Origin of the sequence: Kordia algicida OT-1 (genome assembly GCF_000154725.1) — a bacterium.
Taxonomy (GTDB): Bacteria; Bacteroidota; Bacteroidia; order Flavobacteriales; family Flavobacteriaceae; genus Kordia; species Kordia algicida.
Genome location: NZ_DS544873.1, coordinates 722255 through 779925, shown reverse-complemented (window position 1 = coordinate 779925; position 57671 = coordinate 722255). Strand labels below are relative to the sequence as shown.

The 57671-nt window shown below is 34.2% G+C and carries 60 protein-coding genes (2 of these 60 running past the window's edge); 32 read left to right on the top strand and 28 right to left on the bottom strand.

Annotated features, from left to right (window positions below; translation table 11 throughout):
• The 4 genes from KAOT1_RS03485 to KAOT1_RS03470 form a co-directional block, all read right to left on the bottom strand.
• Positions 1-323, bottom strand: the beginning of a protein-coding gene (locus KAOT1_RS03485; protein WP_007093314.1) for a S41 family peptidase. 1894 nt of this gene lie to the left of the window's left edge; 323 of the gene's 2217 nt are visible here — the first part of the coding sequence; it begins with the start codon at positions 321-323; its stop codon lies off the left edge, out of view.
• Positions 324-584: 261 nt separating this feature from the next.
• A complete protein-coding gene (locus KAOT1_RS03480) occupies positions 585-1196 on the bottom strand; it encodes a hypothetical protein (protein WP_007093313.1) in 612 nt (203 codons plus the stop codon).
• A gap of 104 nt (positions 1197-1300) precedes the next feature.
• Positions 1301-2458 (bottom strand): trans-sulfuration enzyme family protein, encoded by a 1158-nt coding sequence (locus KAOT1_RS03475; RefSeq protein ID WP_007093312.1) that lies wholly within the window; start codon positions 2456-2458, stop codon positions 1301-1303.
• 63 nt (positions 2459-2521) lie between these two features.
• Positions 2522-3133 carry a glutathione peroxidase gene (locus KAOT1_RS03470; RefSeq protein ID WP_007093311.1) on the bottom strand — a complete coding sequence of 204 codons (612 nt, stop codon included), beginning with the start codon at positions 3131-3133 and terminating at the stop codon, positions 2522-2524.
• A 63-nt stretch (positions 3134-3196) separates the two neighbouring features.
• Between KAOT1_RS03470 and KAOT1_RS03465 the strand changes: the two genes are divergently transcribed.
• Complete coding sequence (locus KAOT1_RS03465; RefSeq protein ID WP_007093310.1) at positions 3197-3682, top strand: hypothetical protein; 486 nt, start codon at positions 3197-3199, stop codon at positions 3680-3682.
• A 10-nt stretch (positions 3683-3692) separates the two neighbouring features.
• Here KAOT1_RS03465 and KAOT1_RS03460 read toward each other — a convergent pair whose 3' ends face one another.
• Both KAOT1_RS03460 and KAOT1_RS03455 read right to left on the bottom strand, forming a co-directional pair.
• On the bottom strand, positions 3693-4367 hold the full coding sequence (locus KAOT1_RS03460; protein WP_007093309.1) for an RluA family pseudouridine synthase: 675 nt from the start codon (positions 4365-4367) through the stop codon (positions 3693-3695).
• A gap of 63 nt (positions 4368-4430) precedes the next feature.
• Positions 4431-6383, bottom strand: a complete 1953-nt coding sequence (locus KAOT1_RS03455; RefSeq protein WP_007093308.1) for a YgiQ family radical SAM protein — start codon at positions 6381-6383, stop codon at positions 4431-4433.
• Positions 6384-6509: 126 nt separating this feature from the next.
• On the opposite strand from KAOT1_RS03455, the gene KAOT1_RS03450 reads away from it, so the two are divergent.
• On the top strand, positions 6510-7097 hold the full coding sequence (locus KAOT1_RS03450) for a CHAP domain-containing protein (protein WP_007093307.1): 588 nt from the start codon (positions 6510-6512) through the stop codon (positions 7095-7097).
• A gap of 1 nt (position 7098) precedes the next feature.
• On the opposite strand, the gene KAOT1_RS22680 is transcribed toward KAOT1_RS03450, so the two are convergent.
• On the bottom strand, positions 7099-7248 hold the full coding sequence (locus KAOT1_RS22680; RefSeq protein ID WP_007093306.1) for a hypothetical protein: 150 nt from the start codon (positions 7246-7248) through the stop codon (positions 7099-7101).
• 80 nt (positions 7249-7328) lie between these two features.
• Between KAOT1_RS22680 and KAOT1_RS03445 the strand changes: the two genes are divergently transcribed.
• Together KAOT1_RS03445 and KAOT1_RS03440 are read left to right on the top strand one after the other, a co-directional pair.
• Positions 7329-7655 (top strand): hypothetical protein, encoded by a 327-nt coding sequence (locus KAOT1_RS03445; RefSeq protein ID WP_007093305.1) that lies wholly within the window; start codon positions 7329-7331, stop codon positions 7653-7655.
• Complete coding sequence (locus tag KAOT1_RS03440; protein WP_007093304.1) at positions 7645-7851, top strand: hypothetical protein; 207 nt, start codon at positions 7645-7647, stop codon at positions 7849-7851. Before KAOT1_RS03445 ends, KAOT1_RS03440 begins: the two co-directional genes overlap by 11 nt.
• A gap of 3 nt (positions 7852-7854) precedes the next feature.
• Here KAOT1_RS03440 and KAOT1_RS03435 read toward each other — a convergent pair whose 3' ends face one another.
• The 12 genes from KAOT1_RS03435 to aroC all read right to left on the bottom strand — a co-directional run bounded on the left by KAOT1_RS03435 (position 7855) and on the right by aroC (position 21098).
• Positions 7855-8673, bottom strand: coding sequence for a hypothetical protein (locus KAOT1_RS03435; RefSeq protein WP_007093303.1), 819 nt, complete (start codon positions 8671-8673; stop codon positions 7855-7857).
• A 633-nt stretch (positions 8674-9306) separates the two neighbouring features.
• Positions 9307-10110: an alpha/beta hydrolase gene (locus KAOT1_RS03430; protein WP_007093300.1), complete on the bottom strand. Its 804-nt coding sequence runs from the start codon at positions 10108-10110 to the stop codon at positions 9307-9309.
• Complete coding sequence (locus KAOT1_RS03425; protein WP_007093299.1) at positions 10111-10971, bottom strand: alpha/beta hydrolase; 861 nt, start codon at positions 10969-10971, stop codon at positions 10111-10113.
• A gap of 140 nt (positions 10972-11111) precedes the next feature.
• A complete protein-coding gene (locus KAOT1_RS03420) occupies positions 11112-11399 on the bottom strand; it encodes a hypothetical protein (RefSeq protein WP_007093298.1) in 288 nt (95 codons plus the stop codon).
• 84 nt (positions 11400-11483) lie between these two features.
• Positions 11484-13256: an AraC family transcriptional regulator gene (locus tag KAOT1_RS03415; RefSeq protein ID WP_007093297.1), complete on the bottom strand. Its 1773-nt coding sequence runs from the start codon at positions 13254-13256 to the stop codon at positions 11484-11486.
• Positions 13257-13323: 67 nt separating this feature from the next.
• Positions 13324-14481, bottom strand: a complete 1158-nt coding sequence (locus KAOT1_RS03410; RefSeq protein ID WP_007093296.1) for a flavohemoglobin expression-modulating QEGLA motif protein — start codon at positions 14479-14481, stop codon at positions 13324-13326.
• 16 nt (positions 14482-14497) lie between these two features.
• Complete coding sequence (locus tag KAOT1_RS03405) at positions 14498-15325, bottom strand: N-formylglutamate amidohydrolase (protein ID WP_040559862.1); 828 nt, start codon at positions 15323-15325, stop codon at positions 14498-14500.
• Positions 15326-15563: 238 nt separating this feature from the next.
• Positions 15564-16004 (bottom strand): hypothetical protein, encoded by a 441-nt coding sequence (locus KAOT1_RS03400; protein WP_007093294.1) that lies wholly within the window; start codon positions 16002-16004, stop codon positions 15564-15566.
• Between the two features lie 71 nt (positions 16005-16075).
• Positions 16076-17464 (bottom strand): sulfurtransferase, encoded by a 1389-nt coding sequence (locus KAOT1_RS22280; RefSeq protein ID WP_007093293.1) that lies wholly within the window; start codon positions 17462-17464, stop codon positions 16076-16078.
• Positions 17457-18488: a glutathione synthase gene (gene gshB / locus KAOT1_RS03390; RefSeq protein ID WP_007093292.1), complete on the bottom strand. Its 1032-nt coding sequence runs from the start codon at positions 18486-18488 to the stop codon at positions 17457-17459. The genes KAOT1_RS22280 and gshB overlap by 8 nt, the downstream gene beginning before the upstream one ends.
• Positions 18489-18553: 65 nt before the next feature.
• Positions 18554-20002: a dicarboxylate/amino acid:cation symporter gene (locus tag KAOT1_RS03385; protein ID WP_007093291.1), complete on the bottom strand. Its 1449-nt coding sequence runs from the start codon at positions 20000-20002 to the stop codon at positions 18554-18556.
• A gap of 31 nt (positions 20003-20033) precedes the next feature.
• Positions 20034-21098: a chorismate synthase gene (gene aroC, locus KAOT1_RS03380; RefSeq protein WP_007093290.1), complete on the bottom strand. Its 1065-nt coding sequence runs from the start codon at positions 21096-21098 to the stop codon at positions 20034-20036.
• Positions 21099-21283: 185 nt separating this feature from the next.
• Here aroC and KAOT1_RS03375 point away from each other — a divergent pair, with 185 nt between their 5' ends.
• The 5 genes from KAOT1_RS03375 to KAOT1_RS03355 all read left to right on the top strand — a co-directional run bounded on the left by KAOT1_RS03375 (position 21284) and on the right by KAOT1_RS03355 (position 27514).
• Complete coding sequence (locus tag KAOT1_RS03375; protein ID WP_007093289.1) at positions 21284-22117, top strand: UDP-2,3-diacylglucosamine diphosphatase; 834 nt, start codon at positions 21284-21286, stop codon at positions 22115-22117.
• A gap of 93 nt (positions 22118-22210) precedes the next feature.
• Positions 22211-22714: a YetF domain-containing protein gene (locus KAOT1_RS03370; protein ID WP_007093288.1), complete on the top strand. Its 504-nt coding sequence runs from the start codon at positions 22211-22213 to the stop codon at positions 22712-22714.
• A 179-nt stretch (positions 22715-22893) separates the two neighbouring features.
• Positions 22894-23736, top strand: coding sequence for a hypothetical protein (locus KAOT1_RS03365; RefSeq protein ID WP_007093287.1), 843 nt, complete (start codon positions 22894-22896; stop codon positions 23734-23736).
• Between the two features lie 467 nt (positions 23737-24203).
• Complete coding sequence (locus tag KAOT1_RS03360; RefSeq protein WP_007093286.1) at positions 24204-25133, top strand: hypothetical protein; 930 nt, start codon at positions 24204-24206, stop codon at positions 25131-25133.
• Entirely contained in the window at positions 25133-27514 is a 2382-nt protein-coding gene (locus KAOT1_RS03355) for a T9SS type A sorting domain-containing protein (RefSeq protein WP_007093285.1), read from the top strand. The genes KAOT1_RS03360 and KAOT1_RS03355 overlap by 1 nt, the downstream gene beginning before the upstream one ends.
• Before the next feature lie 188 nt (positions 27515-27702).
• On the opposite strand, the gene ettA is transcribed toward KAOT1_RS03355, so the two are convergent.
• Positions 27703-29394: an energy-dependent translational throttle protein EttA gene (gene ettA / locus KAOT1_RS03350; protein WP_007093284.1), complete on the bottom strand. Its 1692-nt coding sequence runs from the start codon at positions 29392-29394 to the stop codon at positions 27703-27705.
• Positions 29395-29808: 414 nt separating this feature from the next.
• Here ettA and KAOT1_RS03345 point away from each other — a divergent pair, with 414 nt between their 5' ends.
• The 3 genes from KAOT1_RS03345 to KAOT1_RS03335 all read left to right on the top strand — a co-directional run bounded on the left by KAOT1_RS03345 (position 29809) and on the right by KAOT1_RS03335 (position 32514).
• Positions 29809-30459, top strand: a complete 651-nt coding sequence (locus KAOT1_RS03345; RefSeq protein ID WP_007093283.1) for a DUF4331 family protein — start codon at positions 29809-29811, stop codon at positions 30457-30459.
• 32 nt (positions 30460-30491) lie between these two features.
• Positions 30492-31049 carry a DUF4331 family protein gene (locus tag KAOT1_RS03340; RefSeq protein ID WP_007093282.1) on the top strand — a complete coding sequence of 186 codons (558 nt, stop codon included), beginning with the start codon at positions 30492-30494 and terminating at the stop codon, positions 31047-31049.
• Between the two features lie 169 nt (positions 31050-31218).
• Entirely contained in the window at positions 31219-32514 is a 1296-nt protein-coding gene (locus tag KAOT1_RS03335; protein ID WP_007093281.1) for a tetratricopeptide repeat protein, read from the top strand.
• Positions 32515-32975: 461 nt separating this feature from the next.
• Here KAOT1_RS03335 and dnaK read toward each other — a convergent pair whose 3' ends face one another.
• A complete protein-coding gene (gene dnaK, locus KAOT1_RS03330; protein ID WP_007093280.1) occupies positions 32976-34889 on the bottom strand; it encodes a molecular chaperone DnaK in 1914 nt (637 codons plus the stop codon).
• A 147-nt stretch (positions 34890-35036) separates the two neighbouring features.
• Positions 35037-35216: a hypothetical protein gene (locus tag KAOT1_RS03325; RefSeq protein ID WP_007093279.1), complete on the bottom strand. Its 180-nt coding sequence runs from the start codon at positions 35214-35216 to the stop codon at positions 35037-35039.
• 238 nt (positions 35217-35454) lie between these two features.
• Between KAOT1_RS03325 and KAOT1_RS03320 the strand changes: the two genes are divergently transcribed.
• On the top strand, positions 35455-36873 hold the full coding sequence (locus KAOT1_RS03320) for an L-serine ammonia-lyase (protein WP_007093278.1): 1419 nt from the start codon (positions 35455-35457) through the stop codon (positions 36871-36873).
• A 123-nt stretch (positions 36874-36996) separates the two neighbouring features.
• On the opposite strand, the gene KAOT1_RS03315 is transcribed toward KAOT1_RS03320, so the two are convergent.
• Positions 36997-37455, bottom strand: coding sequence for a nuclear transport factor 2 family protein (locus KAOT1_RS03315; RefSeq protein WP_007093277.1), 459 nt, complete (start codon positions 37453-37455; stop codon positions 36997-36999).
• 72 nt (positions 37456-37527) lie between these two features.
• On the opposite strand from KAOT1_RS03315, the gene KAOT1_RS03310 reads away from it, so the two are divergent.
• The 7 genes from KAOT1_RS03310 to KAOT1_RS03280 all read left to right on the top strand — a co-directional run bounded on the left by KAOT1_RS03310 (position 37528) and on the right by KAOT1_RS03280 (position 42204).
• Positions 37528-37935, top strand: coding sequence for a hypothetical protein (locus KAOT1_RS03310; protein ID WP_157560019.1), 408 nt, complete (start codon positions 37528-37530; stop codon positions 37933-37935).
• The gene (locus KAOT1_RS03305; protein WP_007093275.1) at positions 37936-38424 is read left to right on the top strand and encodes a GyrI-like domain-containing protein; all 489 of its coding nucleotides are present in this window, start codon (positions 37936-37938) and stop codon (positions 38422-38424) included. It abuts the gene before it with no gap.
• 8 nt (positions 38425-38432) lie between these two features.
• Positions 38433-38723: a YciI family protein gene (locus KAOT1_RS03300; protein ID WP_007093274.1), complete on the top strand. Its 291-nt coding sequence runs from the start codon at positions 38433-38435 to the stop codon at positions 38721-38723.
• Positions 38724-38760: 37 nt separating this feature from the next.
• The gene (locus tag KAOT1_RS03295; RefSeq protein ID WP_007093273.1) at positions 38761-39156 is read left to right on the top strand and encodes a hypothetical protein; all 396 of its coding nucleotides are present in this window, start codon (positions 38761-38763) and stop codon (positions 39154-39156) included.
• Between the two features lie 135 nt (positions 39157-39291).
• Positions 39292-40110 (top strand): 3-methyl-2-oxobutanoate hydroxymethyltransferase, encoded by an 819-nt coding sequence (gene panB, locus KAOT1_RS03290; RefSeq protein WP_007093272.1) that lies wholly within the window; start codon positions 39292-39294, stop codon positions 40108-40110.
• A gap of 225 nt (positions 40111-40335) precedes the next feature.
• Positions 40336-41031 carry an RluA family pseudouridine synthase gene (locus tag KAOT1_RS03285; RefSeq protein ID WP_007093271.1) on the top strand — a complete coding sequence of 232 codons (696 nt, stop codon included), beginning with the start codon at positions 40336-40338 and terminating at the stop codon, positions 41029-41031.
• 135 nt (positions 41032-41166) lie between these two features.
• Positions 41167-42204 (top strand): GMP reductase, encoded by a 1038-nt coding sequence (locus KAOT1_RS03280; RefSeq protein ID WP_007093270.1) that lies wholly within the window; start codon positions 41167-41169, stop codon positions 42202-42204.
• Positions 42205-42222: 18 nt separating this feature from the next.
• Here the strand turns inward: KAOT1_RS03280 and KAOT1_RS03275 are convergent, their stop codons facing one another.
• A complete protein-coding gene (locus tag KAOT1_RS03275; protein WP_007093269.1) occupies positions 42223-42804 on the bottom strand; it encodes a hypothetical protein in 582 nt (193 codons plus the stop codon).
• A 303-nt stretch (positions 42805-43107) separates the two neighbouring features.
• On the opposite strand from KAOT1_RS03275, the gene rlmD reads away from it, so the two are divergent.
• The 5 genes from rlmD to KAOT1_RS03250 all read left to right on the top strand — a co-directional run bounded on the left by rlmD (position 43108) and on the right by KAOT1_RS03250 (position 47043).
• Positions 43108-44520, top strand: a complete 1413-nt coding sequence (gene rlmD / locus KAOT1_RS03270) for a 23S rRNA (uracil(1939)-C(5))-methyltransferase RlmD (RefSeq protein WP_007093268.1) — start codon at positions 43108-43110, stop codon at positions 44518-44520.
• 15 nt (positions 44521-44535) lie between these two features.
• Positions 44536-45114 carry a DUF6452 family protein gene (locus KAOT1_RS03265; RefSeq protein ID WP_007093267.1) on the top strand — a complete coding sequence of 193 codons (579 nt, stop codon included), beginning with the start codon at positions 44536-44538 and terminating at the stop codon, positions 45112-45114.
• Positions 45095-45859: a DUF6048 family protein gene (locus KAOT1_RS03260; RefSeq protein WP_007093266.1), complete on the top strand. Its 765-nt coding sequence runs from the start codon at positions 45095-45097 to the stop codon at positions 45857-45859. Before KAOT1_RS03265 ends, KAOT1_RS03260 begins: the two co-directional genes overlap by 20 nt.
• A gap of 111 nt (positions 45860-45970) precedes the next feature.
• The gene (locus KAOT1_RS03255; RefSeq protein WP_007093265.1) at positions 45971-46333 is read left to right on the top strand and encodes a putative quinol monooxygenase; all 363 of its coding nucleotides are present in this window, start codon (positions 45971-45973) and stop codon (positions 46331-46333) included.
• 191 nt (positions 46334-46524) lie between these two features.
• The gene (locus KAOT1_RS03250; protein WP_007093264.1) at positions 46525-47043 is read left to right on the top strand and encodes a hypothetical protein; all 519 of its coding nucleotides are present in this window, start codon (positions 46525-46527) and stop codon (positions 47041-47043) included.
• Positions 47044-47063: 20 nt separating this feature from the next.
• Here the strand turns inward: KAOT1_RS03250 and KAOT1_RS23170 are convergent, their stop codons facing one another.
• The 4 genes from KAOT1_RS23170 to KAOT1_RS03230 form a co-directional block, all read right to left on the bottom strand.
• A complete protein-coding gene (locus tag KAOT1_RS23170; protein WP_007093263.1) occupies positions 47064-47294 on the bottom strand; it encodes a hypothetical protein in 231 nt (76 codons plus the stop codon).
• Between the two features lie 11 nt (positions 47295-47305).
• A complete protein-coding gene (locus KAOT1_RS03240; protein WP_007093262.1) occupies positions 47306-48481 on the bottom strand; it encodes a THUMP domain-containing class I SAM-dependent RNA methyltransferase in 1176 nt (391 codons plus the stop codon).
• Positions 48482-48650: 169 nt separating this feature from the next.
• The gene (locus tag KAOT1_RS03235; RefSeq protein WP_040559294.1) at positions 48651-49544 is read right to left on the bottom strand and encodes a M48 family metalloprotease; all 894 of its coding nucleotides are present in this window, start codon (positions 49542-49544) and stop codon (positions 48651-48653) included.
• A gap of 55 nt (positions 49545-49599) precedes the next feature.
• On the bottom strand, positions 49600-49959 hold the full coding sequence (locus KAOT1_RS03230; protein ID WP_007093260.1) for a hypothetical protein: 360 nt from the start codon (positions 49957-49959) through the stop codon (positions 49600-49602).
• A 721-nt stretch (positions 49960-50680) separates the two neighbouring features.
• Here KAOT1_RS03230 and KAOT1_RS03225 point away from each other — a divergent pair.
• The 7 genes from KAOT1_RS03225 to KAOT1_RS03210 form a co-directional block, all read left to right on the top strand.
• On the top strand, positions 50681-53101 hold the full coding sequence (locus KAOT1_RS03225; RefSeq protein WP_007093259.1) for an outer membrane beta-barrel protein: 2421 nt from the start codon (positions 50681-50683) through the stop codon (positions 53099-53101).
• 92 nt (positions 53102-53193) lie between these two features.
• The gene (locus KAOT1_RS23300) at positions 53194-53346 is read left to right on the top strand and encodes a hypothetical protein (protein WP_007093258.1); all 153 of its coding nucleotides are present in this window, start codon (positions 53194-53196) and stop codon (positions 53344-53346) included.
• 156 nt (positions 53347-53502) lie between these two features.
• Complete coding sequence (locus KAOT1_RS03220; RefSeq protein WP_007093257.1) at positions 53503-54789, top strand: cupin domain-containing protein; 1287 nt, start codon at positions 53503-53505, stop codon at positions 54787-54789.
• Between the two features lie 217 nt (positions 54790-55006).
• Complete coding sequence (locus tag KAOT1_RS22670) at positions 55007-55180, top strand: hypothetical protein (protein WP_007093256.1); 174 nt, start codon at positions 55007-55009, stop codon at positions 55178-55180.
• Positions 55181-55273: 93 nt separating this feature from the next.
• The gene (locus KAOT1_RS23655; protein ID WP_007093255.1) at positions 55274-55399 is read left to right on the top strand and encodes a hypothetical protein; all 126 of its coding nucleotides are present in this window, start codon (positions 55274-55276) and stop codon (positions 55397-55399) included.
• A gap of 112 nt (positions 55400-55511) precedes the next feature.
• Positions 55512-55880 (top strand): hypothetical protein, encoded by a 369-nt coding sequence (locus tag KAOT1_RS03215; protein WP_007093254.1) that lies wholly within the window; start codon positions 55512-55514, stop codon positions 55878-55880.
• A 55-nt stretch (positions 55881-55935) separates the two neighbouring features.
• Positions 55936-57671: the 5' portion of a peptidase domain-containing ABC transporter gene (locus KAOT1_RS03210; protein WP_007093253.1), read on the top strand. It continues 496 nt past the right edge of the window; only the first 1736 of its 2232 coding nucleotides appear in the window; it begins with the start codon at positions 55936-55938; its stop codon lies off the right edge, out of view.

Below are 57671 nucleotides of genomic sequence, written 5' to 3'. Positions count from 1 at the left end.
CCTCTTACGTTTTCAATTTTCATGTATCCCGTAAGCCTGATATAGCTTCCTTCGTAATTCGCTGGAATTTTGTACGCAACACAACCAAAATTACCTTTTCCATCTTTAGAAGTTACTTTCCCTGCAATATCACCGGAATGTGCAAGATCACTTTTTGTGACAGGTAGTGTTCCCCAAGCGAACCAATTGTCTGGCAATTTTTCTTTTTTTTCATTTTGTTCAAAATCCAGATTAAGATTTAGTGTATTGGCCGTTTTTTGTGCAGTTGCAAATTCGTTTCCGCAAAGAAAGAGTAATAGAAATACTAGGAATTTAGTTTTCATAATCAATGGTTAAAGTTTTTTTCGTTTTGTATGATTGGTTTTTTGATGCGCTAATCTCTTTTATTTTCAAATAATAGCTGAATATAAAAAAGAGGCTTCGTTTTTATATTTGATAATTTTTGTGAGGGAAAACGAATATACTTAAAAATGTAAAAACTGTTTTGAAATTAACATAGCTTTAAACATTTTACTAGACCTGTTTAGTTTATTTTTTTAATTGCTTCCATGCTTCGTCTGAAAGTATGTCTGAGAGTTCTAAAATTACATTTTCTTTATCAGGATATTTTTTTCCATACGCACCAAACCAATGCCTTTTGCATAATACGTAATTTGGTCATGAGTGTATTTCTCACTCGTAGAAGCTATTTTATACGTATACGTTTCTTTAAATTTTAAAACGTTGTGTGTTTTAGTATTGATCGTGAGTGTTTCCTCTTTTATAAATTCGCGTGTTTTTATAAGAATAATTTTCCCATAATCTTCATCCATAAAATAGGCTGAATAGGTGTATGGTTTTTTTGTACTCCATAAATACACATCTTTTTTTATAGGCTTGCGATTGTATTTTGCAGATTTTCCTCTCCTATTTTTCGCTACAAACGAAATAAATTTTTCTAGTTGTGTGCCTTTATCGGTTATTTTTTCCCTAAAATATTCATACTTCTCAAAATTTGAATGAAATGCTTCTGTAACCAAAGTACTGTCTTGTACATTGTAAGTGAGTTTCCAATATTCTGTATCTAATGGATTTTCCTTAGCTGAGTACACATAAATTTTACTTTCTTTTAAATTTTCTAGCGGAAAATAATAGCTTTTTGCACTTTCGTCAGAAGTAAAAAGTGTACCAAAAATGACAATTAGAATGTATTTCATTGTTTTCAAATAATTAAGAGAAAATAAACAATTTCTGTTAGCATATTTATGATAAAAACCTCAACCATTATGATTGAGATTTTTTAGATTATACTAAAACATTCCTACTTCTTCTTCGACTTTTTTATCGCTTGTTTAATATCTGCAATGATGTCTTTTCGTTCTTCAATTCCTACAGAGAAACGAATTAAACCATCGGCAATTCCTTGTTTTTTGCGTTCTTCTGGAGTTAAAAGCGCGTGTGAGGTTTGCGTCGGACTCAACATAGTACTTTCTACTCCAGCCAAACTCATGGAAGGTTTTATCAGTTTTAATGATTTGAAAAAAGTGGCAACATCGTATTCAGGGTTTAATTCAAATGACATCATTCCACCAAAACCTGACATTTGCGATTTCGCCAATTCGTAGTCTTCATGTGATCGCAATCCAGGATAATATACTTTCGCTACCGCAGGATGTTTGTCTAAATAACTCGCCAATTTCAGAGCATTTTTGTTTTGCTCTTTCACACGAATTCCCAAGGTTTTCATGCTTCTTTCTAACATCCAAACTGTAAAGTCGCTTAAACTTCCACCAAGGTTTTTTCCTAGTTGAAAAATACGATTCATATGTGCTTCGGAAGCAGCAACAGCTCCAGCCAAAATATCACTGTGTCCGCCAAAATACTTCGTCGCGCTGTGAATAATAATGTCAATTCCCATCGTAGCTGGCAACTGATTTACAGGACTTGCAAAGGTATTATCGATCATGGAAACCAAATTGTGTTTTTTAGCTAATTTGGCAATTTTTCGAATGTCTGTAATCTTCAGCAACGGATTAGAAGGCGTTTCAATATAAATGACTTTTGTGTTTTTCTGAATTGCCTTTTTGAAATCTTTTATATCTAAACTTTTCGTAAATGTATATTCAATTCCGTATTTGTCAAATTCTTCCAATACCAAATTCATCGTGCCGCCATACAATGCATTTTGCAATACAATATGATCTCCTTTGTGTAAAAACGCGAGCAAACTTGTACTTATCGCAGCCATTCCACTACCAAAAATCATGGCAGCTTCCGTATGTTCTAACGCTGCAACTTTTTTTGATAATGCTTGCTGATTTGGTGTATTAAAGTAACGTGGATACCGTTTTTCATCAATATCTTCAAATGCATACGAACTGCTCATATATAGTGGCGATACCGCTCCTTTAAATTGTTTGTCTTGTACTTCTCCCGTATGTGTACAAACGGTATTGAGTCCTAATTTTTTATTTTTCACACGTATAAAATTTAGTAATAATTGTGTTGTTTAAGAAGTGATTTTTATTGGATTATCTTGATGTTATTTCCCTTCAATCCAAGAAATAATACTTTCGTCGTTTGGTAGTGTTTGTGGCGCGATTACTTTTTCTAATTCACCATTTTCGTTGATTAAGTACTTTTGAAAGTTCCATGCAACTTCCGAGTTTTGCAATCCGTTTTGTGATTTTTGTGTTAGGAATTGATATACTTCGTGCATGTCTGAACCTTTTACGGAGATTTTGCTCATCATCGGGAAAGTGACACCATAATTGGCTTTACAAAATTTAGCAATCTGCTGATCGCTTCCTGGTTCTTGGGCACCAAAGTTGTTTGCAGGAAAACCAACAATTGTGAAATTTTTATCTTTAAATGTTTCGTACACATCTTGCAATTGCTCGTATTGTGGCGTTAATCCACATTCGGAAGCTGTGTTGACAATGAGTACTTTTTTTCCTTTTAAATCAGCTAATTTAAAGTCGTTTCCAGCGATATCTTTTACTGTAAATTGATGAATTGATCCTTTTTCCATAGTTTTTTCGGGTGTTGTTTTTGTGGTAGTTACTTGGTTTGAAGCTGTTTCTTTTACTTTTTCCTTTGGTTTTGATGTACAACTTACAATACATAAAACAAGTACAAGCGTAAATATTCTCATTCTATTTTTGTTTTTTGTAAAAATACGAAAGTATTTAGTTAATTTTATAGATAAATCATCTTTATGGACACTGAACACTATATTACTGTTGTAGGTTTTATTGTCACTATATTTATTTTTTACATTGGACAACGAAATCAATTAAAAGCACTTGAAAGACAAATTCAAACGCAGTCAGACGAAAATAAAGTACAACATCTGCATTCATTTCAAAATTCTTTTTGGCAAAAGCAACTTGATCTATATGTAAAAGTGACAACAGCTGCAGCTGAACTTACGCAGTTTGAACTAAATTCAGAATCTTATAAAAACAGTCGCAAAAATTTTTATACTTATTTCTGGGGACCAATGTCTATTGTAGAAGATAGTAACGTAAAAAAAGCAATGGAAAATTTCTCTGAAAGTCTTCTTAATTATGAATCAAATGTTTCTAAAACATCTTTAAGAAATTTAGAAAATCACTCATATCAACTCGCACAAACTTGTAGAAACTCATCAATAAAACGTTGGGATTTGAAAAGTTTTGAATTAGAACCCGATAAAGAATAATTGAAACTTTCTAAATCACTTCGGTATCAAATTTCCAAAAATCATGATTGGGCAGCGATGCTTCAAAGGTTTTTTGCTCTTTAGTTTCAACATCTTCAAAAGTCAATTTCCAAGCATGGAGACAAATAGAAAGTGATTTGTACGATACATCAGAACCGTATTTAGAATCTCCCACAATAGGAAGCCCGATGTTTGCCAATTGCGCGCGTATTTGATGAAATCTGCCTGTTTTTGGCTTTACAGCTAAGAGATAACCAATATTATTTTTACCAATTACTTCATACGAAAGCATACAACTTTGTGCCTCTTTTGATTTGGTTGTAACAATTTCTGCTTTCTTTTCTTTGTTATTTTTTATGAGAAAATTGACTAAATTTCCTTTGCTCTTGGTAGGTTTATTTTTAACAATTGCCAAGTACGTTTTTTGAACTTTTCGACTGCTAAATAATTTATTAAAAGCAACCAGAATGCTTTTTTTCTTAGCAAGAATTAACACGCCACTTGTGACACGATCTAGTCGATGAATGATACCAACATACGGTTTTCGCTTGCTTTTTAGAATATGTTGAAATACCTGATCTTCAACCGTAACAGCTTCATACGGACTTTTTTCACTTATCAATCCTGAAGCTTTATTTACAACAATATAATCCTTGTTTTCGTGTATAATTTCAAGCTTCGACATTTGTGATTCCGTTTTCAAATTTCAAAAGAATTTTTATGTAATAAAGTGAAACTCGCGTGTGATTTAACGTCGTTTTTTTCTAGGCTTGCGTTTCTTCTTTGAACGAGAATGGTGCGCAGGAATCGCATTGTCAAACGTATTATTTACTTTTTTCGGTTTGATGCTTTTCCAAGTATTGTTTTCTTCTTCAGGAACCAATGCTTCTACCAAATCTTTTCGACCTAGTTTGCTCAAGGTTTTTCGAATCCAACCTCTATTTTCCTTTTTATACCAAAAGAAAAAACGATGTTGTTCTTCCTTTTCTTTCCTAGATTTTGGCGTTTTCGTCGGTTTTAATGTATACGGATGATATCCACTGTAATAAATAACTGTGGCAACTGTCATCGGAGTTGGTGTAAAACCTTGTACTTGCTCTAACTGAAAGCCCATATTTTTGGTTTCCGCAGCCAAATTTGCCATATCTTCTACTTCACAAGCTGGATGATTTGAGATAAAATAAGGAATCAACTGAAGCTTTAATTTCTTTTTGATGTTGATTCTATCAAAACGCTCTTTAAATTTATGGAAATATTGAAACGACGGTTTACGCATCAACTTTAACACAGGATCAGAAGTATGTTCTGGTGCAACTTTTAAACGTCCAGAAACATGTTTGGTCATCACTTCTTCTGTGTAATCATCCAATTCCTTCGGATCTGCATTTTTATTAAATTCTGGCACTAACATATCGTGACGAATTCCACTTCCAATAAATGATTTTTTTACTTTTGGATGACTGTCTACCGCTTGATATAATTCGGTTAATGGTTTGTGAGATGTATCTAAATTACTGCAAATTACAGGCGAAATACACGAAGGCGCAACACATTTATCACAGATAGATTGAACCTTACCTTTCATTTGATACATATTTGCCGATGGTCCGCCAATATCTGACAAATAGCCTTTAAAATCAGGCATACTCGCAACTTTATCAACTTCTTTTAGGATAGATTCTTTACTACGACTTGCAATAAATTTTCCTTGATGTGCCGAAATCGTACAGAAACTACAACCACCAAAACAACCACGATGAATATTTATCGAAGTTTTAATCATTTCAAATGCAGGAATCGGTCCACGTTTATTGTATTTTGGATGTGGCAAACGTGTGTACGGTAAATCGAAAGAAGCATCAATCTCCTTTTCGGTCATGGTAGGATATGGCGGATTTATCACCAATGTTTTCCCGTTGACTCCTTGAAAAATTCGTCTTGCTTTGAGTTTGTTAGATTCTTGCTCTATAATTTTAAAGTTAGAAGCAAATTTTTTCTTATTCTTTAAACATACTTCATGCGATTCAATTTCGACATCATCCCAATTTTTATTTTTAGGAATACTTTCATTCTTGTGTACCAAAAAAGCCGTTTGCTTGATTGTTCTCAGACTGGAAAAAGGCACTCCTTTTTGCAATAGTTTTACCACTTCTCGTAACGGTTGTTCTCCCATTCCATACACCAACATATCTGCTTTAGACGTTTCTAAAATAGTTGGCATTAGTTTATCGCTCCAATAATCGTAGTGCGTTACACGACGTAAGGAAGCTTCAATTCCTCCAATTAATACAGGAACATCTGGAAATTTTTCTTTTAAAATATTTGAATATACAGAAGTCGCATAATCTGGTCGAAATCCTTTGTCTCCATTTGGTGTATACGCATCTTTATCTCTACGTTTTTTACTCGCTGTATAATTGCTCACCATCGGATCCATGCAACCGCCCGTGACTCCAAAAAATAATTTTGGTGTTCCTAGTTTTGTAAAATCTTGTAAATCATCGTGTACGCTTGGTTGCGGAACAATGGCAACTTTAAGTCCATAACTTTCCAAAATACGACCAATAACAGCTGGTCCAAATGAAGGATGATCTACATACGCGTCTCCGCTAAATAGAATGACATCTAATTCTTCCCAACCACGAATTTTAACTTCGCGTTTCGTTGTTGGTAACCAATCTGAAAGTTTATTTGCTTGCATAAGACTGCAAATATACGCTTATTAGCGTTATAACTCAATATTAAAGCATTTCTGTAGAGATTTGCAGCAAAAATATTTTCCTTTTAGTGTTGCTTTCTATAAATTAAGAATTCACTATTTTTCAGCATGAAACGAAAATTTCTGTTCCTTTTTATAATTCTTCTTTGTGGTGTAGGTTTGTTGAAACTTTCACAACATGTCAATCTGAATCCTTTTCGAAGCGTTGGCGAATCCATAGATGCTTTCAATAATGTAACAGTTTTTTATAATGGCGCTGTAAATCATGTAGAGAAACGAAATGTAACGAAAGATGGATATAATCTCGGATTGGAATTTCAATGTGTAGAATTTGTAAAACGCTATTATTACGAGCATTTAAATCACAAAATGCCTGATAGTTACGGACATGCCAAAGATTTTTTTAATCCGAAGGTTAAAGACGGAAAACGCAATGTGCAACGAAACCTGATTCAGTATACCAACAAAAGTATTTCGAAACCAAAAACAAACGATATTGTAGTGTTTGAAGCTTCTTGGTACAATCGTTTTGGACATGTCGCGATTGTCACAGAAGTTTCCGAAAACACAGTAAGCATCATACAACAAAACGCAGGACCATTTGGCGATACACGCGTTTCGTATGACTTAATTCAAGAAAATAATCGTTGGAAAATTCTAGATAAAAAAATTGTAGGTTGGTTGCGAAAAGAATAATTTAGTCAATATCTTTTTCATCAGAATCGTCTTTTTTAAAGAACATTTCCGCAGGCATTCCTAGGATTTTAGATCCTTTTGGAAATAAAAAAGCAAAAAACACACAACCAATAATAATAATAATAATAGCGATAATAAAAATAGTTTTCATATCATTATTAGTATGCAAAATATCTAAATTGTGACAAAAATAATATTTTTAAAGTTCCCACATACTGAATAAGAGCATCTATGAAAGACAAATACGTAAAAGAATTTAAAGATAAATCACAAGAAGAATTGTTGGAAATTATCAAAAATCCAAGTCAATATAACAGTTACGAAGTTGATGCCGCACACGAATTGTTACGAAAGAAAACCGCAACGTTTTCAGAATATCAAGAGTTGACAGGCGTAAAATCTGCTGATGATGAAAATGGAAATATCTTTTTGACTGTTTTAAAATGGATTGGCATTATCCTTTTCTTTCCGCTTTCATTAGTCGTTGTTGGTTATTATAAGAATAAAAAGGCAAAGAAGGAATATTACGCTAACAATCGTCCGCAACATGAGAGATAAAAATCGTATTCCGAAAATTTTAGAAAAACTTGAAGAAGTTTGGGAAGCAAATCCTGATTTTAGATTAGGACAATTACTTATGGTTGCTGTACGACCAGAAAATCCTTGTCCTGAAATGTTTTATGTTGAAGATGATAAATTACTAGAAAAGTTGATTGATCTTGAAAGTAAAATCAGTCCAAAAAAATCAAAATAATTACTACAATTGCACATGAATATGATCGTCATGACGAACTGCGTGACAACCATGAAAACGTATTTTAGAACTTCTCAAATGCATCCGCGCTTTTAAATGTGGTTCAATAAAAATCTTCTTTATTTTTGAAGAAGCTGTCAATTTCTGAATGAACGTTTTGGTTCGCGTTTTATCAAATACATAATTTCCTTTTTTGTATTGCGGGACTATTTTTTCCAAAAAACTATATTGAAAGTATCCTTTTTCCGCACAAAATTCAGGCATATTTTCCTCTTTTGCTGTGGGCGATTCGCAAACGCCGTAACCCAACCATGACGGACTTCCGTTTCTGTATTTTTTTGTAGTTGCATCTGTGTAATAAAAAGCCAAATCGATTTTACGTCCGTCGTTATGACTCCAATGTGGCAACAATGGAAATTTTTTACCCAACGGAAAACAGCCATCCAAATAATACGTTATTGTTCCTGGAAATTCGTTTTGCATTGCGGTTGCTTCTGCAAGTAACACATCGTACAAATCTTCAGCTACATAATGCCGATTCATCAAAAAAGTATAGGCTCGTAAAGGTTTTAAAGCTGTATTTGTAATAGGAAGTGGTTTTCTACCATATAAATTTCTTGCCAAACTAGGAATCAATATGAATGACCAAACACTATACAATGCCAAAAACAATCCAATATTTGTTATTTTTTTCTTCCAGCCATTCAATTTTATATAACGCTTCAACAATAAATATAGTACATACACAACTCCGCCAACTTGTGTGAGTATCGTAAGTAGAATTACTATCAAAATGTGAAGTAAAATGCGGGAAAACTTCATGCAATCAGTTTGTTATAATTGTGACAAAAGGTAATAAAAATAATGCTTCTATCATTTTTCAACACTTTTTTAAGACTTATTTTTAATATATTTCTGAAAGGTATTTTGGGTTTTGGGTTTTGGGTTTTGGGTTTTGGGTTTTGGGTTTTGGGTTTTGGGTTTTGGGTTTTGGGTTTTGGGTTTTGGGTTTTGGGTTAAAATATTTACTTCCAGTATATTTCAAAGTGTAAACTGTTAAACTTATAAACACATAAACCTTTAAACCATTAAACTTCAAATACCAAGTGAAATTAAAGTCTGCAAACGTTGTACTTTTTCCGTGTTGGTTTCAGTAAAGTTCTTTACTGTATAAATGGCTTTTGGGATTTCGAATTTGGCAAAATCTTTAGCGCTTTTTATAGTTTCCAACAAACTCGAAGCATCAACTGTTTCTTGAGCATCTTCTATGATAAGAATGAGTTTTCACCCAATAGTTCATCATCAATTGAAGCAATATAATAGCGCGTATTGATAAACGTACTCAATATCTCACTTCTACTTCGCTCAATGAACGTTATTCGAGTATTATTAAAATCTTTTTGAGATTTGCTTAATGAACTGGTTTTGCGTTTTCATATCAATTCATTGCTTTTATTATTTTTTTAGAATGCTGTCTAGAGCTTGAAAGTATTCTGGATAATCAATTAGGTTGTTGTGTAAACCTTCTTTTATTGTGTAGCATTTTTTGAAATTGCTTCCTGATTTTTTGTAGAGCTTTTGTCCATGACTGTACGGCACTACTTCGTCATCTGTTCCGTGTATGATATGCGTAGGCATGGAGATTTCTTTGATGTTTTTATCGTTTTGGAAAGGATATTTGAGCAACCATTTTAATGGTAAGAACCAAAATTGCTTGCGTGCGATGTCTAAAACATTGGTAAAGGTAGATTCTAATATGAGTAGTTTTGCTTTTCGCTGCTTTGCCACATGTGTTGCGAATGCGCCGCCAAGTGAACGACCAAATATGATTGTTTTTTCTGGAGTGAATTTTGTTTGCGCATAGTCATAGAATAGTAATGCATCATCTAGCATTTTTTTGTGACTGCGTTTCCCCATGCTTTTCCCGTAACCGCGATAGTCCATGATAACGACATCATAGTTGTATTGAGTTGAAAGTTGTTCTGCCCATTTTCCCCAATAATCTATGGTTCTAGCGTTTCCGTGAAAATAGAGTATGATTCCTTGTGGGTTTTCTTGTTTGTAGTGTAATCCGTGTAGTATGGCATCATCAGTAGCTTTTAGGTATAGCTCTTCAAAGGGAAGTGACGACGTAAATACGTGATCTTGTGGCAATACTTCGCTTCGAAATATGATTTTTTCCTGAAAACCTACTAACATACTTGTGATGAATAAATATATTGCAATGATAGTAAACCCAAATGTTTTTAAATACTTCATTTATGTTTTTTTTCTTCTGAAATTGAGGCTGGAATTTTTTGGATCTATTTCTTTTGGCAGTTCCGAATGTAATATTTCTTCTAGAAAACGATGGTATTGTGGGTACGTGTGTAAGTTATTGTGTCCGCCATCAATCACTGGATATAGTCGTGTCCATTTTGGATTTATTTTGGATAGTTTTACGCTGGTTTTGAATGGAATGAGTTTGTCGCTCGTGCCATGAATGATTTTTATGGGACATTTTACATATTCAATCCAACGATAGGTTTTTACAGGAAATCGCAAAATGAGCGACATTGGCATGATAGGTAAAAATCGTTTTGTAATGTGTTTTACACTGTAATATGGTGCATCTAAGATGAGCAATCGTGGATTGTTGCTAGAAGCTAGTTTTGTAGCAAAGCCAGAACCTAATGACCTTCCGTAAAGTGTGATAAATTTTTCATCAACTTGTTCTTTGAGTCGATCGTATACGTATTGCAAATCTTTTTTGATTCCTGCTTCAGTTCGTTTTCCCGTACTTTTTCCGTAACCACGATAGTCTACCATGAGCACATCAAAACCGTGACGTGTGAAATCGACCGCAAATTTCCCCCAACCTTTTATACTTCTAGAGTTTCCCTTGAGATATAAGACAACTCCTTTTGGTTTGCGAACTTTGAAATGGATTCCATTGATGTTTACACCTTCATCAACTTCTATGTTATATTCGTCAAAGATTTGGTTTTCATAGTCAAATTTAAAATCACTTGGTAGTTTTTCAGCTTTGAAGATAAAGCGTTCTTGCAAAAAGTATAGCACTACATTTGCTATGATGTAGATAAATATAACGCTCACAATTCCTATTGCCCAATATGACATGTATGCTTTTTGTTTTGAAGCTTTAAGATAGGAAAAGTTTGTGAAACTGCTGAGAAGAAATCTGTATTGACAGAAAAAGCACCTGATTTTGCAAGAATCAAATGCTTTTATTTTTTTTAGTTTGGACTAATTTTTGGTTTTTAACAACCCATTAATGATCCAAGAGCATGACAAGCAACTTGTAAACTTTGCGACTGATTTCCCCTAGTAGTATCGTTTGTATTACAATCTTCGCAACTATAATTGGTTTGACATGTTTCTGTTGCTTGACAGGCATAAGTTTGCGGTATAGAATCAGGATTGGATTCCGATTCTGTGGTTGTAAATGTATCGGTTGTATTGATTCCTCCTATTTGTTTTCTTAATAAGTTGAGATTCGAAATTTTGTTTTTTCTTAATTTTAACGATGCTAAATTCTTTTTCTTCATTAGAATACAATTTAATGTTAGGAATGTAAAGAAACTAAAAAAACGAGTGTTTTCAGGAGTTTACCATTGATAGTTTATAAACTATCAATCAATTTCTAAGTCTTCTCGCAGCTTTTTTAGGTATTGTGACGGATAGATTCCTGTTTGAGATTTGAATGCTTTTGAAAAAGTTTCTTGTCGTTTGAAACCGAATTCTTCCGCGATTGCTTGTATGGTATATGAACGCAATTTTTCATCATTTTTTAAACGAATTAGTGCCGCATTGATTCGTAATTCGGTAATGTATGATTTGAAGGTTTTGTTTTTGTAATTGTTTATTACATTGGAAACATAGGAAGTGTTTGATTTTACTTTTTCCGCAACATAGCTTAAACTACAGTGTATTGATAAGTATTCTTCTTTCGCTTCAAATTGCGCTAGTTTCTCTAAGAGTATCGCTGCTTTTTTGTCGGTAACTTTTTCAGAAATGCTGGTTCCTGTTTTCTGATTTTCTTCTTTTTGTTTTTCTTGTTGAGTTTCTAACTGTATTACTTTTTGCAAGACCGCTTCTGCCCTTTTTTGAATACGTTTTACTTTTGTTCTGTAGAAAATAAAACTTCCTATAAGCAACATGAGTAATAGTGCAGAGATAATATATAATAGCTTTTTACGTTTTTCTTCTGCTTCAAATTCTGCCGAAAGCACTTCCAATTTGTCATTTATTTCTTCAATATCATGTTTGGTATGAATGGTTGAGACAACCTCAACATGTTCTTTTCGTTCTTTTTGTAACAATCTTTCTTGCGCTTTGTAATGAAATTTCGATTTTTTACCATTACCAATTTTAGAATAATTTAACGCAAGTAACGCATGCAATTGTCGTTCGTTAGAGAAGACTTTTTCAGATTTTTTGAGAATTTCATAAAACTTTTCAAGGTACATTATAGCTTTCGAATGATTTTCGAGCGCATCATAATTTTTCCCCATGTAGAAATATGCTGTTGATAGTAAAACGTCGTCGTTTTGTTTTTCGGCGTGAGCTATGATTTCGTTGGTTAATTGTATGCTTTCTGAGTGTTCTTCTTTTTCAAAATAAATAATCGCTTTGTTCATTAAAAGAAGGTAATAATCAATTGTATTTTCTTTTTTTGAACATATTTCTAAGCCAAGATTGTTGTAATATTCTGCAGATGCCAAATCATCTTCATTTTCATTATTGAGCTCTTGTTTTCTTAAATATGCATCACACAACTTGCTATACAACGAAATTTTATCATAATTTTTCTCTGCTGTACTAATGTTCAATTCATCTAAAATGTTTAAACTTTCTTTATAAATTGCAATGGCTTCATCATAAGCTTGATTCAATTGTTTGATAAAAGCAATGTTGATTAACGCCTTGAGTTCGTTACTTTTATTTCCACTTAATACCGCATAATCTTTCGATTTTATTTGTGCTTCGAGCGCTTTGATGTGTTCGCCCATGATGGTGGCTATGTTTCCTTTTTGACTATAAAGTCGGCTCAGCAACGAATAGTTTTTTGTAGATTTTGCCAATACTGTTGCTTCTTCAATGTCTTGTAAAGCTTCTTCGTTTTTGGTTACTAATGATTTGCTATAGGCTTTTTTAGACAATACATCAATAATTTTGATGGTGTCGTTTTCCTTTTTAGCGATTTTATATGCAACATTTAGATAGATGAGCGATTTCTCCGGGTTTTTATTGATCGTTTTGAAGAAATTTTGATGGAGCTCTTCATACGATTTTGTCGCTAAAGAATCCGGTTGAGCATTCGCAAAGATACTTCCGCAAAGGAAAATAAGTAATAGATATATTTTGAAAATTGAGGAACAGCAATACTGCTTAAAATTCAACATAAAGTCATTTTATATATAGAACAATATAAACATTCTTTACCTATTGATACAGCTAAATTTTCTAATATTATTTTAAATTCTCCAGAATGAAATCAACAGTTTTGTTGGTATTTTTGTTTTCTACGTACGAATCTGTCAAGTGTTTTGGCGCTACAACATAGTTATTGTCTGCTAAAGATTCGATATTTTCTAAATAATCTAACGCAATTTTTCCGCGAAGAAGCGGCTTCATATCTTTTCCAGATTTGTAGTAATTGTATATTTTTTTTAATCCTGAAAGGTATAAGTAATCTTTGGTAAATCCGCCGCCACGATGTGCGCGTACCGAAATATTAAATGCCGTATCGCGATCTAAATCGTATGTATTTACAAATTTTCGAAAGGTTGTAGAAAACGAATATCCTTTTGCCAAACTGTCGACAGCAATCACACGATATGCCAATTCTTTTAAACGTTTTACAGTTAAATTGTTACTCATGTATTCTGAGAAAACTGCCAAACCTTCTTGCGTTTCTTCATAATTAGGAAAGCCGTTGGAGAATATTTTAAGCGGTTGCAACAATCCGTTCATCGTTGTGACCATGTGTACGCCAATTTCGTGATTGGTCAATACGGCAAGTTCATTGTCTGAAAATGTATGTTTTTCATTGATGACTAAGGTTTTTATATTATTCAACACCATGGCAATCGCGCTCATATCTTTTGAGAATTTGATATGATATGAAAAATCGTATTGTTTTGAATATTCCCTGAAAATTGCTTCTGTTTCTTTGGGAGAATATTTTGGTTGAAATTGTTCCTCGTTTGCATCTTCTTCTTCGAAGTGTAGAATAAATTTTGCATTTTCTACATCTTGTTCTGTTGGCGTTCCGAAAGAACGTAAACTGTTATAGTAAAATTTACGTTTGGTTCCAATAGTCTGAATGCATTGTACCAAACCTGAGTATGCATAAATGATGTCTTCATACAATTCGCGTATGTTTTCATCTTCAATATGTTCAATAGGTTGTGAAATGAGTTGCCTGTGTAATTGAAAACGATCAAAATCAATTTCAGGATATTTAAATTGTGGATCCGTTAAGTATTTTGACTTGAAAAACTTTTCTTTTTCTTCTTCAACATTTATAGGATTGACATAACTTAAGAGTTCAATCTTCTTAACAATATCATTGATATTATTATCAATTTCAAAAAGCATTTTACTTGCTACCTTCATTTCACTCATTCTCAGTACTCTTTTCTTAGCGATGTTTTTTACAGAAGTCGTCAGCGTGTTGTGGAACAAGCGTTTTTAAGGCTTCTTCTACAGCTGCAACTACTTCCGGAAACATGATTTGATTAATTTCGTCGCAATATATCTTTTTTACTTCGGTTGCCAAAACTAAAGTATTGCTAAAATGCTGTGTAATGTATTTTAAGAAATATCCGTTTCCTTGAAAAGTGTCGTTTATTTTTGAAGTAGAAGCAATTCCGTTGGGCAATTTTATTTCCGATAGCATTTTTCGCCACGATTCTATCATTTCACCAAAACGCTCATTATCAACATTCCCCGTTCCCAGATTGAAGGTTGGCACTTCGCGTTCCCAACGTTTCCAATTATATGAATGCATATCATATACGACACAAACGCCAAATTTTTCCTCGAGTTTTGCAATCAACGCATGTACCACTTTATAAAAATTAGCATGTTTTTTCAAACTCGTTTCCTTCATGGTTTCTGGAAGCGGATTTCGCCAAAGTTGTTTTCCCCAAGCATCTACGTAAATAGCACTTTCGGGCGCTCGATTTAAATCGTATTCAAAACGCGAATCCATTCCTGCAATGACAATAGGATGCGTTTGCACCATTTCTTTCGTCGCTGGATCTTCTTCAAACCAACGATCGTATTCTGTATGCATACAATTTCCCCAGAGTTCTCGTCGAAATTGATGTCCGTCATGCACAGCGCCACAAGCATACGGAACGTAGTTGTCAATTTTTATCGTAAACGAATAATCATCCGCAACAGCCGAAAATATTTCTTCTTGCTGAATTTTATCTACTATTTCTTCAATGGTTAGTTTTTCCATGTATCTCACTTTGGTTAGTGTATTTTTTGTATTGATCTGCGAAACTTTAAAAGTATCTGAAATCATACAAATTAAACGCTTATAAAATTAATAATAAACTCTTTAACAATACAGCAATTGTGATGATTCTGTATTTTTTATTGATTTGTTGTGGTAGGCCTATAAATTTTGAAAGATTTTGTGACATGTTATTTTTCCTTTAATAAGGAATTTTTAAGAAAAATAAATAATATGGTTGTTATAGAATGTTTTTATTTTTTGTCAATTGCGCTTTACTTGTTACTAATTTGATACTTTTTTGTACATCAAATTCTCCTTTAAAGTTTTTGGTAACATGTACATCTATTTCGTAAGTTATGTGTGCTTCTTTAAGAGAAGCTTCTAGTCCCAATTGTTTCGTTTTTGCAGAAGCAACATTCTCCTTATAATTCTGTAAAGGCCGCAAGCCTAAAGCTAGTAATATGGCGCAAAGTGTGATTGCTCCTGGTAAAATAGGAAATTCGGTCCATTGCATCGCGCGAGCAATCCAACCAATAATAATGACCAAAAGTGCGATTCCCACAAATGTAAATGCTTCTTTTACCAAATCTTTTCGGAGTAATTTTAATTTTTCTAAAGTTACATGTGTTTCTAGAAGTTGCTCAGTTGTTTCTTGTATTTGATTTTTGTTCTCCATCATACATAATTAAAGTATTCCAGAAAGGTTGAAAAAATACTGTTGAAGAAAGAATGGTGCTGCAAATTCATAATTTAATCGTCGCAAGCCTTTTTCTTCTTCTTTTTCTTCTTTTCTCGAGCTAACATTTTCTTTTTTTCATCGCTATCTTCTGGGCAATATACGACTTCAGTTGCTGTAAATTTTATATTTCCATGCTGATCGACTTCTTTTGACATTTTTCGTACGGAAAGTTTCCAACCTAAATTTTTAAGTTCTAGCTTCGTACTCCGCAAGCTTTTATGCAAACTACTTAATTCTTGAACATATTTCAACATCGGTTTTAATGCGAATATTGCTGCAATGGTTCCGCCAATAATAATGATTGTCATAACAGAAGCACTTAGCAATTGTACGGATTGCATGTAAATTCCAATACTAAAAATTGCAACTGAAATAATCCCCAAGAAAATTGATTTTAGAAATAGCTGCGTATTTGTCCCTTTGTGAGTTGCTATACGTTCATTAATAGCACTAAATTCTTTTGATGCTTTTATAAATCTTCTAGTATGTTCGTCATCTTCTTCATCAAAATCATCATCTTCTTCTATTTCCTCAGTTTTTGCTTGATGAAAATCTTCAAAAGTAGTCTGGTTGTACAAAGTTCCCCATTCTGTCCACGATCCGTCATACACTGCATAATCGTCAAAACCTGCATGTTCGGCGGCTAATGCCAAAATACACGCGGTAATTCCTGATCCGCAAGAAAATATAAATGGTGCATCTTCTTTATAGAATGATTCAAAAATGGTTTTAAGTGCTGCTTTTGACTTGAAATGATTGTTCTCCAAGACTTCGGTATACGGAAGGTTTTGTGACGTCGGAATTTGTCCGCTACGCAAACCTGCTCTCGGTTCAGGTTGTTCGCCTGTAAATCGTGCTGCTGAGCGTGCATCCAAAATAATACTTTTGGCATCTAGCAACTCTTGAAGCATTCCGCCATAATTTCGAAATAATTTCAAATCAGCTTCCGCTTGAAAGTTTCCGTGTTCGCCTTTATAGTTTTTTTTGGTTTCTGTCGCAAATCCCGCAGTTTTCCAAGCTGGAAATCCTCCATCAAGAACCGCAATTCTGTGAAATCCCATGGCTTTAAACATGTACCAAACTCTTGGCGAAGCATATATGCCTAATTCATCATAAACAACAATTAAACTATCTTTATTAATGCCGAGTTGTTGCGCTTTTTCTGTAAAAGTAGCTTCGTCCAACATGGTATTCGGATATGCACTATCTGGCTGGCTGAATTCTTTTTTAATGTCAAAAAAACGCGCATTCGGAACTTGTTGTGTTTCTTCAGCAATTTCACCATTTACAACTTTGGGAATGGTTGCGTTTAAAATGACAAGATTGGTTGCATTCAAATGTTCCTGCAACCAATTTGTCGATACGATATAACTTACTAATTGTACGTTTTCTTTAAGCATTATCAACTGTTTTGCGTAGTCGAACGCGTCTGTCAAATGCTTGTAATTTATCTACGACTTTGCTTTCTACAAAATCGATTACTTTTTCTTGAAGTCTGGTTTTGTATACTTTATTGATGTATGTAATTCCACCTGGCGACATTACGTTTACCTCAACTAATTTTCCACCAATTACATCGATGCCCACAAAGTATAATCCGTCATTAACTAATTTTGGACCTATTTGTTTACACAGTGCTTTCTCTGCTTTGGTCAGTGAATGTTTTTGTACGCTCCCGCCAGCACTAACGTTCGATCTGTGATCGTCAGAACCTGGCACACGACGCATGGCGCCAATTGGCTCACCGTTGAGAAGTAGAATACGAACATCACCTTGATCGGCACCTTCTATGTAATCTTGTAAAATGACATAGTTGGAAGTTCCATCGCTATTGGTAATGTAAAAGTCTAACAACGATTTGATATTATTCATGGCTGATTTTTCAATTAAAATCACACCAGAACCACCAAAACCATTCAATGGTTTCAGAATCATTTTGTCTGACTTCGAATCTTTGATTTGTTCTACTAAGTAATCTTTATTTTTTGATACATGCGTATTTGGAATGATATTGCTATGTGCATCACCAAAAGCGGCTGTATATAATTTATTGTTGGCTTCTCGCATTCCTTGTAATGAATTCACGATGAACACATCATCTTTTACAGAATCGAGGAAATTTAGCATGATTGGATCTAATGGAGGATTTGCTCGCATGAATATGACATCAAAACCTGCCAAAGGAAGCATTTCTTCGCGCAACGTTGCTTTTAGATAAAATGATTTTAAGGAGCTAGGAACTTTTTCCATTCTACCAATTACGGTACAAAAAGCATTGGTAACACTATCGCGTATGGTTAAATTGGAAGGTGTGCACATTGCAACGCCATGTCCTCTTTTAGCACATTCTTTGATTAAAGCTAAGCTTGTATCATTTTCTGGGTCGATATCTTCCCACGGATACATTAAAAAACAGATATTCATGTGAGTTTTTTTTGGTTCGTTTTTATTTCACACAAAATATAGTGAATTATATACACTTTACCATATTATTTGACAGCTTCATAATTATCGTCCCAATTTTTAGGTTTCGGATCGTGTAATTTTCCTAATGATTTTGCCACCAACATAGAAACGGTTGCGTCTCCAGTAACATTTACGACTGTTCTACACATATCCAAAGGTCTGTCGATTGCAAATATTAATGCCAATCCAATTGGTAGTAACGCGGGATCAAATCCTACAGATTCTAATACAATGACCAACATTACCATTCCTGCACTTGGCACCGCCGCACTTCCGATAGAAGCTAATAATGCTGTGAACACGATGATTAATTGTACTTCAATCGTGATGGCATTTGGCGTAAGTACTTGCATGATAAATACTGCCGCAATGGCTTGATACAGACTGGTTCCATCCATATTTACCGTAGCACCAACAGGCAATACAAAACCAGAAACTTCTTTGTCTACACCAACATGTTCTTCTACTCTTTCCATTGTAACAGGTAATGTAGCTGCACTTGAACTTGTAGAGAATGCTAGCAATTGTGCAGGACTTATTTGTTTTAGGAACCAGAATGGTGATTTTTTTGCGTACACACTCACCAATGTTAGGTAGAATACAATCATTAATATTAATCCTGCTACGACACATAATCCGTAAGAGAGTAGCTTCATAAGGATTTCTGGATCGTCAAAGGCAACAATTACATTCGCGAGTAGTGCAAATACTGCATATGGCGCAAATAGCATGATTAGGTCTACCATTTTCATGACGACTTCGTTTAGGGAATCGAAAATATCAATCATGGGTTTTGCTTGTTTTTCAGGAATTAATAATAGACAGATTCCGACAAATAATGCAAAGAATATGATTTGAAGCATTTTTGCATCACCTAATGATTGAAAGATGTTTTTTGGAAAAATATCGACCAATGCTTGTAATGGTCCTGCATCTTTTTGTGCAGCTGCTTTATTTAGTTTATCGCTTACACCATCAGAAGTTGCATATTTTTCTTTTATTTTTTCAATGGTTTCTTGTGGCATTCCAGCGCCAGGTTTTATTACGTTTACAATTCCCAATCCGATGATAATCGCGACAAGTGTCGTTACTACATAGATTGAAATAGTACGCAATCCCATTTTTTTGATTTTTGCGATGTCTTTTAAGTCAGAAACACCTTTTATTAAGGATGCTAGAATTAACGGAACTGCAATGAGTTTTAACAGATTGATAAAAATAGTTCCGAAAGGTTTTATCCAACGACTGATGAAATATTCTGCGCGTGTAGTTTTTACAATTTTGGCATCTACTTGTTTGACTGAGGAAACGACTTCGCCATTTACAATTTCCTGAACAATTTCTTGTGAGGCAGGAATTTCTTTGAGTACGACGGTTTCACTTCCCCAAGAAGTTGATAGTAGGATGAAAGAGAATAAGATTCCCAACACCATTCCTATCAAAATTTTCCAATGTAATGCCATTTTTTTCATGTAGTTCTTTTTTAGTGATACTATCTATTTTTTATTTTTGAATTGTTCTGTTGAGTAAGTAATAATCTGCTAATACCAACGCTGCCATTGCTTCTACAATAGGAACAGCTCTCGGCACTACACACGGATCGTGGCGTCCTTTTCCTTGCATTTCTACAATGTTTCCGTCTTTGTTGATGGTATCTTGCTTTTGCATAATGGTTGCCACAGGTTTGAACGCTACATTGAAATAAATGTCCATTCCGTTACTGATGCCACCTTGAATTCCACCTGAAAGATTCGTTTTTGTTGTTCCATCAGCATTAAAGATGTCATTATGTTCGCTTCCTTTCATTTTTGCACCTTCAAAACCGCTTCCATATTCAAAACCTTTTACTGCATTGATGGACAACATGGCTTTTCCGAGTTCTGCATGGAGTTTGTCAAATACAGGTTCGCCCAAACCAACAGGTACATTTTGAATGACACACATGATGGTTCCGCCAATGGTATCGCCTTCTTTACGAATTTGCCGTATTTTTTCTTCCATTGCTGCTGCTTTCGCCGGATCTGGACAACGCACAGGATTGCTTTCTGTTAGAGAAAAATCGAGTTCCTGATAGTTTTTATCCAGTGTAATTTCTCCCACAGAAGACACAAAAGCATTAATTTTAATGTCAGCAAGTAACTGCTTGGCAATTGCTCCAGCCACTACTCTACAGGCAGTTTCTCGTGCTGAGCTTCTTCCGCCACCGCGATAATCACGATGTCCGTATTTTTGATCGTATACGTAATCGGCATGTGATGGACGATAGGTTTCTTTTATGTGTGAATAATCGTGTGATTTTTGATTGGTATTGTGAATGGCAAAACCGATTGGAACACCCGTTGTTTTTCCTTCAAAGATTCCCGAATAGAATACGACCGAATCTGGCTCTTTACGTTGCGTTACAATCGCTGACTGACCTGGTTTTCTACGATTCATTTCTTTTTGAATCATATGTAAATCAAGTTCTAGTCCCGCAGGACAACCATCTATAACTCCGCCAATTGCTGCCCCATGTGATTCTCCAAAAGTGGTCAATTTGAATAAAGATCCAAAAGTATTTCCTGCCATAGTATTTTTTTAACAAATGTAAATTTAAACTAACAGATTTAAAAACCCAACAAATGCTTAAAATTAACTTAACATTTAGCGGTTTTGCTTGATAAATTATTAACATTCAAGGATCTAAGCTTAACAGTAGTTTTTCATACTTTTTTGATGTTTGATCTTTATTTGTAGGTGAGTAAAATGTGCTTATGAAAAAACGAAAAATAGATCTTGTGGTTATCTCTGATGTTCATTTAGGAACATACGGTTGTCACGCCAATGAGCTACTTTCCTACTTGAATAGTATTGATCCGAAGAAAATTATCTTAAACGGCGATATTATTGATATTTGGCAATTCCGCAAACGTTATTTTCCAAAAGCACATTTACAGATTATTAAGAAGCTAATTGACTTTTCAGCAAAAGGTGTGGAAGTAATTTATATTACAGGAAATCACGATGAATCGTTGCGCCGTTTTTCAGATACAACACTTGGTAATTTTTCGTTGGTTGATAAGTTAGTGTTGGAATTGAATGGCGGGAAAGCATGGTTTTTTCACGGCGATGTATTTGATGCGTCTATTCAAAATGCAAAATGGATTGCAAAACTTGGAAGTTACGGATATGACTTGTTAATTCGACTAAATCGTTTTATCAATTGGTTTTTGATAAAAATGGGACATGAAAAGTATTCGTTGTCTAAAAAGATTAAAAATAGTGTCAAAAAAGCGGTGAAGTATATTAATGATTTTGAAGATGTTGCTGCCGATTTAGCAATTGACAATGGCTATAAGTATGTAATTTGCGGACATATTCATCAGCCACAAATGGAAAAGAAATCTAATAAAAAAGGTTCTTGTATTTACTTAAATTCTGGTGATTGGATTGAGAATTTAACTGCGCTAGAGTATCATAAAAATCGTTGGAAATTGTATCGCCATACCGAAGATCGCCTGACTGCTTTTTATGCGGATGAAGAATTGAAATCTATGGATTATAAGGATTTGCTAGCCGCAATTACGATTGTGGAAAAAATTAAATAATTTCTATCGCTAATTTTTTTGAGTTACAAAAAAAATTTAATGCACTAAGCTATTTTTTTTGAAGGCATAATTTTGTTTTAAATATTTATGCTCATGGAAACTTTAGAAATTTTAAAATTAACCTTCACAGCTTTCGGTCTTTTTATTAGTTTAATGATTATTACCAAACTTGTTCGTGTACGTTCAATTGGTAAAATATCAACAACTTATTTTGTTGCTGCCATTTCCATACTTGCCGTATTAGTTTCCGTTTTATCAAGTAATAAGTATACTTTTTTTGAAGGGAGCGCTATAGTAGCTATTGTCACTATATTTCAAATTTTATTTGTGTCATTACTTCGTGCAAGTAAACGATTCAACCATTTTTTTATCAATAAAGCTAAAATTGTTTTATGGAATGGAAAAATTCTTGAAGATAGATTGGTCACATCTAATATTAGCAAAGAAGATTTAATCGCCAAAATTGGAAGATCTAATCCACATGATTTTAGAGATATTAAAGCTGTTATTTTAGAAGATTCTGGCGAGTTTTCGGTTATCTACAATCAAGAAACACAAGATTTGAATCAATCGCTTTTGAATGACGCTAACATATAGTTGTCCTCATATCAAATTTCCATACTTACCAAAAGATTATTGCTACCATATTAAATTAGCATATTTACTTTGTATTTACTTCTTCTTCAAATTAAAAAAAGCTTTCTTGAGAAATTGATCTATTCATGCATTTTAGTATTATATTTAATGCTGATTTTAGACTTTAAACCATTTAACTCATGAAAAACATCATTCGTATTCTTGGAATTTCTATGTTCGTATTATTTGTTTCTTGCGGAAATGATGATGATAGTACCAATACAGACGAACAACCACAAACGCCTATACTTCCTGCCAATTATTTTCCAGCTGCTGTAAATGATTATTGGGTATATGATGTACGCATTTTTGGCGGAACTGGCACTGCTCCAACAGAAACAGATTCTTTGTATGTGGCTTCTCGAAATGGTAGTTCATTTATGCTTGATATCAACGACACAGATGCAGGATTTGGTATTATGAGTAATTTATTAGCCAACGGAACACTTACCGAACAAGGAACAGCGCTTACATTAAATAGTAATCTGAGTTTACCAATTGACATTCCTGGAAATGCAATCGATTTTGAAGGACTTGTTTTATATGATGAAAGTATTGCAGATGGTGAAACGCTTTTTTCTATTTCAGATACGTACACACAAGATATTCAAGGAGTTCCACTAACTATTAGTTATACCTTAAGTACCGAAAACATCTCGCAATTAGAAGGATTAACATTAAACGGAGAAACATTTACGGATGTTGAAGTTGTTGATCTTTTATTGGAATTTTCTGTTTCAACAAGTGTAGATGTTTTAGGAAATCCAACAACATTTTCAATTCTTGATCCGCAGAATGTATTGGAAATTCGTTCATATTACGGTGCAAATGTAGGATTGATTAAAGCGGATTCAGAATTTAGTTTCGAACTCAATCCAACAACAGTAGCTTTACTACAAACGCTTAATATTGATTTAGGTTTCCCGAATTCTATTAATAGTGGAACCTCACAAGAAATTAAAGCATATTCGGTAACTAATTAGATTTTTTTAAATCGCTTCGCTTTGTTCATTCAAAGATTTAAAAATTTAAGGATTCAAGGTTTCTTCTGATAGTACTTTGCTGTCTTTGAAGTACAATTGGTATATCGATAAGTACTCCAAAATTATAGCATATTTACATACTAATGTTTCTTCATTAGATCAAAAACATGTGCATTCTCAAAGTAGAATTTTTTAATAATTTCGCTAAAAAAAGTTCAAAAAAACAAATGCTTTTACTTTAAACAAAACCTCAGCATTTGACAAACGTCATATCACAAAACACTCCGCTAACAGGCTAATTTCCTCACTTTTTCATATCTGATATTTTATAAAGCGTCAGTTACTTCTCTTTTTTCTTCATCATTTCTGTGTGTTATTTGCTACAAGATTATTCTAAAATCAACTTGATTCAGAACGAGTAAGCCGAAAAGCGAAATGAGTAGGCAAAATGTAACAACAAAAATATTATGATGAAAAAAACAACGTATCTCACTGCATTATTACTATTGACACTAACAGGTCTCTTAGCTCAAAATAACGTATATCCATCAGCTGGAAATACAGGATTAGGAACTACAAGTCCTACAGCAAAATTAGACGCTCAATTATCTGCTAACTTGCCTGTTGAATCGGGAATTAGACTCACAAGTCCGTTTAGTTTTTCGAGTACGAGCTCCATTCAAACTTTATTTCACCTCAGAAAAACAGGAAGAAGCAAAGGCGAATTTTTTAGTCAATTTGTTGTAAAACCCAATGGAAATGTGGGTGTTGGTGTCAATTGGAACGATCCTATTTTGAATAACAAACGCATGGTAATTACAGATAACAATCCGAATGCTTTAGATTTAAATGTGAGAGGTTTTGCGCTTATAGATGGTCAAAACGCATCACTTTTATTTGGTGCTACAGGTGGAGAAGCTTTTGGACAATGGGGAATTGAATATAACGAATATGCTACTGTAAAAGGACTCAATTTTTGGAAACCTACTGGCAGTAATAACTTTGGAAATTATTACATGTTTTTAACCGATACTGGAAAAGTAAGTATTGGATTGGATCCAAATGTGGCAGGAACCTACAACGGAAACTTTAAGCTATACGTTGCTGATGGTATCATGACCGAAAAGGTAAAAGTAACCTTGCGCAGTTCTAGTGATTGGTCAGATTATGTTTTTGAAGATGATTATAAATTATTACCACTTGAAGAAGTGGAAGCGCATATTGCAAAAAATGGTCATTTACCCAATGTACCAAGTGCAGAAGAAGTTGCAAAAGAAGGAATCGATTTGGCAAAAATGGATGCTAAATTATTAGAGAAAATTGAAGAACTGACACTATATGTTATTGAACAACAAAAGCAGATAAAAGAATTACAAGAACAATTGAAAACGAAGTAATGATGAAACATTTAAGATTTACATATTTGTTTCTCCTTGTTACGCTGAGTTTTCCTTTGAATACAAATGCGCAAAACTTAATTCCAAATGGTGATTTTGAATTAGGAAATTACAATGGAGGATCAGATCCGACAGATTACTACTCTGGAGTTGCCTGTTCTACAGGTAGAGGAAGATTTGATGGAGACCTATTTAATTGGTATGTTGCCAAACCAACAAATGTTTGGACTTCAAGATGTTCTCCCGATTGGATTCCCGCAGGTATGGTTTTGGGTGATGGTTCTTGTGATGCAAACGATTCCAAATATGTGAGAAGCGCATTGAAAAACGAAAGCATTATGACCGAAATGGTTGGCGGATACACATTGGTAAAAGGCAGGACGTACAAATTTAAAGTAAAAGTGAGAGCCGCTAGAGGTTTGGCAAATGGCACTGGAAGTTTTCAAGTAGTATTTTCAACCAAAAGCGAAGGTTTAAGAGTGCAACCTCATAAAAAATGGGTGGCTTTAGATTTTTATGTGGAACAATCGTGCGATTGGAGAAATATTGACGCTTATTTTACAGTTCCTACGGATGATAATAACGACTATGAAGACATGAAATATATTGTTTTGCAGTACAATCATGAGCAAAATGAAAATGGTGATGGCGATTCGGCTTCTTTAATTTTACATTATGATGAAGTGTCTTTAGTTGAAGAAGAACAATGTATTGATTACAAATACATTCAAGATTGGCAATATTTTGATATTCATAAGATTGAACAAGCTAATATTCAAATCAGTGCAGGCGCAAATGTAAGTCCAGATCCTTCCATTGACAATTTGCCTGTAGTCGTAAAAAGTTCAGCAAAAGTAATTTACAGAGCACCAACAGTACTTTTAGAACCTGGCTTTTTTGTGGAAGAACCTGGAAGCTATTTTGAAACACAAGTTGGAACTTGTGTTGAAGATCCTTGCCCAACAATTGAAGCTTTTGCACCATCATCAACAGATGTTTGTAGTAGCGCAACAACCTTGGGCGAAAATATACCCGCGCAACCAGGCGTATTTTACAGTTGGTCTCCAATAGAATATTTTTCAAATCCGTGGTCTAGAATCACAGATTTTACGCCACCAGCTGGTTCTGGTTGTGTAAATGCCGAATTGGTCATTTGGACCATTTGTGGAGAAAGTCAAACATTTCCGTTTACCATGAATTATTTTGACGCTGCACCATCCATAACAGTAAATAGTACTTCTTCTGGAGTAAACAATTTAAATCTCGATTTAGATATTGCAAATGCAAACTCCTATACGGTTACGGCAACAAGTGTTGCAAACGGAACAGTATTGTATACTGATACACAAAATTCAGCTTGTGCTGATTTAAATGTAAACGATGTATTACTAGATTTAAACTCATGTCTGTTAGATATGTGTGATGATGTCGAAGTTACCATTACCGCTTCAAATCCGTGTTTTGATACTGTAGAAGAAATTATTACGTGGACAGCTCCAACGCCAGTTGCTCCAATTAACAGTATTTCAAATATTATAAATACTGATTTTGATTTCCAATTCGATCTTACGCTTGCTTCTAGTTATGAATATGTTGTTATTGAAACGTGGAATGAACAAGAAACATCTTTGATTTGTTCACAAACTATAGAAGCTTGTGCAAATCCGAACATAAGTACGTACCATTTTGATGTCACTAATTGCTTATCAGGTTGTGTTTCGCAATGTCATAATTATAAAATTAAAGTCAGAACAAAGAATTATTGTTATCCAACAGAAGCAGTTTCAACACTATCATGGAATAAATCGAACACAGCATTTTCCATGCCTTCAAGTTATCCAAATGTAATTACAGCTAATGGTGATGGAATTAATGATACCTTGTGTTTCAGTCCGCAAGGAGCCGATTATTATCATTTGGTTGTTGTGAATAGATGGGGAAATGTAATGTTTGAATCATCAGGTTGTGTCACAGAAAATCCTGTATGTATTTGGACACCAACGAACCTTTCTGATGGAACGTATTTTTATACGATAGATTTTAGCAATCAATGCGGACAAAGTGGAAGTCACCAAGATTTTGTACAAATCATTAACGGGCAAAATAGAGTTGCGACAGACGAACCAGATAAATTTGATCCCGTAACTACACCAGAAGTTTCAGTATATCCAAATCCATCTAAAGGATTGTTCAATGTAAACTTAGGATCGATGTCTGAAGCAAACTTAGCAGTGTTAGATATTACAGGTAAAACTATTGTATCTAAAAACGCAACTACAAATGTAGAGACTTTAGACCTCAGCAAGTATGCAAAAGGGATTTACTTTTTAAGGATTAAAAACCATGAAACATTCATCACAAAAAAGTTGATTGTTGAATAACTAAATTTTAATTAGGGGTACAATATAGTTTTCAACAAAAGCAGAAAACCTCAATCGTAATGATTGAGGTTTTTGGTTTTTGTGATAATTTACAAATATTAAGATTGTCTGAAAAGATTCTGAAACCGTCATTCTGAACTTGATTCAGAATCTTATTAAATTAGTTTTCAATCTTCAATACACAACTATTATCGTATCAACTTCTTATACTTAATACGTTTTGGCATCAAGTCGCCACCTAAACGTTTCTTTTTGTTTTCTTCATAATCTGAGAAGCTTCCTTCAAAGAAATATACTTGTGAATCGCCTTCAAAAGCTAGAATATGTGTACAGATACGATCTAAAAACCACCTGTCGTGAGAAATGACCACGGCACAACCAGCAAAGTTTTCCAAACCTTCTTCCAATGCTCGAAGTGTATTTACATCCAAGTCGTTTGTTGGCTCATCCAGTAATAGTACGTTTCCTTCTTCTTTGAGCGTCATTGCCAAATGCAGACGATTTCGTTCTCCACCAGAAAGTGTACTTACTTTTTTGTTTTGCTCGCTTCCCGCGAAATTAAATCGGCTTAAGTATGCTCTAGAGTTGACTTGCTTTCCGCCCATCATCACTAATTCTTGTTCGTCAGAGAAGTTTGCCCAAATAGATTTTTCTGGATCAATGTTAGAGTGTGACTGATCGACATATGCAATTTTTGCTGTTTCTCCTACCGTAAAAGTTCCTTTGTCTGGAGTTTCTTCGCCCATAATCATTTTGAAAATGGTCGTTTTTCCTGCTCCGTTTGGTCCAATGACACCTACAATTCCCGCTTGCGGTAAGTTGAAATTTAAATCTTCATATAATAATTTATCGCCAAAAGCCTTGGAAACGCCTGTTGCTTCAATTACATTAGTTCCTAAACGTGGTCCGTTTGGAATGTAGATTTCCAATTTCGCGTCCATCTGCTTTTGATCTTGACTCATCAATTTGTCATAATTCTTCAAACGTGCTTTTTGCTTTGTTTGACGACCTTTTGCTCCTTGACGAACCCATTCTAATTCTCGCTCTAATGTTTTTTGACGTTTGGAAGCCGTTTTGCTTTCCTGCGCCATACGTTTTGATTTTTGATCTAACCAAGAAGAATAGTTTCCTTTCCACGGAATTCCTTCTCCTCTATCCAATTCTAAAATCCAACCTGCAACGTTATCTAAGAAATATCTATCGTGTGTTACGGCGATTACCGTTCCTTTGTATTGTGCCAAATGATGCTCTAACCAATGTACCGATTCTGCATCCAAGTGGTTGGTAGGCTCATCGAGTAATAAAATTTCTGGTTCTTGTAATAACAAACGACACAATGCTACACGACGACGTTCTCCTCCAGAAAGAACACCAATCAATTTGTCTGGTTCTGGCGTACGCAGTGCGTCCATGGCAATTTCTAGTTTTGTATCTAATTCCCACGCATTCGAAGCATCAATTTTATCTTGTAAATCGGCTTGTTGCGCCATTAACTTCTCCATCTTATCTGCATCAGAATATACTTCTTCTAAGGCAAACATATCGTTAATTTTGTTGTATTCGTCTAAGATGGCAACCGTTTCTGCAACTCCTTCTTTTACAACTTCCATTACTGTTTTTGTTTCGTCAAGTTGTGGTTCCTGTTCTAAGTAACCTACTTTATAACCTGGCGAAAATGTAACTTCGCCTTGGTAATTTTTCTCAACACCTGCGATGATTTTTAGCAAGGTAGATTTACCAGAACCATTGAGACCGAGAATCCCGATTTTAGCTCCGTAGAAAAAACTTAGGTATATATCTTTTAAAACTTGTTTGTTGGTGCTTTGATAGGTTTTGGAAACCCTATTCATGGAAAAGATAACTTTCTTATCGTCTGACATAATTATTCGTTAATTAAATTGCTTTACAGCAAATATACATAATTGTCGTAGCATTCGCACATATTAATTTTTTGATTGAATGATTGAAGTATTGAACGATTTAAGATTCACTTTCTACTAAAAAAAAATGCTTCTAATGCAATATTTTGAAATTAAAAAAAGTGCTTCTAAGGCGATTTCTATTTGAAAAACGCTTCATCTATCAAAAAAAAAATACTTTTTTATTAAGAAAATTAAACTTTTTTCAAACACATTTAAAATATTAACATTCAACATATTACACCTGAAAAACAACTCCATTTTACATATATTCATAAAATTTTTTCAAAAAAACACATTTTCAAAAAACCGTACTCCAATTCCTCTCGTATATAAAACCGTAATACAATAAAAATCTAATTAAACTTAAAAATTATGAAACGAGTAACAACTATTTTAGGAATCAGTATTGTATTGATCGGTAGTTTCTTCTTAATTGCAGCAGATCATATTGATGCGCCTGCGGTACAAGGAACAAGTTCCGACATTACAGATTTCTACGCCTTTCAAGGAGAAGACACTAATTCAATTGCATTTGTAGTAAACACACAAGGATTATTAAGTCCAGCAGCTACAGGAAATGCATCTTTTAATGAAAATACATTAATTGAAATTAATATTGATACCTCTGGAGACAATGTGGAAGATTTAGTAATTCAAGCAATTCCAAGAGGAGATAAAATGTATTTCTTCGGACCAGTTGCACCAAGCGCAACAGGATTGAACAGCGTTATTGAAACTTCAGGAACAGCTTCATCTGTAGATATTACAGCTTACGGAAGCGCTGCCATTACAGAAACAAATAATGGAATGAAATTTTTTGCAGGACCAAGAGATGATCCTTTCTTTATGGATTTTGCTCAGTATGGAGAAATTATTGCAGGAAATGCAACTTCTTTTAACGATCCAGGATCAGATACGTTTGCTGGTACAAATGTACTATCAATTGTAGTTGAAGTACCAAAATCATTAATTGGTGGTTCAGGAACTATCAATGTTTGGGCAGAATCAAAAGGAAAACAATAATCAATCAACATTCACACATAAAAATAAAATAAATGAAAACTATAAAATCAATTTTAGGAATAGCACTCATAAGCTTATTTACGTTATCGAGTTGTTCTTCTGACGATAATACAATTGTAATTGACAACACACCTGATTTTTCAGGAACATTCGCACAACAAGATCAAATGGGTAGACCAGCAGTAAATACTGTATTTGTAGGTTCTGCCAGCAAAGATACTTTTAACACTACAATTCCATCGCAACAAAGCGCAGCTTTTCAAGCGATGTTTGAAACAAACTTAACAGGATTGAGTCCAGCATTCGCAAATCCAGGAGATCAGAATGCTTTAGGACAAGATGCAGCGACTTTTACAGGGTTACTGGCAACAGATGTTTTAAATGTTTCTTTAGACGGAACAACAACATTTTTTGATGGTACTAATGTTTTAACAGGTCGTGCTTTAGCAGATGACGTAATTACCGTAGAATTACTATTAATATTTGGAGGCGAAGACTTCACAGAAAACCCAAATCTTTCTGATGATAATGTTGACGCTAACGACAAGCCTTTTTTGTCCTCTTTTCCATACTTAGCCTCACCATGGTAATCTAAAATGTATTTGCTAGGAGAGTATTTAGCATCTTTTTTTCATGTTTATTTAGTATAACGATCACGCTAAATACTCTCTGCATTTTAAAAATTAATTTACGCTCAATATTAAGTTCTCATCACACTTTGCTTGATACTGAGTTTCAATAAATACTAAAACCAATATTATGAATTTTAAAATCGCCTTTCAAATTCTCGGAGTATGTAGCATTCTTATGAGTTGTACATCTACTCCATCACAAAAAATTACAAATGCCGAATCTTATAATACTTATCTAGAGATAGCTGAAAATAAGTCAGAACAAACAGCAAATGAAATATATACGTTCTGGACGAGTAAGCTTGAAAAATCCCCAAACCAATATCCGTATCATGCAAAAGTTGCAAGCGCACATTCACAGTTATTTAAAGCAACTGGTGAAATTTCTCATTTAGTGGAAGCGGCTTCGCACTTGGAGCTTTTGAATGAACGTACAAAATACCAAAATGCTGGATATATACGTAGTTTGGTAAGAAACTATATTTCTCAACACCGTTTTCAAGAAGCTTTAGTATTGCTTGAAAAAGCAGAAGTTTTAGGAGAAAATCTTCAAGCAACACAAAAGATGTTATTTGATGTACACCTAGAACTCGGAAATGTCGACGAAGCAGAAACGTATTTAAATATTTTTAAAAATGAAAATAGTTTTGACGCCTTAATCCGTTTGTCAAAATGGTATGACCACGAAGGAAACTTAATGGCAGCTATTAAAGCAATGGAAAAAGCAAAATTTAAAGCAGAAGATGCTAACAATAACTACTTAAAGCAATGGTCGTATACGAATTTGGCTGATTTTTACGGTCACGCCGGAAGAATTAAAGATGCATACAACCATTATCTAAAAGCTTTAGAATTAGATCCTAATGATGCCTATGCAAAAAAAGGAATCGCTTGGATTGTATTTTCTTATGAAAAAAATCCAGCTGAAGCGTTACGAATTCTAGATACAATCATGTCGCAACACAAAGCACCAGATTATTATTTATTAAAAGCTGAAATAGCTGAATATATGGGAGATATTGCTGAAAAAGAAAAAAATATCCAAACCTTCCTTTCTATCATTGAAGACAATAACTATGGCGTAATGTATACTTCTTATGAAGCTTCTGTATTATCAGAAGAATTGCAAAATACCTCCAAAGCCATAGAAATAGCGCAACAGGAAGTCAAACTTCGTCCTACACCACAATCATATGATTTGTTGGCATGGACATATCATTTACAAGGTGATTCTACGAAAGCCCTCAAAATCATGAAAGCACATGTAATTGATAAAACGTTTGAACCTGTTGCCATGTATCATGTTGCAGAAGTATTGAAAGCAACAGGAAATACAGCCGAAGCTAATGACTTAAAAGAAGAACTTTTAGAAAGTAGTTTTGAAGTAGGTCCAATTATGGCAGAAAAAATAGAACGATTATAGTTAATAAATTGATTAACTATTAAAATCTAACTTTTGTTAGGCGATTGGTTTTTATTGAAGAAGACACTTTGTGATGAAGTGTCTTTTTTTTATCTCTGACTCATTACAGTTTACAGTGATATTTTGCTCTACTACAAAAGCGTGTCAACCCATTGTACATTAAGAAACAATCTCATATTTATAAAGAAAAGAAATTATTTTTGGAGGTCACGGAGCTAGTGACAGACTTACCGCATGTAGAAATGATTATTTATATCTGCATATCAAAGCTGCCCGCAAACCCACCTGGTAGAATAGTAGTTAAATAGCAAAAGGTAAACTTTACATTTCAAAGAAAGAAATATAAAATTTACCTTTTTATTTAAAGCAGCTCAGTTGAGCTGCTTTTTTGATACTATATATTTATGAAATGATTATTTCACTTCTTCGAAGTCTACCATTTCGACTCCGCTCAAGACAGGCTACTTGACTTCTTCGAAGTCTACGTCTTGTACGTCTTCTCCGTCTTTGTCATCTCCACTTGGTGCAGAGGCATCTGGTCCAGGTTGCTGTGCGCCACCTTGTTGTGCTTCAGCTTGTGCTTTGTACATTTCTTCGCTAGCAACTTTCCAAGCTTCGTTGATTTTCTCTAATGCAGGATCAATCACAGCGATGTCTTTTGTTTCGTATGCTGTTTTTAATTCTGCCAAAGCATCTTCGATTGGCTTTTTCTTATCATCAGATAATTTATCACCAAATTCGCTTAATTGCTTTTCTGTTTGGAAAATCATAGAATCTGCGCTGTTTAACTTATCAGCCGTTTCTTTTGCTTGCTTATCAGCTTCCGCATTTGCTTCCGCTTCTTGCTTCATTTTCTCGATTTCTTCTTCCGTTAATCCTGAAGAAGCTTCAATACGAATATTTTGTTCTTTGTTTGTTCCTTTATCTTTTGCAGAAACATTGATAATTCCGTTTGCGTCAATATCAAATGTCACTTCAATTTGAGGAACTCCTCTTTGTGCTGGTGGAATTCCATCTAAGTGAAAACGACCAATTGTTTTGTTGTGCGCTGCCATTGGTCGTTCACCTTGTAATACGTGAATTTCCACAGATGGCTGATTATCTGCCGCAGTTGAGAATACTTGCGATTTTTTCGTTGGAATTGTCGTGTTCGCTTCAATAAGCTTCGTCATTACATTCCCCATTGTCTCAATTCCTAATGAAAGTGGCGTTACGTCTAACAGTAATACGTCTTTTACATCTCCTGTTAATACTCCACCTTGAATCGCTGCACCAATGGCAACAACCTCATCAGGGTTTACTCCTTTACTTGGTTTCTTACCAAAGAATTTCTCTACAGCTTCCTGTACTGCTGGAATACGTGTTGATCCACCAACTAAGATAATTTCGTCAATATCACCTGTTGATAAACCTGCATTTTTCAAAGCAGTTTGACAAGGCTCAATAGTTCTTTTTACTAAATCGTCAATTAATTGCTCAAATTTAGATCTTGATAAAGAACGTACCAAGTGTTTTGGTCCACTAGCAGTTGCTGTGATATATGGTAAATTGATTTCTGTTGATGTTGAACTAGACAATTCAATCTTTGCTTTTTCAGCAGCTTCTTTTAAACGTTGTAATGCCATTGCATCTTTACGCAAGTCCATTCCTTCGTCTTTGTTGAATTCTTCAGCCAACCAGTTAATGATTTTCTCATCTACATCATCACCTCCTAAGTGTGTATCTCCATCCGTAGATAATACTTCAAAAACTCCGTCACCTAATTCTAGTATAGAAACATCATGTGTTCCACCACCAAAGTCAAATACAACAATTTTTTGATCTTGACCTTTTTTATCTAATCCGTAAGCTAATGCCGCAGCAGTTGGCTCGTTGATAATTCTTCTAACTTTTAAACCAGAAATTTCTCCAGCTTCTTTTGTAGCTTGACGTTGTGCATCATTAAAATATGCAGGTACTGTAATTACAGCTTCTGTAACGTCTTGTCCTAAGAATTCTTCAGCAGTTTTCTTCATTTTTTGAAGAATCATTGCAGATAATTCTTGTGGCGTGTACAAACGTCCATCAATATCTACTCTTGGCGTATCGTTGTCACCTTTTACTACTTTATAAGGAACACGTCCAGCTTCTTTTGAAGATTCTGAAAATTTATTCCCCATAAAACGTTTAATAGAATAAACGGTTTTTGTAGGGTTTGTAACTGCCTGTCTTTTTGCAGGATCACCAACTTTAATTTCTCCACCTTCAACAAAAGCAATCACAGAAGGAGTTGTACGTCTTCCCTCAGCATTTGCAATTACTACTGGCTCGTTTCCTTCCATTACAGAAACACATGAGTTGGTAGTTCCTAAATCGATTCCAATAATTTTACTCATAACTTATTTTAAACTTTTATCTATTGTGTTGTGTTATACTTTATTTTATATTTTGCTTTTCTAATGTGTCTGTAATAAGTCAATGATTATGCCAACAAAAAAATGCTGACATGATGTCAGCATTTTCTAAAAACGTTTTGCTACAGTTTAGCAAAAACACGTATTTCCTCGCAATGTTTCACATTGGTCTGCCGAATTCGGGCAATGATCTGATGTGCAACAGTAACAAGTAAATAATGATCCGCCACCTTTAATAGTTGTGGTTCCTAATTCTGAAACTTTAATTTTTTTAAAGTTTAGCTTTCTGTTCGCTTTTTTGTTTTTCATAATAATGAGTTTTAATGTGAACTCACTTGAGTTCGGTTCATAAAAAAATTGATTGATGAATTCATCTACAGATTTCAATAGACTGAAAAAAGTTCAAAATCTGCTATCTAGATGACTTAAAGCTACTCATAAAATTGAGTATTTCCTACAACTTTACAAAAACTTTAACTACAGAATAAAAAATCTCTAAATTTGAAACAATACATTATATTTACACCGACGAAGTAATCGCATTATTATGGAATATATCAGTGTTTTTGATATGCTTAAAATCGGCGTTGGTCCTTCAAGTTCACACACTTTAGGTCCATGGAGAGCTGCTGAAAGTTGGATTAAAGAATTGAAAGCTGCCCATCTTTTTGATGACGTCACTTCTATTAAAGTAGATTTGTTTGGTTCTTTATCCCTAACGGGAAAAGGGCATGCTACTGATGTAGCCGTAATTCTTGGTTTGCATGGTGCTGATCCAGAAACCGTTCCTACGCAAAACATTCCTGTAATTATGAATGCGATTAAAAACCGAGGAACGATCTATTTTAATCAAGAAAAAGAAATTCCTTTTACACCAAGTAAAGACATTATTTTTAATACTGACTTTTTACCTTTTCATCCAAACGGAATAACGTTTCATGCTATTGTCAATCACAAAATACATTCAGCTACTTTTTATTCTATTGGTGGCGGATTTGTGGTAAAAGAAGATGAAACTCATGATGACACCGATCATCCGATTCGTATTTTTCCATTTCCGATTAATAAAGCTACTGATTTGCTCAATTTTTGCGAAAAGGAACAAAAGAAAATTTCCGAAATTGTGCTACTAAACGAAACATTACTCCGTTTTCCAGAAGAAATTGATGCCGAATTGCGTCGCGTTTGGAATACGATGTTAGAATGTATGTATATTGGTTGTCATACTGAAGGAACACTGCCTGGCGGATTGAATGTGAAACGTAGAGCGTATGACATTCATCAAAAATTAAAAGGACATTTACCTTATAACTCTCCCGAAGAATGGTTGCAAACTATTCGAAAGACAACTGTAAAATTTCGCCAAATTTTTAAATGGGTAAGCTGTTTTGCACTTGCTGTGAATGAAGTAAATGCTTCTTTAGGACGTGTCGTAACGGCACCAACCAACGGAAGTGCTGGTGTGATTCCTGCCGTTTTAATGTATTATATGGTGATTGAAAATCATAAAGCAGATTTTAATCAGATCAAACGATTTTTGCTTGTTGCAGGTGAAATTGGAAGTATTTTCAAAAAAGGAGCCACAATTTCTGCGGCTATGGGCGGTTGCCAAGCTGAAATTGGTGTTTCGTCTGCCATGGCGGCTGGCGCATTGACAGAATTGTATGGTGGTTCGCCTGAACAAGTAATGATTGCTGCCGAAATCGCTATGGAACATCATTTAGGATTAACGTGCGATCCAATTGGCGGTTTGGTACAAGTTCCGTGCATTGAGCGAAATTCTATGGGCGCGATTAAAGCGATTAATGCTGCCGAATTGGCAATGGAAACCGATCCGAAAGATGTAAAAGTTCCACTTGACAAAGTAATTAACACCATGTGGGAAACTGCAAAAGATATGAATTCGAAGTATAAAGAAACCTCTGAAGGCGGATTGGCAGTTGGTGTACATTTGGCGGATTGTTAGGGTTCGCTACGCTCAATTTAAAGATTCCTGCGCTCTCAGGAATGACCGATATATAATCAAACTAAGCGAAGCGATCAAAAAGCGTTCACCTTGAGCTAAGTCGAAAGGAAGCGAGCCAAAAAACTACTCCCGACAACCTTTTTTACGTCTCGTATCAATCAGATAGATAATTTTCCATTTTCCGTTGTCTTTAAACAGTTGAAAAGAATTTACTCCGCAATGTAGAAACTTTCCATCAAGCCAGAATTCATAAGGTGTCCAAACGTTTGCCATGGTTCCATCAACTTGTACGTTGTAGGAAAGAATCTTTTCGTTCCATGTGGGACTTTCTGCCCTACTGACAACTGCTTTTATGAAACCATCCGCTTTCTGATTTCGCAATACAGCTTCTCCTTTTTTATTCATAAAAGTCGTTTGCAAAATGATATCTTTATGAACTACTGCTTGCATCATTACCGAATCTTTTTGGTGAAAACCTTCAAAAAACTGGATAACAGCTTGTTTTGCAGCTATTTCGTCTTCCGTTTGTGCATTCAAGCGAAAGCTTCCTATTACAATGAGGAGAAAAATATAATACTTCATGATAGATTTATTTTGTAGAAATTTAATCAAAAAAATAAAAAACTGACTAGCTTTACGAAAGTTTTAGGAAATATGAAATCGTTTTTACCTGTTTTAGTATGTTTGATGTGTTGTTTCAATGGTTACAGCCAAAACGCAGACAATATATATTTGAGACACGATCATAATTACGGATCAGTATATTCGTATGCAGTTACTGAATTTATCATTCATTCAGATTCCACTTACACCAGAAAAGATTATGATCTTTCAAGTAAGAAAGAATGGATAAATTACAAGCAATATACTCCTGAAATTTCTAAAGGGAAGATTCATACAAAAGGAAAATTTCAAATCTTAACAGCATATCGCAATGGCTATAAAACTGACTTTTTTTGGACTGTAAAAATAAAGAAACGAAAACTTATTTTTTATATTGAAGGCAAAAAAGGTACTATGCTTAGAACGGTTACTTATAAACGAATAAAAACGATTGATTGAATGCCAGTTACACCTATAATACAAACGCTTCCGCAGAAAAAACTCATCGGAAAATCTGCTCGAATGTCCTTAGTTCAAAATACAACACCAATGCTTTGGAAAAGTTTTATGCAAGCGCGAAAAAGTATTGAAAATGTCGTGGGAACAAATTTGTATTCAATTCAAGAATATGACAATCTTTCGTATTTTAAAAACTTCAATCCGCAAACGGAATTTACAAAGCATGCGATGGCAGAAGTTTCTAGTTTTGATACCATTCCGGACAATATGGAAACTTTGACGATTGAAACTGGTTTGTACGCAATGTTCATCTACAAAGGATTGCCGCAAAATTTTCCACAAATGGCGAATTATATTTTTACCGAATGGTTGCCAAATTCTGAGTATATTTTGGATAACAGACCACATTTTGAAGTGTTGGGAGCAAAGTACAATCCGACAAGCGAAGATTCGGAAGAAGAAGTTTGGATTCCGATTAAAACAAAATAAATTATAATATGTACATCATCTCACTTACCTACAAAGTTCCGCTAGAAACCATAGATCAGCATTTGGATGCGCACATTCAGTATTTAAATACACAGTACGAATTGGGCAATTTTCACGCTTCTGGAAGAAAAGTTCCAAGAACTGGCGGCGTTATTTTATCAAAAATGACTGATAAGCTAAAATTGGCAACAATTTTAGAACAAGATCCGTTTAAGATTCATGATTTAGCCGATTATGAGATTACAGAATTTGTTCCGAGTAAAACTTGTGTCGAATGGTCTTTTTTGAAGGAAGTTTAGACTAAAAATAATATATTGCAATAAATTTATAAACATAATGAAAAAAACTTTAATTATTGTATTACTGGCATTAGTATCAACTGTATCTTATGCCCAAAAAGTAAAATTTAAAAAAGGAAAAATCGTGATTGACGGGAAGAATATTTTTTCTTACGAAAGAAAAGAATTTGGAACAAAATTTACCATCTTTTCATTAGATGGAGAAGATGAACTCGTCTACATGGAACACGATATCAACGGAACTAACACTTATTTTGATGATGATATTAAAAAGCTCGTATTTTTAGATAGTGAAATAAAGTTTCATTCATACAGTTTAGCTGGATATAGCTGGAAAAAATTGATAAAATTACTTTATAAGAACAAGGTTTTTAATGACAATGGTGAAATTGATATAAAAAAATTAAGGAAATTTATGCTGAAATATCAATAAAACTCTAAAAAAGAACTTAAAGCTAATAATTGTACTAATTGTTAGCTTTTTTTATGGAATGAAAGTAAAATTAAGTCAGAGAAGTTATCGCACGAATTTTTATTCTTACTTTTACACCTTTAGAAAACCGAATATATGTCAGTAGCAAAAAAACAATATAAAAGAGTGACCGTAAAATCATTGGTGGAAATGAAAAGTAATGGAGAAAAAATTTCCATGCTGACCGCTTATGATTATACCATGGCAAAAATTGTAGATGGTGCCGGAATTGATGTCATTCTCGTGGGAGATTCTGCAAGTAATGTGATGGCAGGACACGAAACAACACTTCCCATTACGTTAGATCAAATGATTTACCACGCTTCTTCAGTTATTAGAGCCGTAAAAAGAGCGTTGGTCGTGGTTGATATTCCGTTTGGAAGTTATCAATCAGATCCGAAAGAAGCATTGCGTTCTGCGATTCGAATTATGAAAGAATCTGGCGGACATGCCGTAAAAGTTGAAGGTGGAAAAGAAATTAAAGAATCCATTAAACGCATTCTAAACGCTGGAATTCCTGTAATGGGACATTTAGGATTAACACCACAATCTATTTATAAATTCGGAACGTACACGGTTCGTGCCAAAGAAGAAGCTGAAGCTATACAATTGAAAGAAGATGCTAAAATGCTTGAAAAAGCAGGTTGTTTTGCGATTGTTTTAGAAAAAGTTCCTGCAAAATTAGCCAAAGAAGTTGCGGCAAGTATCTCGATTCCTGTTATCGGAATTGGCGCAGGAAATGGTGTTGACGGACAAGTATTAGTAACACATGATATGTTGGGAATGACACACGAATTCAATCCGCGATTTCTACGTCGTTATTTGAATATGTATGAAGAAATGACCAATGCTTTTAAACAATATGCCGCAGATGTAAAATCGGTTGATTTTCCTAATGAGAAGGAGCAATACTAATTTTTGTTGTTTGTTGTTTGTTGTTTGAAGAAATCATTTTCATTTAAAATTTAGTATTCAACATCTACAATTTTGGTTATAAATTGTCACGTCACTTCGATTTAGAAATTCTGCACATTGAGCGGAGTCGAAATGAAAGAATTTGGTATCGAGAAGTACTTTGAAACATAAATAATTCTCAACACGAACTGAATTCATAAAATTAGCTATCAAACTCAGTCTAAAATGTCCAAAATAATCTCCACAAAAAACAATCTCCAAGTACTCTACGAAGACAATCACATTATCATTGTCAACAAGCGTGCAGGCGATATTGTACAAGGTGATAAAACGGGCGACAAACCACTGAGCGATGTCGTAAAAGAATATATTGCGGAGAAATACAACAAACCTGGAAACGTGTTTTTGGGCGTTGTGCACCGATTGGACAGACCAACCACAGGAATTATCGTTTTTGCGCGAACTTCCAAAGCGTTACCGCGCTTGAATAAACTTTTTGCGGAAAAGAAAGCCAAAAAAACCTATTGGGCAATTGTAAATAATATGCCGCCAAAACAACAAGATACATTGATACATTGGCTTCGGAAGAATCCGAAAAACAACAAATCAACTGCTTTTAACAAAGAAATTCCAGGAAGTAAAAAAGCTATTTTAGACTATACTGTGCAAAAAAAATTAGATCGTTATGTATTGCTTGAAATTGCCTTACACACAGGAAGACATCATCAAATACGAACACAACTTTCTGCCATTGGCTGTAAAATAAAAGGCGATTTAAAATACGGTTTTGATCGCAGTAACAAAGATGCTAGCATACATTTACACGCTCGGAAATTAGTCTTTACACATCCTGTAAAAAAAGAACTTTTAGAAATTATTGCGCCGTTACCCAATGATCCTGTTTGGAATGCGTGTTTATAATGTAAAATGATCTTAAAATCTTCAAATAATATACTGTTGATAACATCTTAAAAACTCCTTTCCCAAAAAAGATGATTCTAAAAAGAAAAATTTAATTTTAAGAATAGCTAATACAAACCATACAAATTTGAATATATGCGCATAGAAAGTGGATTGAAACTTGGGTTTAAAGATGTAATGATTCGCCCAAAACGTTCAACATTAAAAAGTCGTTCGCAAGTTACGCTACAACGGACTTTTAGCTTTTTACATCACTCTTATCAATGGACAGGAATTCCGATTATGGCAGCTAATATGGATACGGTAGGAACGTTTGAAATGGCAAAAGCATTGGCTTCCAAACAACTATTTACTGCAATTCACAAACATTATACATTTGAGCAATGGAGTAAATTTATCGCTTCGGCTGATCCAAATTATATTTCGCAAATTGCCGTAAGTACAGGAACTGGCGAACAAGATAATGAAAAGTTACGTTTGCTTTTTTCTACATTTCCACAACTAAAATTCATCTGTATTGATGTTGCAAACGGATATTCGCAACATTTTGTTGATTTTGTCAAACAAGCCCGAGCACAATTTCCAGACAAAGTCATTATTGCAGGAAATGTGGTAACAGGCGAAATGGTTGAAGAATTATTGCTTTCTGGTGCCGATATTGTCAAAGTAGGAATTGGTCCAGGTTCGGTGTGTACCACACGTGTAAAAACGGGCGTGGGTTATCCGCAACTCTCGGCAATCATTGAATGTGCCGATGCTGCACACGGTTTGGGCGGACATATTATTTCTGATGGCGGTTGCACAACTCCTGGCGATGTAGCAAAAGCTTTTGGCGCTGGTGCAGATTTTGTGATGCTTGGCGGAATGCTCTCTGGACATTATGAAAGTGGTGGCGAATTGATAGAACGAAACGGGGAAAAATTCAAACAATTTTACGGAATGAGTTCTGCTACTGCGATGGAAAAATACGTTGGTGGCGTCGCAGAATACAGAGCTTCTGAAGGAAAAACGGTTGAAATTCCATTGAAGGGACACGTTTCTGATACTGTTCAAGATATCTTAGGTGGCATTCGTAGTACGTGTACGTATGTTGGCGCTTCTCGCTTAAAAGAATTGACCAAACGAACAACTTTTATTCAAGTTTCTGAGCAGGAAAACAGAGTGTATTCTTAGGTTTCTGGGTTTTGGGTATTAGGTTTTGGGTTGTTTGGTGATCGGTTTTGAATCGTAGAGTAATTGATAAAAGTTTGTTTTACGAATGATTTCGGCAATCGTAACTTCTTTTTTATAATCAAAAGCATCTTCTTGATCTCTAAAACAAAAATTATAATTAATTGTATCTAAATTGATACAAATATCTTTATATTCATAATCAGAAGTTCGTGTTATTACACGTGCTGCATCTTTTTCTATGAGTTTCTTAATCGTTTCCTTTCCGTGAATTTTTATCAACGTCAAAACTTTTAAAGAATCGGATGATTTTTGCGCAATCCAAACATCATCTGAATCTAAAAAAGACAAACATGCTGCGTATTCAGATTTTAAATACAACATTTTAGCTTCTACAAAATCTATTTTACTAAGTGCTGAAAATCTAGCGTTTCCACAAAAGCCATAGTCTTTCTTTTTGGCACGTTTCAATAACCTCTCAACTTTTTTATAATTTGGCTTTTCGGCTTCTAGTAATGCATCTGCTCTATCAATTAAGCTGTAATTCTGTGCATACACACTAAAAGTCATCAGTAACAATAATACGCTTCCTAATAATTTCATTTCTTTTTATTTTGAATCAAAACTAGCTAGAATAGTCGCTTTTAAAAAAGAAGAATGCGTAAACAGTGTGGTTGAATGAGTGAATTGGCTTTCAGTACAAAATTATGCTACATATGTATTTTTTAAATATACAGTAAAGAATAGATTTAAAAAGTACGGTTTTCATTAATTTCATGTCCATAGCTATTAAAAATACGGTACATCTCTCCTACTTCTACACACACAAGCCAAACTTTTAGCATTTTTTTAAAGATTCGCCGAATAAATAATATATATATTTACCGCTATTGTTATTTTTGCCGCATGGGAAGAAAGAATCGTAAGAAATTGTTTGAACACGTTGAAGTGGTAGATACTGCTACGAAAGGAAAAACAGTAGCCAAAACGGAAGAAGGAACAGTGATATTTTTACCAAATGCCGTTCCTGGCGATGTAGTAGACATTCAAACCTATAAAAAGCGAAAAGCATACTACGAAGGGAAAGCTGTAAAGTTTCATTCGCTTTCAGATAAACGTACCGAACCTGTTTGCGAGCATTTTGGAACGTGTGGCGGTTGCAAATGGCAACACATGGTGTATGAACATCAATTGTTTTACAAGCAGAAAGAAGTCTTGAACAATTTAACTCGCATTGGAAAAGTAGCATTGCCAGAACTGACACCAATCTTAGGAAGCTCGGAACAATATTTTTACAGAAACAAAATGGAGTTCTCGTTTTCAGACAGTCGTTGGTTAACGCAGGAAGAAGTAGATTCTGATGAAGATTTAGGCGACAGAAATGCGCTAGGTTTTCACATTCCAGGGATGTGGGACAAGATTTTGGACATCAACAAATGTCATTTGCAAGCCGATCCTTCAAACGCAATTCGAAATACTATCAAAGAATTCGCAACCGAAAACAATATTGCGTTTTTCAACACACGTCATCAAACTGGATTGTTGCGTACGCTTATGATTCGTACTTCGTCTATTGGTGAAGTGATGGTGTTGATTCAATTCTACAAAGAAGACAAAGAAAAACGTGAATTGCTATTAAATTTTGTACAAGAAAAATTTCCTGAAATAACGTCTTTACTCTATGTAATCAACGGAAAAGGAAATGATACCATTTACGATCAGGAAGTAATTTGCTATGCTGGACGAGACCATATTTTTGAGGAAATGGAAGGTTTACAGTTTAAAATAAATGCAAAATCATTTTATCAAACAAATTCCGATCAAGCATACGAACTGTATAAAATAACACGCGATTTTGCTGGTTTACAAGGTGATGAATTGGTATATGATTTATATACAGGAACGGGAACTATCGCACAATTTGTTTCAAAAAAAGCAAAAAAAGTAATTGGTGTAGAATCTGTACCGGAAGCCATTGAAGCGGCAAAAGAAAATGCTGCTTTTAATAATATTACCAACACAGAATTTTTTGTAGGTGATATGAAAAAAGTGTTTAATGCTGAATTTATTGAAACACATGGAACGCCAGATGTCATCATTACCGATCCGCCACGTGACGGAATGCATGCAGATGTTGTGCAACAAATTCTTAATATTGCACCAAAAAAAGTAGTGTATGTAAGTTGTAATAGTGCAACACAAGCGCGCGATTTAGCATTGATGGATGCAACGTATAAAGTAACAAAAGTACAAGCAGTAGACATGTTTCCGCAGACGCATCACATAGAAAATGTTGTGCTTTTAGAAAGAAGAAATTAGAAAATAAAAAAGCAGATGAAAAAATTATCCTATATAGGAATCTTAGGAATGCTTCTCATAGCAGCATTTATATCGTTTTCCTGCGAAAAAGATGATATTTGTGTGGAAGGAACTATTACGACGCCATTATTGGTCATTGAGTTTTTTGACATTAACAACAATTCTGGTGAAGAACTTGCTAAAAATGTTACCAATTTATGGGTAGAAGCTGTCGATCCAAACACAGAAGTTATTAATGGTGTTACATTTATCGTAGATCCGATTCAGACAACTCCACAAACGACAAATACCGTTTCTATTCCACTGCGAACACAAGAAGGAACTACGGCGTACCGATTTATTTCTGGATATGAAGAAGATGAAGATGGCATGCAAATAGCAGGAAATGAAGACATTTTGACGTTCAACTATGAAACACAAGAAATTTTTCTTTCCAGAGCTTGCGGCTATATTACCAACTACACCTTAAATATAAATGATGGCGCCGTTGTGACTGATGATTCAGAAAATTGGATCAACACCGACACAGGAATATTGATTTCAAACATAAATGTTCAAAATGAAACCGTTACACATGTTAAGATATATCATTAGTATACTCACCATATTTGTCTGTAGCGTAAGTTTTGCGCAAGATGAAGACTTAGCAACACCAACTGTATTAAATGATACAGTACCAAAACAAGATACCTATGCATTGCGTGTTGGTGTTGATGCCAGCAAACCACTGCGCATGTTGTTGGATGACAATTATCAAGGTTTTGAAATTGCTGCAGATTTCCGATTGACAAAAAAGTTTTATCTCGCAACTGAATTTGGAAATGAAAAGAAAACAGTAGATGAAGATCAGCTAAATTTTACCACAGAAGGAAGTTTTGTAAAAATAGGATTTGATTACAATGCTTATGAAAACTGGTTTGGTATGCAAAATGCCATTATTGTCGGAATGCGTTACGGTTACAGCACACACAAACAAACATTAAACAGTTATAGAACCTATCAGACCAATCAGCATGTAGATGATGTTAGCGTACTGACACAAACGCCAGGAACCGAATTTTCTAATCTCAACGGACATTGGGTTGAGGTTGTCGCTGGTATAAAAGTTGAAGTGTTGAATAACGTTTACATGGGATTTAGCTTGCGTTTAAATCGACTGTTAAGCACAAAAGAACCAGAGAATTTTCAGAACTTATTCATTCCTGGATTTAATAAAGTTACGACCGATAATAATGTCGGCGCAGGATTTAATTACACCATTAGTTATTCGATTCCAATCTACAAAAAGGCAAAAAAGAAGAAAACGGAAGAAGACGCTGAGGAATTGAGTCCAGAGTAAAACGCTTTAACTGTTAAAAATATTGGTTGTTTAGTTTTTAAATTACACATAACTCACAGAATCCATCTTAACTACGGTATTTCTGCTTTTTTTGGTAAATCACTTCAATATATGAAAGATAGAATCACAATTATAGCAACATCTAAACTATTAGACGATAAATTGTCTGAGTTGCAAGAAGTTGTTCAAAAATTGCAAGCACATTGTTCTGAAACGGAAAAAGGCATGCTTCAATACGATTGGTATATTTCAGAAACTGACAATACCGTTAAAGTTTTGGAAACGTATACGGATTCTGAAGCTGTATTATTTCACTTTGACAATTACAAATCCTTTTCATCAAGATTGAATGAAGTAAGGTCTTTTGTAAGTTTAGAAATATATGGCAATGCAAGTGATGCTTTAAAGAAAAGAGTACAAAAGATCAATGCTCAGCATTTTACGGCAATCTCACATTTGAATACGTTAAAGTAATTTGTGCTGTTATTATTTTTGACAAATTCTTTTTGATGGAAACTAAAATGGATTTAACTTCTTTGTAAATTCAAACAGTATAAATATCCTAAAAAGATATTTTTTTGATTTGCTAGCTTTCTAAAAATCTACCTTAAAATTAGCTATTTTTCAATTTATTATTCACTACTTTAGATTGAAATTTAATGCTTATGGTAAGTATGACTATTGACAAAAAAGCACGTTTGTATGCTATAGAAAAGCATCGAGACACGAATCACATGTATGACCAATATCCGTATGAATTTCATTTACAGATGGTTGTCAATGCTGCAAAACAGTTTTTACATTTAATTCCAGAAGAAGCACAACACAATGTTTTGGCAGGTTGTTGGGTTCATGATGTGATTGAAGATGCACGGGAAACCTATAATGATGTCAAAAAAGCACTGAATGAAGATGTTGCCGAATTCGCGTATGCTTTAACCAATAACAAAGGTAGAAATCGTAGCGAACGAGCTGGTAAAAAATATTATGAAGGCATTCGAAACACGCCATATGCAACATTCATAAAACTCTGCGATCGTATTGCCAATGTGACACATTCTAAAAATACAGGAAGTCGCATGCTTGAAGTATACCGAAAAGAAAATCCTGCATTTGTTGAAAAATTACATGATGAAAAGTATGTTGAGGTGATTGCGTATTTGGAAGATTTGTTGAAGGAATAATTTTCTAACTTAAAGAATACCTACACTTCCTTATGATCTTTGGTAAAAATTGAACTCATCATCACTTTTTTCTTGCCACCTTCTTCAACAACTGCAAATTTTGGAGCTAAAATACTCGCGATTACCGCAGAAATTAATGCCAACCATAAGGTGTTTAATTTCAAAACATAACCAATGGTTAAACGAAATGCCAAAAAGATTAACATAAAGGCTACAAAGTTGTAAAGTACTGCTTTTGTTTTTGGTTGCATCTATCTAAATTTTAATTGTCGTTTTCTTTATTTTGAAACTTTGCTTTTTTGCTTCCTGCGTACATTTCGTACTTTACCAAACGAGATTCTAACTTTCCATTGAAAACTTTTATTTTTCGTGACGGACGCAATCCGACAAATTTTAAAGCTTCTAAGTTTGAAGTGATAAACCAAGCGTTTGTGTTGGCATATCCTTGCTTGAGCGTATCTCCTATTTCGGCATAAAATTCTTCCATTTCAATATGCAAACGCTCGCCGTATGGCGGATTGAACAATATATGTAATTTTTCATCATTTTCTTTTTGTGTCTCGAAAAAGTTTGCACGACGAATCTTGATGTAATCATCTAAGTTAGCATTTTTCACATTGTCTTTTGCTTTCTGTACTGCCGATGGTGCTTTATCGTATCCGTAAATGTTGTGGTGAAATTCACGTACTTTTCGCAAGCACGATTCTTCAATCTTTTCAAACAAATCCACATCCCAATCTTGCCATTTTTCAAAACCGAATTCTCTACGGTTGATGTTTGCTGGAATATTACATGCAATCATGGCTGCTTCAATAGCAATCGTTCCACTTCCACACATCGGATCGAGCAAATCGCACTGTCCGTCCCAACCAGACATCATCACCAAACCTGCCGCCAATACTTCATTAATTGGAGCAATATTGGTTGCCGTTTTGTAACCGCGTTTGTGTAGAGAACCTCCTGAGCTATCTAAAGAAATCGTACAGTCATTATTCTGAATGTGTACATGAATACGCAATGTCGGAAACTTTAAATCTACATTTGGACGTCTGCCTTCTGTATTTCGGAATTTATCTGCAATTGCATCTTTCGTTTTTAAGGCAATAAATTGTGAATGTGTAAATTGGTCAGAAGCCACAGTAGCATCAATCATAAACGTATCATTGTGTGACAAATATTTATCCCAATGCATATTATACACCTGATCGTACAAATCTTGCTCATTTCTAATTTTAAAATAACGAATCGGTTTTAAAATTTTAATTGCAGTACGTAAGCATAAATTTGCTTTATACATAAAACCTTTGTCGCCTCTAAAACTAACATTACGCGTTCCTTTGCGAATATCTTGTGCGCCCAATCGTTTTAGTTCGTCTTCGAGTAAGTCTTCAAAACCATGTAACGTTTTGGCAACCATTTTAAAATTATCTTGTCTCATTTGCTATTGTAATCTGTTTGCAAAAGTACGTTAATTTGAGAATGTAGCAATCAATCAATGTATTAATATCATGATGTGTTTTGTTTGAAGATTTCATCAGAATGAATTTAAAACTTGAGAATCATTTTACACTATCTGTAAGTTTATATACATTCATTACAATATAGTATTAATACTTTCTCACTTTTTTAGTATGTCCATTAGGATGTAGTCTATGGCGACAACTACTTATATCTCCGTTTGGATGCGCTCTGTGTGTACAAGCTACTACATGTCCATTAGGATGGCAAGGCACGATACGATTGTAGTAATCTCGGCATCTGTGTTGACATCGATACAAATCACCATTTGGGTGCGCCAAATGTATGCAATTTGTCAAGTCTCCATTTGGGTGCGCAGCATGATTACATGCTACAGTTACATATTTGTACTGCACTTCACTACTATTGGTATTGCTACTTCCTTTTACCGAACGATATCCTTTTAGTACTAATTTGGCTCTTTTTCTACCTGATGAATGCGTATGATCGTTGTCATTTTTAGGCAAATTGTATAAGTAATTATACACTATATTGATATCATAATTATAAGTCGCTAAAAACTTTCCTGCATATACATCGGCTTCATCTTCGGTTTGAGTAGCAGAAGTTCGTATTTTCCACGTAGAACCATACGGATTGTATACATTCGATTGATGTCCCAAGGCTTGATGTCCCCATTCGTGTGCAAAAACAAAAGCTAGTACGTGTTTATTTTTATTAATGGTAGAATAATCTAAAATAATTAGTCCTCCGTTATGTGCTTGTCCCCAATTAAATGTTTGACTAAAAATAATTGGGTAATCCATTCCGGAGTAACGCTTTAATTGTTTGTAAACATTATATGTTTTTGGATAATTATAGGCGTAGTATACTTTTCCACCATAAGCATCTCTCCATTCGTTAATCATATAACGTTGCTTGTCTGTTAAGTTGTATTGAGCAACTATATTTTGACTGATAGATAACAATAATATTAATAAGAAAAGCTGTTTTACCTTCATAAAGTTTATTTTTTTACTCATTAATCGAGATTTGAATGCTCCAACGTATTAATTTAAATTTAGTTGCTCTACTATTTTATTCTAGTTTCTTTAAAGCATATATCAAATCAAGTACGTGATACACACTTTTTTTATTGTCAAAAAAGAAACTTGTAGATGAATTAGGCTTTGCATCTCTTACAAATTGAAGCATATGAATAGGTTCGCTTGCTGTACCTGCAAATTCATAGGTAAGTCTAGTGGTATCTAAGTCGTAACGTAGCCCAAAGTCTAATATTTTTTCTCCCGTATTATAGTATATTTCGGCATTTTTTAATTGCGTACTTATGCAATGTTCTTTTAATACCTTTTGCAATTCATCTATGATTTCATCTTTAGATTGTGCATGAATATTTAATGTAATCATTGAAATAATGGCAACGATGAGTACTTTCATAAGTAATGGTTTATGTGAATTTTATAATTATCATGTCTGCAATATAGCTAAGTTTACATGTTTTTTAGAGCTTGCTTATGCTTTGAATAAAAACTATTTAAATCTACTAAAGGTAGTAAAAAACATGCTCCTGTAAGTATTGATATATTATACATAAGTCTCAGTTTTTTATATTACTATTCAATAAGTATCCCAAGACATACAAATATACAGAAATTTGTTTGCAGCATTTTTTATTTTCATTAGTGGTATGTAATTAAACAAATAATTGTATTACGTTACACAATTATTTGTTTATATGACGCTTTTCCAAAAATTATAAAATGGGAAGTTTACACGTAAAACAAATATGAATTGAATACTTTTCTGGCATAAAATTTTAAAGATACTTTTCAAAAAAAATTCACTTCCGCCATAAAATCATCAAAAAAAGCATCATTTTTTCAAATTTCACCACCACTAAAAGTCCCTTATTGATAAATACAGTGTGCCATTATGTTCCAAAATCAGGCTTTTAAAGGAAAATAGTGACTTTCATTTTAAATTAATTTAAATATCTAATAATCAGTAATTTAAAAATAATTTACAGATCGTGATATTTATAAATATCATGCTTTTATTTATAAATCCAATTTTACAACACTTTTCTTGACCTCTATTTCTTACTAAGTTTACAATGTCGTTAAAACACAACGATGCTCATTAAAAAATTGAAATACAAATGCAATACTTACAAAGACATATCAGCAAAACTAAAATCATGTTATTCATGATGACGTTTGTGTCAAGTATTACACTCGCACAAAATAAAGTAACTGTAAAAGGTTTTGTAGTAGATACCACAAATGTACCTGTGTCGTTTGCAAATGTAGTCATCTTAGAGAAAGATACAAATACAATAATTAATGGTGCCATTACAGACGAAAATGGTCGTTTTACAATTAAAGTTGCCAAAGGAACTTATACATTAAAGATTACTTTTTTAGGCTACGAAGATTATCAACAAGAAATAAATACCAATATCACTTTAGACATCGGCAAAATTGAATTGCAAGAAAATTTAAACGAATTGGATGCCGTTGTCATAAAAGCCAAGCGTGAAATGATTTCCAGACGCGGTGACAAACTGCTAATGAAAATAGAGAACAACGCTTTCGCGGAAGGAAAAAGCGCCGCAGAGATTCTAAAATATGCACCAAATGTGTGGGTTGATCCTAATAGTGACGCGATTTCTATAAAAGGACTTTCTGCTACCATTATGATCGACGGAAAACGTACCAATATGAGCAGTGCCGATTTGATGAACTATCTCAGTTCGCTAGCTGATAACGAATTGAAAACAATTGAAATCATTTCGAATCCGTCTGCACGTTACGACGCCGAAGGTTTAGGCGGAATCATCAATATTGTAACCAACAGAAAGAATAAAAAAGGCTTAAACGGAAGTATCAATACCAATACGGAATACGCACAGTTTTTTAGTCACAGCGCTTCATTACAGCTAAACGCTCAAATAAATAAAAAGCTTTCGCTAAAAACATATTTGGTACACCAAGATGGAACGTATTTACGTAATGAAGATCGTACCGAACGTATTTTAAACTCCGGAGTTGATTATATATACAAACGTGTAGATACCTCAACCAACTCAACGGCATATGCAAATATAGATTTGCTATACGATATCAGTGAAACGGACAATTTGACTTTTCAATACCGAATACTCAATAACGACAGCGAACGCTTTCAAAACAATGATTTATTAATTACTGACGATACAGAAACATTTTCTAACGGAATTTATAACAATCGAAGAAAAAGAGATCATATGTCAGTCGGAATAAATTATAACAAAAAACTAGATACGCTGGGACAGGAATTATCAATCATCACTGATTATTACACCTCAGATATTGAAGCCAGAAACCAATATATCAATCTATTTTTTAATGGTGATGGAGATTTGATAAATGATAACAACAGACGTTCAATTTCGCCAACAACTTATGATATTATTTCTGCGCAAGTAGATTATAGCAAACCTATCAATGACAATATGCTAGAACTGGGATCAAAAATAAGTTCTGTAGAAAATACAAGTAATACAGTCTTTGAAGATTTGATAAATGGCGAATATGTAGTAGATGATAATTTTACCAATAGTTTCAACTATGACGAACAAATTGTTGCAGGATACGCTTCGTATGCTATAGACAAATTCATCACAGAAGGATTGAGTCTGCAAGTAGGATTACGTGGAGAATTTACCAAAGGACGTGGAGAAATTCCGAATTCAAATTTCACATTATCTAAAGATTATTTCAATCTGTTTCCAAGTGTATTCTTAACCAAACAGTTAAAAAATAAGGCTTCTGTGGGAATCTCGTATTCAAGACGAATCAACAGACCAAATTATATGAGATTTAATCCAACGATCTTTTACATTACTGACTTTACCTCACAAGTAGGAAATCCAGATTTAGATCCGACCTATACCAATGCTTTAGAGCTTACGTATAACAAATCTGACCTAAACGTATTGCTATTCTTTGATGATATTCAAGGAGAAGCAAGAGAAATACTAACGCAAACATCACCAACGGAGCTGCGTTACCAATGGAGAAATTTAGACAAAACGTACATATACGGAATGTCGGCATCATACAACAAAAGAGTGAATGATTGGTGGACATTATTTGGAGCCGTATCATGGTATGGAAAAACATACAAATCGACTTTTGCAGATGCTGTAGACAACATAGACGTTTCCAAGGGAACAGTACAATTTCAGGTAGCTTCACAAATGAAACTACCGTGGAATATGACCTCAGAGATTTCCTTTGAGTATAACGGACCAGAAACCAACGGACAGTTTGAAACTGGAGAAAACTATGCATTTTACATCAACCTCTCCAAACGTATAACGAAAGACTTGTCATTCTATCTAAAAATAACCGATCCGTTTGACAACCTCAGGTACATTTTTACCAATACACAACGAGGAATTAGAACCAATCAGTTTAGAAACAATTTCAATACTTCTGTCCGGTTGACCATGCGATACAATTTCGATTTTGGAGGAGAAACTAAGAAGTTTAGAGTTAACAAAAGTAATTCAGATCTGCGAAACAGATCAAACTAAAAATATAACATAGCGCAATGTTTACAGGCGGTAATCCGAAAAGCCTTGATTAGAGTAGGAAATTAACAAATCAATTTTTAAATATTATTATTATGAAAAATCCAGCAGAATTTTTAGGAGCAACAGTTTTATCACCAATGGACCAAGACAAATTAAGAGGTGGTCTTAAAACGGATCAACAACAACAACAGCAACAACAGCAACAACAACAAGCTGATTTGCCATCTGAGCCAATCCGTGGATAATACGCTGTTTGTCTATGTAAAACAACAGAAGGAAGAAAAGTTCCATTTTTCTTCCTTCTATTAAAAAATCCAGCGATACAAGTAATAGCATTGAGTACTTATTAGCCATTCAAGATATACCTGTATCTAATTATAAATACCAAAATACGAAAAATTATGATACAACAAGAAACCACAATACAAGAAAAAGCATTTAGTTCAAACTGGTGGAAAGAGTCTTTCCTAAAAACCACGAACACACTGACCAAAACCTCTGTATTTAAAGACTGTATTTCTAAGGATGAGACGGCACTCATGCGTGAAGAAATTATGAGTATAGTAAGATTGCTTTGTAAATTAAGAACTACTCAATTTGGATTTAGAGTTTTTGTAGACGGAAAAAAATTATCATACAAACAAATGAACGAGGTGTACGACATGCCACCAAAAGAAGGAGAGTCTGTAAATAGTTGGGCCAAACGAGCGTTTGGAGATAAAAAAATTGGAATAATCATCAATCGTGGTGAAAAACTAAACAACGAACTAGCTACGCGAATGGCGTACAAAATTTCACCATTACTAAATCAAGTAGGAACACCATTATTAGGTGTAAACTTTACCATATTTATTGGAAATTACGGATGGACGCCACTTGGAATCCATACCGACGCACCAGGAGAAAGTGTTACACATTTTCACTTAGGTCCTGGCGACAAAACAATGTATACCTGGAACAAGGAGGAATATGAAGACCTTGCCGGAGACAAAAAATTTAACAACAAAAACGTAGAAAAGTTTTTACCATATGCAAATGTGCATCCGTTTGAAGAAGGCGATTTATACTATATGCCGCCAAATGAATTTCACATTGGTCGCTCTGATGAACTTTCTATCGGATTGACACTTTGGTTAAACAATCACCAGAAAAAAGATTTGGCTAAAAAACTAATGAACGTGATTTTAGATCAATATTTGGAAGAAAGTGAAGATACGATGAAGCCAGATAAAAATCCACTAGAAGATTTAAGTGCTGCCGAACAAGCTTTATCATTAATCAAACTTCCTGAAGACATTAAAGATTTACCTTTTAGTGAAGTAATGGAAAATGTATTTAAAGACTACCGATACTCTTTGTATAGTAACTCAGGATACTGGACACGACCATTTCCAAAGGAAGATGAAACAACATATACATTAGAAGACAGCTTCGTATTAGAAAAGCCGTTTGTTATGAAATATGTAGAAACCTTAGATCGTAAAAACATTTACATCTACGTACGTGGTACAAAGGTAGTATTGAACAATCATGCCTGTATCAAAACTTTAATAGAGACAATTAATAAAGGAGAAGTAATGACCATTAAAGAAGCATTTGCCATTTTAGACAGCGAATGGGACGACAATATTGGGTTCTATATTATCAATCTTCTTGACACACATAATGGAATTCGTAAGTTGTCATAAAACTCTGCGAAACCATCAACAAAACTTTAGGGTTTCTTTAGAAAAGTAATCTTATTTACAAATAGCTTCCACAGACAGTTTTTAGTATAAAAATACTATTGCAATATATGCATTAGCTAGGATTACTATGTCAAATTTAAGCTCAAATAAAAAACACTTTCCAGAAGTTAACTTAAAGAATATCAACATAATAGCACATAATTAAAGTATCATTATTATGAAAAAAACAAAAAACATCAAAGCAATTTTAGGATCAAAGGTAATCAGTCCTTTAGACGAAGTAATTGGTGGAATAGCAGGCTGTTCGCCTATGTGCGACAATCCTACAACGCAATGCCAATGCCAAGGACAGCAGCAACAATTACCTTCAGAGCCTGAAAGAAGAACTTGATATAAAATATAACATTGCGCAATGTTTACAGGCGGTAATCCGAAAAGCCTTGATTAGAGTAGGAAATTAACAAATCAATTAAATTATTTTATTATGAAAAATCCAGCAGAATTTTTAGGAGCAACAGTTTTATCACCAATGGACCAAGACAAATTAAGAGGTGGTATTAGAGCAGCTCAACAACAACAGCAGCAACAACAACAGCAACAAACTGCCTAATACGCAGTAGCTGTGAAGTTAAAAGCGTGAATAAGAGTAGCGTTTTATAATAAGAGAGGAGCTAGCTCTCCTCTCTTACTTATAATTTTCACATAAACCTTAAGTAACTATTATGAAAGTCATCAACACACCACAAGCACCGCCAACACCACCAGTAGCCAAAACACAACATTTGCCAAATGGTTGGGTACATGCAAAATCAATGACCGATACGTCCTATTCGTTTTCATGCACATTTGACAGTGACGCACAGAAAAAAATCATTAAATGTATTCGTGAAGAATTTGACAGTTTTTCAAAAGAATTCATCAACAAAGTATTTAGTAAAGTAGTTTCAAGCGAATATGCATATGCAATTGAATTGAAAGATACTGAACTAAAAATGGGCTATGAATTATTTCCAATCGAAACAAAAAGTAAAAAACAACAGAAAGTTAAAAAACGTTTCAAAAAGTTAGAAAAAGCCATCATGAACTTGTAATTCTTACATTTTACAAACCAAACATCATACACAAGCAACTTAAAATCACAACGCCATGTTATTCAAAAGAAAAATAAAATTCTTACCACAGCACGATCAAATGGATTGTGGACCAGCTTGTTTGCAAATGATTTCTAGATATTACGGAAAAAAATATTCGCTGCAATATTTAAGAGATCGTTCTTTCCTGACCAAAGATGGTGTGAGCATGTTGGGCATTAGCAACTCTGCTAAAAACATCGGATTTGACGTATTATCACTTCGAATTTCAGTTGCTGAGGTAATTAAAAAAATAGACAATCCATGTATTTTACATTGGAATCAAAATCATTTCGTAGTATTAAACGAAATACGAAAAAAGCCTTTTACGGGCGAGCTTGAATTCGTTATTGCTGATCCTGGACACGGAATCATCAAACTAACGGAGCAAGAATTTAAAAAACAATGGTGTATTGAAAATGATGAAGGTGTGCTTTTATATTTAGAGCCATCAGAAGAATTTTACGCCAAAAAAGAAGTGCCAAAAGCCAAAAAAGATAAATCGACTTCCTTCCTATTCTCCTATATGAAATCGTATAAATGGGAACTGACACAACTTATTTTTGGACTAATCGCAGGAAGTTTAATCACCTTAGTATTTCCGTTTTTAACACAGGCATTGATTGACAATGGTGTGAAAGATCAAAGTATCGACATCATTAAAATAATCCTGATTGGACAGTTATTCCTTTTCTTCGGATCTGCCATTATTGAAATTATACGTAACTGGATTACGCTTTACATCGGAAGTCACATTAACATCAAAATTATTTCAGACTTTTTACTGAAGTTGATGAAATTGCCAATTCGCTTTTTCGACAGTAAAATGATGGGAGATTTTACCCAACGTATCAGCGACCATGAACGCATTGAAAATTTCCTGACTTCACAAAGTCTATTAACACTCTTTTCGTTAATCAACTTGTGTGTGTTTTTAGTTGTGTTAGGAATTTACGACATGACCATTTTGGGAGTTTTTATCGTACTAACTACCGTTGCCATCGTTTGGGTATTTATATTTCAGCGAAAGCGAAAAATACTAGATTATATCCGTTTTCAGAGCAAAGCGTTAAATCAAGATGCTGTATATGAAATGATTAACGGAATGCAAGAAATTAAACTGAACAACTTTGAAAAATTTAAACGTAACGAATGGGTTGACATTCAGTTGAAACTATTCAAAATAAGCACCAAAATATTAGTTTTAGATCAATACCAATCGGTTGGATATTCTTTTATCAATCACTTTAAAAACATTTTGGTAACCTATTTTGCCGCAAAAGAAGTGATTTTAGGAAACATTTCTCTTGGTGCTATGTTGAGTATTACCTACATCATTGGGCAAATGAACGGACCACTAAACCAACTGATTACTTTTATTCGATCGTTGCAAGATGCTCAAATTAGTTTGGACAGATTGAGTGAAGTGCATACCCAAAAAGAAGAAGAAAGCAACGCAATTGTGACCGACAACTCATATTTAGATTACAAAACACAAAGCGGAATTCGTTTGGCAAACCTATCCTTTAGTTATGACGGAACTGACTTTAGAAATGTATTAAAAAACCTAGATTTACATATTCCGAGAGGAAAAACAACTGCCATTGTTGGTGCTAGCGGAAGTGGAAAAACAACATTAATGAAGTTACTACTTAAATTTTACGCACCAAGCGAAGGTCATATTTTTATAAATGATACCAAACTTCAAGATATTTCAGCACGCGAATGGCGAAAAAATATTGGTGTCGTTAT

Excerpts from the sequence above, each read along its gene's own strand:
- KAOT1_RS03480 (WP_007093313.1), bottom strand. The coding sequence starts at position 1,196 with ATGAAATACATTCTAATTGTCATTTTTGGTACACTTTTTACTTCTGAC.
- KAOT1_RS03470 (WP_007093311.1), bottom strand. The coding sequence starts at position 3,133 with ATGAGAATATTTACGCTTGTACTTGTTTTATGTATTGTAAGTTGTACA.
- KAOT1_RS03465 (WP_007093310.1), top strand. The coding sequence starts at position 3,197 with ATGGACACTGAACACTATATTACTGTTGTAGGTTTTATTGTCACTATA.
- KAOT1_RS03460 (WP_007093309.1), bottom strand. The coding sequence starts at position 4,367 with ATGTCGAAGCTTGAAATTATACACGAAAACAAGGATTATATTGTTGTA.
- KAOT1_RS03455 (WP_007093308.1), bottom strand. The coding sequence starts at position 6,383 with ATGCAAGCAAATAAACTTTCAGATTGGTTACCAACAACGAAACGCGAA.
- KAOT1_RS03450 (WP_007093307.1), top strand. The coding sequence starts at position 6,510 with ATGAAACGAAAATTTCTGTTCCTTTTTATAATTCTTCTTTGTGGTGTA.
- KAOT1_RS22680 (WP_007093306.1), bottom strand. The coding sequence starts at position 7,248 with ATGAAAACTATTTTTATTATCGCTATTATTATTATTATTATTGGTTGT.
- KAOT1_RS03445 (WP_007093305.1), top strand. The coding sequence starts at position 7,329 with ATGAAAGACAAATACGTAAAAGAATTTAAAGATAAATCACAAGAAGAA.
- KAOT1_RS03440 (WP_007093304.1), top strand. The coding sequence starts at position 7,645 with ATGAGAGATAAAAATCGTATTCCGAAAATTTTAGAAAAACTTGAAGAA.
- KAOT1_RS03435 (WP_007093303.1), bottom strand. The coding sequence starts at position 8,673 with ATGAAGTTTTCCCGCATTTTACTTCACATTTTGATAGTAATTCTACTT.
- KAOT1_RS03430 (WP_007093300.1), bottom strand. The coding sequence starts at position 10,110 with ATGAAGTATTTAAAAACATTTGGGTTTACTATCATTGCAATATATTTA.
- KAOT1_RS03425 (WP_007093299.1), bottom strand. The coding sequence starts at position 10,971 with ATGTCATATTGGGCAATAGGAATTGTGAGCGTTATATTTATCTACATC.
- KAOT1_RS03420 (WP_007093298.1), bottom strand. The coding sequence starts at position 11,399 with ATGAAGAAAAAGAATTTAGCATCGTTAAAATTAAGAAAAAACAAAATT.
- KAOT1_RS03415 (WP_007093297.1), bottom strand. The coding sequence starts at position 13,256 with ATGTTGAATTTTAAGCAGTATTGCTGTTCCTCAATTTTCAAAATATAT.
- KAOT1_RS03410 (WP_007093296.1), bottom strand. The coding sequence starts at position 14,481 with ATGAGTGAAATGAAGGTAGCAAGTAAAATGCTTTTTGAAATTGATAAT.
- KAOT1_RS03405 (WP_040559862.1), bottom strand. The coding sequence starts at position 15,325 with ATGGAAAAACTAACCATTGAAGAAATAGTAGATAAAATTCAGCAAGAA.
- KAOT1_RS03400 (WP_007093294.1), bottom strand. The coding sequence starts at position 16,004 with ATGATGGAGAACAAAAATCAAATACAAGAAACAACTGAGCAACTTCTA.
- KAOT1_RS22280 (WP_007093293.1), bottom strand. The coding sequence starts at position 17,464 with ATGCTTAAAGAAAACGTACAATTAGTAAGTTATATCGTATCGACAAAT.
- gshB (WP_007093292.1), bottom strand. The coding sequence starts at position 18,488 with ATGAATATCTGTTTTTTAATGTATCCGTGGGAAGATATCGACCCAGAA.
- KAOT1_RS03385 (WP_007093291.1), bottom strand. The coding sequence starts at position 20,002 with ATGAAAAAAATGGCATTACATTGGAAAATTTTGATAGGAATGGTGTTG.
- aroC (WP_007093290.1), bottom strand. The coding sequence starts at position 21,098 with ATGGCAGGAAATACTTTTGGATCTTTATTCAAATTGACCACTTTTGGA.
- KAOT1_RS03375 (WP_007093289.1), top strand. The coding sequence starts at position 21,284 with ATGAAAAAACGAAAAATAGATCTTGTGGTTATCTCTGATGTTCATTTA.
- KAOT1_RS03370 (WP_007093288.1), top strand. The coding sequence starts at position 22,211 with ATGGAAACTTTAGAAATTTTAAAATTAACCTTCACAGCTTTCGGTCTT.
- KAOT1_RS03365 (WP_007093287.1), top strand. The coding sequence starts at position 22,894 with ATGAAAAACATCATTCGTATTCTTGGAATTTCTATGTTCGTATTATTT.
- KAOT1_RS03360 (WP_007093286.1), top strand. The coding sequence starts at position 24,204 with ATGATGAAAAAAACAACGTATCTCACTGCATTATTACTATTGACACTA.
- KAOT1_RS03355 (WP_007093285.1), top strand. The coding sequence starts at position 25,133 with ATGATGAAACATTTAAGATTTACATATTTGTTTCTCCTTGTTACGCTG.
- ettA (WP_007093284.1), bottom strand. The coding sequence starts at position 29,394 with ATGTCAGACGATAAGAAAGTTATCTTTTCCATGAATAGGGTTTCCAAA.
- KAOT1_RS03345 (WP_007093283.1), top strand. The coding sequence starts at position 29,809 with ATGAAACGAGTAACAACTATTTTAGGAATCAGTATTGTATTGATCGGT.
- KAOT1_RS03340 (WP_007093282.1), top strand. The coding sequence starts at position 30,492 with ATGAAAACTATAAAATCAATTTTAGGAATAGCACTCATAAGCTTATTT.
- KAOT1_RS03335 (WP_007093281.1), top strand. The coding sequence starts at position 31,219 with ATGAATTTTAAAATCGCCTTTCAAATTCTCGGAGTATGTAGCATTCTT.
- dnaK (WP_007093280.1), bottom strand. The coding sequence starts at position 34,889 with ATGAGTAAAATTATTGGAATCGATTTAGGAACTACCAACTCATGTGTT.
- KAOT1_RS03325 (WP_007093279.1), bottom strand. The coding sequence starts at position 35,216 with ATGAAAAACAAAAAAGCGAACAGAAAGCTAAACTTTAAAAAAATTAAA.
- KAOT1_RS03320 (WP_007093278.1), top strand. The coding sequence starts at position 35,455 with ATGGAATATATCAGTGTTTTTGATATGCTTAAAATCGGCGTTGGTCCT.
- KAOT1_RS03315 (WP_007093277.1), bottom strand. The coding sequence starts at position 37,455 with ATGAAGTATTATATTTTTCTCCTCATTGTAATAGGAAGCTTTCGCTTG.
- KAOT1_RS03310 (WP_157560019.1), top strand. The coding sequence starts at position 37,528 with ATGAAATCGTTTTTACCTGTTTTAGTATGTTTGATGTGTTGTTTCAAT.
- KAOT1_RS03305 (WP_007093275.1), top strand. The coding sequence starts at position 37,936 with ATGCCAGTTACACCTATAATACAAACGCTTCCGCAGAAAAAACTCATC.
- KAOT1_RS03300 (WP_007093274.1), top strand. The coding sequence starts at position 38,433 with ATGTACATCATCTCACTTACCTACAAAGTTCCGCTAGAAACCATAGAT.
- KAOT1_RS03295 (WP_007093273.1), top strand. The coding sequence starts at position 38,761 with ATGAAAAAAACTTTAATTATTGTATTACTGGCATTAGTATCAACTGTA.
- panB (WP_007093272.1), top strand. The coding sequence starts at position 39,292 with ATGTCAGTAGCAAAAAAACAATATAAAAGAGTGACCGTAAAATCATTG.
- KAOT1_RS03285 (WP_007093271.1), top strand. The coding sequence starts at position 40,336 with ATGTCCAAAATAATCTCCACAAAAAACAATCTCCAAGTACTCTACGAA.
- KAOT1_RS03280 (WP_007093270.1), top strand. The coding sequence starts at position 41,167 with ATGCGCATAGAAAGTGGATTGAAACTTGGGTTTAAAGATGTAATGATT.
- KAOT1_RS03275 (WP_007093269.1), bottom strand. The coding sequence starts at position 42,804 with ATGAAATTATTAGGAAGCGTATTATTGTTACTGATGACTTTTAGTGTG.
- rlmD (WP_007093268.1), top strand. The coding sequence starts at position 43,108 with ATGGGAAGAAAGAATCGTAAGAAATTGTTTGAACACGTTGAAGTGGTA.
- KAOT1_RS03265 (WP_007093267.1), top strand. The coding sequence starts at position 44,536 with ATGAAAAAATTATCCTATATAGGAATCTTAGGAATGCTTCTCATAGCA.
- KAOT1_RS03260 (WP_007093266.1), top strand. The coding sequence starts at position 45,095 with ATGTTAAGATATATCATTAGTATACTCACCATATTTGTCTGTAGCGTA.
- KAOT1_RS03255 (WP_007093265.1), top strand. The coding sequence starts at position 45,971 with ATGAAAGATAGAATCACAATTATAGCAACATCTAAACTATTAGACGAT.
- KAOT1_RS03250 (WP_007093264.1), top strand. The coding sequence starts at position 46,525 with ATGGTAAGTATGACTATTGACAAAAAAGCACGTTTGTATGCTATAGAA.
- KAOT1_RS23170 (WP_007093263.1), bottom strand. The coding sequence starts at position 47,294 with ATGCAACCAAAAACAAAAGCAGTACTTTACAACTTTGTAGCCTTTATG.
- KAOT1_RS03240 (WP_007093262.1), bottom strand. The coding sequence starts at position 48,481 with ATGAGACAAGATAATTTTAAAATGGTTGCCAAAACGTTACATGGTTTT.
- KAOT1_RS03235 (WP_040559294.1), bottom strand. The coding sequence starts at position 49,544 with ATGAGTAAAAAAATAAACTTTATGAAGGTAAAACAGCTTTTCTTATTA.
- KAOT1_RS03230 (WP_007093260.1), bottom strand. The coding sequence starts at position 49,959 with ATGAAAGTACTCATCGTTGCCATTATTTCAATGATTACATTAAATATT.
- KAOT1_RS03225 (WP_007093259.1), top strand. The coding sequence starts at position 50,681 with ATGCAATACTTACAAAGACATATCAGCAAAACTAAAATCATGTTATTC.
- KAOT1_RS23300 (WP_007093258.1), top strand. The coding sequence starts at position 53,194 with ATGAAAAATCCAGCAGAATTTTTAGGAGCAACAGTTTTATCACCAATG.
- KAOT1_RS03220 (WP_007093257.1), top strand. The coding sequence starts at position 53,503 with ATGATACAACAAGAAACCACAATACAAGAAAAAGCATTTAGTTCAAAC.
- KAOT1_RS22670 (WP_007093256.1), top strand. The coding sequence starts at position 55,007 with ATGAAAAAAACAAAAAACATCAAAGCAATTTTAGGATCAAAGGTAATC.
- KAOT1_RS23655 (WP_007093255.1), top strand. The coding sequence starts at position 55,274 with ATGAAAAATCCAGCAGAATTTTTAGGAGCAACAGTTTTATCACCAATG.
- KAOT1_RS03215 (WP_007093254.1), top strand. The coding sequence starts at position 55,512 with ATGAAAGTCATCAACACACCACAAGCACCGCCAACACCACCAGTAGCC.